Annotated in this window: 52 protein-coding genes (1 of these 52 running past the window's edge); 19 read left to right on the top strand and 33 right to left on the bottom strand. The window is 71.4% G+C overall.

What is annotated here, in order from left to right; genetic code table 11:
- Positions 1 to 29, bottom strand: partial view of an aminotransferase class V-fold PLP-dependent enzyme gene (locus AHOG_RS08685; protein WP_184450926.1) — the beginning only. Its footprint begins 1003 nt before the window's first position; 29 of the gene's 1032 nt are visible here — the first part of the coding sequence; the start codon lies at positions 27 to 29; its stop codon lies beyond the left edge, outside the window.
- Between the two features lie 430 nt (positions 30 to 459).
- Here AHOG_RS08685 and AHOG_RS08680 point away from each other — a divergent pair, with 430 nt between their 5' ends.
- Complete coding sequence (locus AHOG_RS08680; protein WP_093940885.1) at positions 460 to 870, top strand: YjbQ family protein; 411 nt, start codon at positions 460 to 462, stop codon at positions 868 to 870.
- On the opposite strand, the gene AHOG_RS08675 is transcribed toward AHOG_RS08680, so the two are convergent.
- A complete protein-coding gene (locus tag AHOG_RS08675) occupies positions 851 to 1876 on the bottom strand; it encodes an LLM class flavin-dependent oxidoreductase (protein ID WP_093940884.1) in 1026 nt (341 codons plus the stop codon). The two genes, AHOG_RS08680 and AHOG_RS08675, sit on opposite strands and share 20 nt — an antisense overlap.
- Before the next feature lie 274 nt (positions 1877 to 2150).
- Between AHOG_RS08675 and AHOG_RS08670 the strand changes: the two genes are divergently transcribed.
- Positions 2151 to 2336, top strand: a complete 186-nt coding sequence (locus AHOG_RS08670; RefSeq protein WP_157736720.1) for a hypothetical protein — start codon at positions 2151 to 2153, stop codon at positions 2334 to 2336.
- Between the two features lie 322 nt (positions 2337 to 2658).
- Positions 2659 to 3582 carry a DUF8017 domain-containing protein gene (locus AHOG_RS08665; RefSeq protein ID WP_093940882.1) on the top strand — a complete coding sequence of 308 codons (924 nt, stop codon included), beginning with the start codon at positions 2659 to 2661 and terminating at the stop codon, positions 3580 to 3582.
- A 187-nt stretch (positions 3583 to 3769) separates the two neighbouring features.
- On the opposite strand, the gene AHOG_RS08660 is transcribed toward AHOG_RS08665, so the two are convergent.
- Positions 3770 to 5518: a proline--tRNA ligase gene (locus AHOG_RS08660; protein WP_093940881.1), complete on the bottom strand. Its 1749-nt coding sequence runs from the start codon at positions 5516 to 5518 to the stop codon at positions 3770 to 3772.
- Between the two features lie 340 nt (positions 5519 to 5858).
- Positions 5859 to 6809: a phosphotransferase family protein gene (locus AHOG_RS08655; RefSeq protein WP_245856652.1), complete on the bottom strand. Its 951-nt coding sequence runs from the start codon at positions 6807 to 6809 to the stop codon at positions 5859 to 5861.
- A gap of 471 nt (positions 6810 to 7280) precedes the next feature.
- On the opposite strand from AHOG_RS08655, the gene AHOG_RS08650 reads away from it, so the two are divergent.
- From AHOG_RS08650 to AHOG_RS08640, 3 genes are all read left to right on the top strand, one after another.
- On the top strand, positions 7281 to 8045 hold the full coding sequence (locus AHOG_RS08650) for a YaaA family protein (protein ID WP_093944291.1): 765 nt from the start codon (positions 7281 to 7283) through the stop codon (positions 8043 to 8045).
- A gap of 562 nt (positions 8046 to 8607) precedes the next feature.
- Positions 8608 to 9810, top strand: a complete 1203-nt coding sequence (locus tag AHOG_RS08645; protein ID WP_093940880.1) for a serine protein kinase RIO — start codon at positions 8608 to 8610, stop codon at positions 9808 to 9810.
- Between the two features lie 303 nt (positions 9811 to 10113).
- Positions 10114 to 11634 (top strand): DEAD/DEAH box helicase, encoded by a 1521-nt coding sequence (locus AHOG_RS08640; protein ID WP_093940879.1) that lies wholly within the window; start codon positions 10114 to 10116, stop codon positions 11632 to 11634.
- Between the two features lie 601 nt (positions 11635 to 12235).
- Here the strand turns inward: AHOG_RS08640 and cobA are convergent.
- The 3 genes from cobA to AHOG_RS08625 all read right to left on the bottom strand — a co-directional run bounded on the left by cobA (position 12236) and on the right by AHOG_RS08625 (position 17522).
- Positions 12236 to 13519: a uroporphyrinogen-III C-methyltransferase gene (cobA, locus tag AHOG_RS08635; RefSeq protein ID WP_093940878.1), complete on the bottom strand. Its 1284-nt coding sequence runs from the start codon at positions 13517 to 13519 to the stop codon at positions 12236 to 12238.
- A gap of 1014 nt (positions 13520 to 14533) precedes the next feature.
- On the bottom strand, positions 14534 to 15925 hold the full coding sequence (locus AHOG_RS08630; RefSeq protein WP_093940877.1) for a cobalt-precorrin-4/precorrin-4 C(11)-methyltransferase: 1392 nt from the start codon (positions 15923 to 15925) through the stop codon (positions 14534 to 14536).
- Between the two features lie 202 nt (positions 15926 to 16127).
- A complete protein-coding gene (locus AHOG_RS08625) occupies positions 16128 to 17522 on the bottom strand; it encodes a cytochrome P450 (protein WP_157736719.1) in 1395 nt (464 codons plus the stop codon).
- Between the two features lie 645 nt (positions 17523 to 18167).
- Between AHOG_RS08625 and AHOG_RS08620 the strand changes: the two genes are divergently transcribed.
- Positions 18168 to 19343, top strand: a complete 1176-nt coding sequence (locus AHOG_RS08620; protein ID WP_245856651.1) for an 8-amino-7-oxononanoate synthase — start codon at positions 18168 to 18170, stop codon at positions 19341 to 19343.
- Between the two features lie 57 nt (positions 19344 to 19400).
- Here the strand turns inward: AHOG_RS08620 and AHOG_RS08615 are convergent, their stop codons facing one another.
- The 3 genes from AHOG_RS08615 to AHOG_RS08605 form a co-directional block, all read right to left on the bottom strand.
- Positions 19401 to 19898: a GNAT family N-acetyltransferase gene (locus tag AHOG_RS08615; protein ID WP_245856650.1), complete on the bottom strand. Its 498-nt coding sequence runs from the start codon at positions 19896 to 19898 to the stop codon at positions 19401 to 19403.
- 30 nt (positions 19899 to 19928) lie between these two features.
- Positions 19929 to 20768: a S1 family peptidase gene (locus AHOG_RS08610; protein ID WP_093940874.1), complete on the bottom strand. Its 840-nt coding sequence runs from the start codon at positions 20766 to 20768 to the stop codon at positions 19929 to 19931.
- 136 nt (positions 20769 to 20904) lie between these two features.
- Entirely contained in the window at positions 20905 to 21939 is a 1035-nt protein-coding gene (locus AHOG_RS08605) for a S1 family peptidase (protein ID WP_093940873.1), read from the bottom strand.
- Positions 21940 to 22239: 300 nt separating this feature from the next.
- Between AHOG_RS08605 and AHOG_RS08600 the strand changes: the two genes are divergently transcribed.
- From AHOG_RS08600 to AHOG_RS08590, 3 genes are all read left to right on the top strand, one after another.
- Positions 22240 to 22989 carry a M15 family metallopeptidase gene (locus AHOG_RS08600; RefSeq protein ID WP_245856649.1) on the top strand — a complete coding sequence of 250 codons (750 nt, stop codon included), beginning with the start codon at positions 22240 to 22242 and terminating at the stop codon, positions 22987 to 22989.
- A gap of 102 nt (positions 22990 to 23091) precedes the next feature.
- Positions 23092 to 23853, top strand: a complete 762-nt coding sequence (locus AHOG_RS08595) for an SDR family NAD(P)-dependent oxidoreductase (protein WP_211290557.1) — start codon at positions 23092 to 23094, stop codon at positions 23851 to 23853.
- A 23-nt stretch (positions 23854 to 23876) separates the two neighbouring features.
- The gene (locus tag AHOG_RS08590; protein ID WP_093940872.1) at positions 23877 to 24239 is read left to right on the top strand and encodes a MerR family transcriptional regulator; all 363 of its coding nucleotides are present in this window, start codon (positions 23877 to 23879) and stop codon (positions 24237 to 24239) included.
- A gap of 350 nt (positions 24240 to 24589) precedes the next feature.
- Here the strand turns inward: AHOG_RS08590 and AHOG_RS08585 are convergent, their stop codons facing one another.
- The 4 genes from AHOG_RS08585 to AHOG_RS08570 form a co-directional block, all read right to left on the bottom strand.
- Positions 24590 to 25030, bottom strand: a complete 441-nt coding sequence (locus tag AHOG_RS08585) for an SRPBCC family protein (RefSeq protein WP_093940871.1) — start codon at positions 25028 to 25030, stop codon at positions 24590 to 24592.
- A gap of 341 nt (positions 25031 to 25371) precedes the next feature.
- Positions 25372 to 26112, bottom strand: a complete 741-nt coding sequence (locus tag AHOG_RS08580; protein ID WP_093944287.1) for a response regulator transcription factor — start codon at positions 26110 to 26112, stop codon at positions 25372 to 25374.
- Complete coding sequence (locus AHOG_RS08575) at positions 26109 to 27389, bottom strand: sensor histidine kinase (RefSeq protein WP_211290556.1); 1281 nt, start codon at positions 27387 to 27389, stop codon at positions 26109 to 26111. Before AHOG_RS08575 ends, AHOG_RS08580 begins: the two co-directional genes overlap by 4 nt.
- Before the next feature lie 45 nt (positions 27390 to 27434).
- Positions 27435 to 28280: a hypothetical protein gene (locus tag AHOG_RS08570; protein WP_093940870.1), complete on the bottom strand. Its 846-nt coding sequence runs from the start codon at positions 28278 to 28280 to the stop codon at positions 27435 to 27437.
- Between AHOG_RS08570 and AHOG_RS08565 the strand changes: the two genes are divergently transcribed.
- The 5 genes from AHOG_RS08565 (at position 28267) to AHOG_RS29040 (ending at position 32706) form a co-directional block, all read left to right on the top strand.
- On the top strand, positions 28267 to 28548 hold the full coding sequence (locus tag AHOG_RS08565; RefSeq protein ID WP_093940869.1) for a hypothetical protein: 282 nt from the start codon (positions 28267 to 28269) through the stop codon (positions 28546 to 28548). The genes AHOG_RS08570 and AHOG_RS08565 overlap by 14 nt on opposite strands.
- 216 nt (positions 28549 to 28764) lie before the next feature.
- Positions 28765 to 29301 (top strand): YbhB/YbcL family Raf kinase inhibitor-like protein, encoded by a 537-nt coding sequence (locus tag AHOG_RS08560; protein ID WP_093940868.1) that lies wholly within the window; start codon positions 28765 to 28767, stop codon positions 29299 to 29301.
- A gap of 410 nt (positions 29302 to 29711) precedes the next feature.
- Positions 29712 to 30929 carry a VanZ family protein gene (locus AHOG_RS08555; protein WP_169725829.1) on the top strand — a complete coding sequence of 406 codons (1218 nt, stop codon included), beginning with the start codon at positions 29712 to 29714 and terminating at the stop codon, positions 30927 to 30929.
- Positions 30930 to 31029: 100 nt separating this feature from the next.
- Entirely contained in the window at positions 31030 to 32418 is a 1389-nt protein-coding gene (locus AHOG_RS08550; RefSeq protein WP_093940866.1) for a mycothione reductase, read from the top strand.
- A gap of 144 nt (positions 32419 to 32562) precedes the next feature.
- Entirely contained in the window at positions 32563 to 32706 is a 144-nt protein-coding gene (locus AHOG_RS29040) for a hypothetical protein (protein WP_169725828.1), read from the top strand.
- A 27-nt stretch (positions 32707 to 32733) separates the two neighbouring features.
- Here AHOG_RS29040 and AHOG_RS08545 read toward each other — a convergent pair whose 3' ends face one another.
- Positions 32734 to 34041, bottom strand: coding sequence for a CynX/NimT family MFS transporter (locus AHOG_RS08545; protein WP_245856648.1), 1308 nt, complete (start codon positions 34039 to 34041; stop codon positions 32734 to 32736).
- A 48-nt stretch (positions 34042 to 34089) separates the two neighbouring features.
- Here AHOG_RS08545 and AHOG_RS08540 point away from each other — a divergent pair, with 48 nt between their 5' ends.
- A complete protein-coding gene (locus AHOG_RS08540) occupies positions 34090 to 34782 on the top strand; it encodes a FadR/GntR family transcriptional regulator (RefSeq protein ID WP_093940864.1) in 693 nt (230 codons plus the stop codon).
- A gap of 147 nt (positions 34783 to 34929) precedes the next feature.
- Here the strand turns inward: AHOG_RS08540 and AHOG_RS08535 are convergent, their stop codons facing one another.
- The 7 genes from AHOG_RS08535 to dxr all read right to left on the bottom strand — a co-directional run bounded on the left by AHOG_RS08535 (position 34930) and on the right by dxr (position 43697).
- On the bottom strand, positions 34930 to 36555 hold the full coding sequence (locus tag AHOG_RS08535) for a cobyric acid synthase (RefSeq protein ID WP_093940863.1): 1626 nt from the start codon (positions 36553 to 36555) through the stop codon (positions 34930 to 34932).
- 124 nt (positions 36556 to 36679) lie between these two features.
- Entirely contained in the window at positions 36680 to 37537 is an 858-nt protein-coding gene (map, locus tag AHOG_RS08530; protein ID WP_093940862.1) for a type I methionyl aminopeptidase, read from the bottom strand.
- A gap of 296 nt (positions 37538 to 37833) precedes the next feature.
- The gene (locus AHOG_RS08525; protein ID WP_245856647.1) at positions 37834 to 38199 is read right to left on the bottom strand and encodes a DUF3054 domain-containing protein; all 366 of its coding nucleotides are present in this window, start codon (positions 38197 to 38199) and stop codon (positions 37834 to 37836) included.
- A gap of 895 nt (positions 38200 to 39094) precedes the next feature.
- The gene (locus AHOG_RS08520; RefSeq protein ID WP_093940861.1) at positions 39095 to 39931 is read right to left on the bottom strand and encodes a GNAT family N-acetyltransferase; all 837 of its coding nucleotides are present in this window, start codon (positions 39929 to 39931) and stop codon (positions 39095 to 39097) included.
- Positions 39932 to 40013: 82 nt separating this feature from the next.
- Positions 40014 to 41159, bottom strand: a complete 1146-nt coding sequence (gene ispG / locus AHOG_RS08515) for a flavodoxin-dependent (E)-4-hydroxy-3-methylbut-2-enyl-diphosphate synthase (RefSeq protein WP_093940860.1) — start codon at positions 41157 to 41159, stop codon at positions 40014 to 40016.
- A 62-nt stretch (positions 41160 to 41221) separates the two neighbouring features.
- Complete coding sequence (locus AHOG_RS08510) at positions 41222 to 42427, bottom strand: M50 family metallopeptidase (protein WP_093940859.1); 1206 nt, start codon at positions 42425 to 42427, stop codon at positions 41222 to 41224.
- A 4-nt stretch (positions 42428 to 42431) separates the two neighbouring features.
- Positions 42432 to 43697 (bottom strand): 1-deoxy-D-xylulose-5-phosphate reductoisomerase, encoded by a 1266-nt coding sequence (gene dxr, locus AHOG_RS08505; RefSeq protein WP_376700042.1) that lies wholly within the window; start codon positions 43695 to 43697, stop codon positions 42432 to 42434.
- A 185-nt stretch (positions 43698 to 43882) separates the two neighbouring features.
- Here dxr and AHOG_RS08500 point away from each other — a divergent pair, with 185 nt between their 5' ends.
- Positions 43883 to 44161: a GlsB/YeaQ/YmgE family stress response membrane protein gene (locus AHOG_RS08500; RefSeq protein WP_093940858.1), complete on the top strand. Its 279-nt coding sequence runs from the start codon at positions 43883 to 43885 to the stop codon at positions 44159 to 44161.
- A gap of 345 nt (positions 44162 to 44506) precedes the next feature.
- Here AHOG_RS08500 and AHOG_RS08495 read toward each other — a convergent pair whose 3' ends face one another.
- From AHOG_RS08495 to AHOG_RS08480, 4 genes are all read right to left on the bottom strand, one after another.
- Positions 44507 to 45496: an ABC transporter permease gene (locus AHOG_RS08495; protein WP_245856646.1), complete on the bottom strand. Its 990-nt coding sequence runs from the start codon at positions 45494 to 45496 to the stop codon at positions 44507 to 44509.
- On the bottom strand, positions 45493 to 46356 hold the full coding sequence (locus AHOG_RS08490) for an ABC transporter permease (protein ID WP_245856645.1): 864 nt from the start codon (positions 46354 to 46356) through the stop codon (positions 45493 to 45495). Before AHOG_RS08490 ends, AHOG_RS08495 begins: the two co-directional genes overlap by 4 nt.
- On the bottom strand, positions 46353 to 47525 hold the full coding sequence (locus AHOG_RS08485) for an ABC transporter substrate-binding protein (protein ID WP_093940857.1): 1173 nt from the start codon (positions 47523 to 47525) through the stop codon (positions 46353 to 46355). Before AHOG_RS08485 ends, AHOG_RS08490 begins: the two co-directional genes overlap by 4 nt.
- 266 nt (positions 47526 to 47791) lie before the next feature.
- Entirely contained in the window at positions 47792 to 49018 is a 1227-nt protein-coding gene (locus AHOG_RS08480) for an ABC transporter ATP-binding protein (RefSeq protein WP_093940856.1), read from the bottom strand.
- 230 nt (positions 49019 to 49248) lie between these two features.
- Between AHOG_RS08480 and AHOG_RS08475 the strand changes: the two genes are divergently transcribed.
- Both AHOG_RS08475 and AHOG_RS08465 read left to right on the top strand, forming a co-directional pair.
- Positions 49249 to 49494, top strand: a complete 246-nt coding sequence (locus AHOG_RS08475; protein ID WP_245856642.1) for a DUF2631 domain-containing protein — start codon at positions 49249 to 49251, stop codon at positions 49492 to 49494.
- 404 nt (positions 49495 to 49898) lie between these two features.
- Entirely contained in the window at positions 49899 to 50384 is a 486-nt protein-coding gene (locus AHOG_RS08465; RefSeq protein ID WP_093940853.1) for a beta-class carbonic anhydrase, read from the top strand.
- A 787-nt stretch (positions 50385 to 51171) separates the two neighbouring features.
- Here AHOG_RS08465 and rlmN read toward each other — a convergent pair.
- The 7 genes from rlmN to rpsB all read right to left on the bottom strand — a co-directional run bounded on the left by rlmN (position 51172) and on the right by rpsB (position 57511).
- Positions 51172 to 52278: a dual-specificity RNA methyltransferase RlmN gene (gene rlmN / locus AHOG_RS08460; RefSeq protein ID WP_093940852.1), complete on the bottom strand. Its 1107-nt coding sequence runs from the start codon at positions 52276 to 52278 to the stop codon at positions 51172 to 51174.
- Positions 52279 to 52461: 183 nt separating this feature from the next.
- Positions 52462 to 53205 (bottom strand): class I SAM-dependent methyltransferase, encoded by a 744-nt coding sequence (locus AHOG_RS08455; protein ID WP_093940851.1) that lies wholly within the window; start codon positions 53203 to 53205, stop codon positions 52462 to 52464.
- The gene (locus tag AHOG_RS08450; protein ID WP_093940850.1) at positions 53205 to 54131 is read right to left on the bottom strand and encodes a phosphatidate cytidylyltransferase; all 927 of its coding nucleotides are present in this window, start codon (positions 54129 to 54131) and stop codon (positions 53205 to 53207) included. Before AHOG_RS08450 ends, AHOG_RS08455 begins: the two co-directional genes overlap by 1 nt.
- 47 nt (positions 54132 to 54178) lie before the next feature.
- On the bottom strand, positions 54179 to 54700 hold the full coding sequence (gene frr / locus AHOG_RS08445) for a ribosome recycling factor (RefSeq protein ID WP_211290623.1): 522 nt from the start codon (positions 54698 to 54700) through the stop codon (positions 54179 to 54181).
- A gap of 102 nt (positions 54701 to 54802) precedes the next feature.
- Entirely contained in the window at positions 54803 to 55555 is a 753-nt protein-coding gene (gene pyrH, locus AHOG_RS08440) for a UMP kinase (RefSeq protein ID WP_093940848.1), read from the bottom strand.
- Between the two features lie 82 nt (positions 55556 to 55637).
- Positions 55638 to 56456, bottom strand: coding sequence for a translation elongation factor Ts (gene tsf / locus AHOG_RS08435; RefSeq protein ID WP_093940847.1), 819 nt, complete (start codon positions 56454 to 56456; stop codon positions 55638 to 55640).
- 218 nt (positions 56457 to 56674) lie between these two features.
- Positions 56675 to 57511, bottom strand: coding sequence for a 30S ribosomal protein S2 (gene rpsB, locus AHOG_RS08430; protein WP_093940846.1), 837 nt, complete (start codon positions 57509 to 57511; stop codon positions 56675 to 56677).
- Positions 57512 to 57671 lie beyond the last annotated feature (160 nt).

The raw sequence follows: 57671 nt of genomic DNA, 5'->3' as shown, positions 1-57671 counted from the left end.
TGGAACTGCTCTCCGAATGCCTCACGCACCCGGCCGAGACTAGGGCGCCGGACCTCGCCTGAACAGGGTTCGGCCCGCCTCGATGCGAAGTCTCCCCACGAGAACTCGACGCTGTCGAATAATCCATGACATATCCGGCCCTTCGCCCAGCGCCTCTCCCAGTCAGCTGGCGCCCCGACGTCTCGTACCGTCCCTCGACCCTCACAGACCGTTGTTCTCATCTCCCCTCAGCGCCGGGCAGACGGCGACGGCGACGGCTCGCCGCCCGTCCTGGCTTCGGCGCCCCAGCGGTCTCGAAGCCGGGACGCCCGACACCCACGCCCGCCACGATCACCACCACCCAGAGCTACCGACGCAACGCGAGCGAAGGAGGCACCGGGGCCGAGACTCGATCGAATCCGTCGCCCGAGTCGATCGAACGACTCTGCGGGTCACCGCCACACGACTACCCTGGGGACCGTGTTGAGCGAGGAGATCGAGATCCGCACGGGCGGCGTGGAGGTCGTCTACGACCTGAGCGCGGAGTGCGAGCGGTTCCTGGCCGACGTCGGCCGTGCCGACGGGCTGCTCCACCTCTGGGTGCCGCACGCAACCGCAGGCCTGGCCGTCCTCGAGACGGGCGCGGGCAGCGACGAGGACCTGCTGGCCGCGCTGCGCGACCTGCTGCCCAAGGACGACCGATGGCGGCATCGGCACGGCTCTCCCGGACACGGACGCGACCATGTGCTGCCCGCGTTGATTCCGCCGCACGCGACCGTGCCGGTGTTCGACGGCCGGATGGCCCTGGGAACCTGGCAGTCGGTGTGCCTGGTGGACACCAACGTCGACAACCCCGTGCGGCGGGTCCGCTTCAGCTTCCTGCGGGGCTGAGCCCGCCGATCTCCGCCAGCAGCTCGAAGGAGCGCAGCCGCTCGGCGTGCCCGTGAATCATCGAGGTGACCATCAACTCGTCGGCGTCGGTCTTGGCCAGCAGGTCGTCCAGCTGGGCCGTGACGGACTCCGGAGTGCCCACCACGTAGGACGCCGACCAGGACTCGACCACGGCGAGTTCGGCCTCGGTGTAGGGGTACTCCGCCGCCTCCTCAGGAGTGGGCAGCAGCCCCGGCCTGCCCGAGCGAAGCCGCACCATGGCCAACGCCTGCGAACCCGCCAGCCACCGAGCCTGTTCCTCCGTCTCGGCCACCACCACGCCGACGGCCACCATGGCGTAAGGCTTCGCCAGATCCGGAGAGGGCCGGAAGTGGCGTCGGTAGGCAGCGAGCGCTGGCAGGGTGTTCTGAGCACTGAAGTGGTGGGCGAAGGAGAACGGCAGGCCCATCATCCCAGCGGCGGTGGCGCTGTAGTCGCTGGAGCCGAGCAGCCACACCGGCGGCTTGTTGCCGGGCGCGGGCACCGCGGTGACGTCCCAGGCCGGATCGCCGCCCGCCGGGTCGAAGTAGTCGATCAGCTCCGCGAGCTGCCTGGGGAAATCCTCCACGGACAACGGGTTGCTGGTGCGACGCAGGGCGGCGGCGGTCCGCTGATCGGTGCCCGGCGCGCGGCCGATGCCCAGATCGATGCGTCCCGGGTGCATCGCGGTCAGCATGCCGAACTGCTCGGCCACCACCAGCGGGGGATGATTCGGCAGCATCACCCCGCCCGACCCGATCCGCATCGTGGAGGTGTGCGCCGCGATCTGACCGATCAGCACGGCGGGCGCGGAACTGGCGATCCCCGGCATGTTGTGGTGTTCGGCGACCCAGTAGCGCTGATAGCCGAGGCGTTCGGCGAGTCGGGCCAGGTCGAGAGTGTTCCGCAGGGCCTCGGTGGCGGTGGAGCCTGCGACGACGGGAGCGAGGTCCAGCACGGAGAGCGGGACGGATCGAGAAAGGGTCACACGGCTGGCCAACGCGCGAAAGGGCCCGGAACTTCCCGTTGGAACCGAAGGGGGATGGTGGGACGGGACACCCGTCCGACCGCACCGCCGGAACCGCGGCGACGCCCGACCGGCGCTCCACCCGCCTGAGCCCGGACCGCCACCCGCGCGCCCACCCGCCGCACGCCCGGCGTGGACCGTGCGGGCAGGCGCCCGGCCGCCCGACCACTCCGGACCCGTGGGGCGGCGGCAGGCCGTACCGAGCACCGCCGAGGACGGCCGCCGGCCTCGTTCGATGCCGACGACGCAGCCAGGCGATGAGCACGGCGAACACGGCCAGGGTGACGAGTGCGATGAGCGACTGGACGACCATGACACGACTATCGAACATACGTTCTATTTCGGCAAGATATCGATCGAGTGGTATGCGACGGCCACCGCGGGACCCGCCGCCGAACCGGCGGCCGTCCGCACACGATGAGGTGCGCCTGTGGACGTGGCGGTACCGAGCCGGCGGCGTTGCGGGACGGCGCCGCGGGGAGACGGCCCGGCGGCTGGGTCGTCGGACGGGCTGCGGTCGGAACACGACGACCTCATCGCGCCGCGGGCGCGACGTCTGTAGAACCTGTACGGGCCGCGTCGTCGTGGGCGGGCTCCAGAGGCGACCGAGCAGGGCGCGCCGACGCACCAAGTCGTCGACGAAGGCATCGGGACACCCGGCCTTCGGCACCGGCACGGCGATCGACGGCACGAACCCGCGGAACCGCGTTCCGCTCGGCTGATCGCCGGTTACGGTAAGGACCATGACTTCGTGGTCTCACGGCGGACAGTCGCCGGACGACTCAGGCGCGCCGGGCTCAGGAGGCGGGTATCCGACGTCCGGGTCCTTCCCCGCGCAAGGACCGGGCGCGGGCTACGGCGGCTCCTACGGCGGTCTCGGCGTCTACGGATCGTCCGGCGGCGAGCCGCCCTCGCGCGGACCCGGCAAGGGCCGCGCCGTGCTGATCGGCGGGCTCAGCGTCGTGCTGGTCGCCGTCGTGACGACCACGATCATCCTGCTGGTGAACGGCGGCGGACGAGGCAGCACCCCGGTCGCCGACCAGACCACCACGCAGGACACGCCCGCACCGACGTCGGAGAGCGCCGCGGATCAGGCGACGAGCGCCCCGCCCGAGGAGCCGCCGCACGTGCTCGGCTGGCAGGTCGTCCGCACCGAGCGCGGCGCGCTGTACGACGTGCCGAGGGACTGGGAGCTGTCGGAGCAGGACATCACCTACGGCGATGTGAACCAGGGGGGCGTCGCCCTGGAGTCCGCCACCACTCTGGAGCGCAACACCTGCGCTCCCGGCTTCGTCCGGGCCAGCGCGGGCGTGACGCTGCTCCGGGATCCCGACCTGGCCGCCGCCGCCACCGACGCCGCGCGCAGGCTGGCGGAGAACGCCTACAGCTCGCAGGAGACCCCGCCGGAGGTCGAGGTGAGCGAGCCCGAGCCGATCACGCTGGCCGCCGACACGGCCGCGCAGTACGTACGAGCCACCGCCACGATCACCGACCCGGTGGAATGCGGATCGCCCGAAGGGTCGATCCACGTCGTCACCATCCCGACCACCGACGGCAACGGTGCGCTCGCCTTGGCCGCCGTCGGCGATCAGGGGGTGGACAACTCGATCTCTCCGGAGGACATGCGACTCATCATCGAGTCGTTCCGCCCGCCGATGAACGGGTGACCACGGGAGACGTGTCCGCACGCCTCGCGCATCGGCAGCCTCGATTCGACGTCCCGATCGACCGGAAACGGCCCGTTCGCGCTGATCGAGTCGCTCTGCTCCGTCCACCGCCTCCCCGGCGGCCTGTGACGCGACAGGGCGCGGTCGAAGGACTCCGACCGCGCCCTGCTCTGATCGAACCGCGTGCTCAGGACCGGGTGATCTCGACGATCCTGGACACCACCGAGTCGAGCGCGACGTCGGCACGCTCACCGCTGCGGCGGTCCTTGACCTCCACCACACCCTGCGCCAGCCCGCGCCCCACCACCAGGATGGTGGGCACGCCGATCAGCTCGGCGTCGGCGAACTTCACGCCCGGAGACGCCTTACGGTCGTCGAGGATCACCCGCACGCCCTCCGCGTCGAGCTCAGCCGCCAGCCGCTCCGCCGCCGCCCGCATCGCGTCGTCCTTGCCCGCGATCACCAGCTGGACGTCGGCGGGGGCGATCGCCCTCGGCCAGATCAGGCCTCGATCATCGTGCGACTGCTCGGCGACGGCCGCGACGAGACGGGAGACTCCGACCCCGTAGGAGCCCATCGTGATGCGGACGGGCTTGCCGTCCGGTCCGAGAGCGTCCAAGCCGAAGGCGTCGGCGAACTTGCGGCCGAGCTGGAAGATGTGTCCGATCTCGATACCCCGCGCCGCCACCAGTTCGCCCGCACCGTCCGGCGACGGGTCGCCGACCCGGACCTCGGCTGCCTCGATGGTGCCGTCCGGAGTGAAGTCACGTCCGCAGACGAGGTCCACGACGTGGTGATCGGCCTTGTCCGCGCCGGTGACCCAGGACGTACCCGTGACGACCCTCGGGTCGACGAGGTACCGCACGCCGTTGGCGATCAGCGCGCCCGGCCCGATGTAGCCCTTCACCATGAAGGGATTCCGCTGGAAGTCGGACTCCTCCAACAGCGCGACCTCGGTGGGGTAGAGCGAGGCCTCCAGCCGTTTGAAGTCCACCTCGCGGTCGCCGGGGACGCCGACGCCCAGCAGCTCCCACTCCTCGGCGCCGGGGGCACGTGTCTTGACCATGACGTTCTTCAACGTGTCCGCCGCGGTGAAGGCGCGTCCCAGATCGGCGGCGTTGAGGTGATCGACCAGCGTCGCGATCGTCGGGGTGTTCGGCGTGTGATGGACCGAGGCCGCGGGCACGTCGTCGAAGGGCCGCGCGGCCGGCGCGGGCGTGGTGATCGCCTCGACGTTGGCGGCGAAGCCGGACTCCAGGCACCGGACGAAGGTGTCCTCACCGGTCTCGCTCTCGGCGAGGAACTCCTCGGACGCCGAGCCGCCCATGGCCCCCGACACCGCCGAGACGATGACGTAGCGCAGCCCCAGCCTGTCGAAGATCCTGATGTAGGCGTCGCGGTGCTGCTGGTAGGAGTTCGCCAGCCCCTCGTCGTCCACGTCGAAGGAATAGGAGTCCTTCATGAGGAACTCCCTGGTACGCAGGATGCCCGCCCTCGGACGCTCCTCGTCCCGGTACTTCGTCTGGATCTGGTACAGGGTGACGGGGAAGTCCTTGTAGGAGCCGTACTCACCCTTCACGGTGAGGGTGAACAGCTCCTCGTGCGTCGGCCCGAGCAGGAAGTCGGCCCCCTTGCGGTCCTTGACGCGGAACAGGGTGTCCCCGTACTCGGTCCACCGATTGCTCGTCTCGTACGGCTCCCTGGGCAGCAGCGCGGGGAACTGGATCTCCTGCGCCCCGAAGGACTCCATCTCCTCCCGAACGATGCGCTCGATGTTGCGCAGCACCCGCAGCCCCAGCGGCAGCCAGGAGTAGCCGCCCGGGGCGACACGCCGCACATAGCCTGCACGCACCAGCAGTTTGTGACTCGGAACCTCGGCGTCCGCCGGGTCCTCGCGCAGGGTGCGCAGGAACAACGACGACATCCTGGTGATCACGGTGACTCGCTCCTCGGCTGGTGCGGCAATGCGACGTCGGACGTGGTGAAGGCCACTCACCGATCGCCTTTCTGGCGAGCAGCCTAGCGAGCGCCCGAAGGCACTCCCATCGGGTTATCACTCCGATCAGCGGCCGGACCGCGACGGTCCCCGCTCTCCGCCGGCCCGAGGTCGGATTCTCCCGAAGCGACGCAAGGGCCACGGCGGGGGCGTCCTCGGTGGCGGCCGGACGGCGACGTGGGGCCGCGGCATCGGCGCCCGGTGGACCCGGCTCGGCACGGCGGGTCCGCCTCGGACGCGGGGCGGCGGCCCGCCCGTGTCCTCCCGCCGCCCACGCCGTTCAGGACAGGCGCATCCGATGTCGGAACCAGGCGAGGGCGGCGACCGCGGCCCTGGCCTGGAAACGACGCAGGCCGCACGCGCCGTCCGACTCCGGCAGGCGCCTGCTCCACTCCCAGTGTCCTGCCAGCGCGGCGGCGAAGCCGGTGACGGCCCAGGCCGGGACGCTCGCGACCGACGGGCGGGTCGTGACGAGCCGCTCGGCATGGCGCGGCTCGTGCCCGGCCATCAGCAGGGCGGGCACCAGCCCCGCGACGTCCAGCCAGGCCGCTCCGCGCGCGGGCGAGGCCCAGTCGACCACCATGATCCGGCCGTCCAGTCTCCTGATCATGTTGTCCGGCCGCAGGTCGTTGTGCAGCAGCGTGTCACCGTCCGCCCACGGATGCCACGCGGTCTCCATCGCCACGAGCGAGTCGAGATGAGTCCGCGCCCAGGGATCGAGGTCCGCAGGCGGGTCGACACGCAGCGCGGACCAGCCCTGCAACAGCGGACCGAGGTCGTCCAAGACGGCGGGCACCGAGGACAGCGGACACGGAGTGAGCCCGCGCGCCAGGCCGCCGACGGCGACGAGCACGGCCGCCAGGTCCGGGGAGCCCGGGCGGAGGCTGGGTTCCCGACCGTCGACGTCCTCGAAGACCAGCGCCGTCCACTCCTTCTCCACGGTGAACAGCAGCCTCGGCGCGGGTGCCTCGATCGGCAGCTGCGCACAGACACGCGCCTCGGCCCGATAGGCGGCGGCCGACGGGTGATCCGCAGGCAGTGCCTTCACGAAGACACGTCGGCCGTCGGCGAGCAGCAGCCTGCTGGCCGCCCCCGGTGTGAAGCCGCCTGCCTGTCCGAGGGCCTGTACCACCGGAGCGGTGAGCCTGGCCTGGATCGAGAGACGGGTGGACTCCGGCACGTCCCGCCAGGCGGGTCGGGCGGCGCGAGCAGAGGGCACCACCGGGTTCACGGTCTCCTTCCGCCGCGTCGAACCGCTCGACGCGACCGACGACGATCCGGCCGTGACCGCGCCCCGCCGAAGGTGCGCGCGACCAGGCGGGCCGCTCTGGGGAAGGGCGGCGAGGACGGTTCGTTCGGCGAGCGGGCACGGCCGGGCGGCGCGCCCGACACGTCCGCTCCCGCCTCGACGTGGACCGGCGGCCGAACGCGGTCCAGGACGGGACGAGATGGACGGTCGAGGATCGACGGAGCCGCAGTGTACGAAGCGACAAGCCTTACTCGAACGGGCGATCCGGGTGATCTCGCGTGGGTCGAGCGCGGATCGCGCCACGCCCGGTCGGCGAGGCGTGCACCCCTGGCGCGGTCCGAGTCGTCCTGCGGCGATTCGCATCGACCGGTGCCGCTCGTGCTCGTCGCCGCCGCACGAGAAACGCCGCCGCCCCCGGACGAGTACGGCGGATCAGGTCGGTACGGTGCGCGAGTGCTCGTGCTGCTGCCGCCCTCGGAGACCAAGGCACACGGCGGCGACGGCCCGCCGTTGAACCTCGAGGCGCTCTCCTTCCCCGAACTCACCGATGTCCGCCGCACCCTGGTGCGAGCGGTGAGCGAGCTCGCCGAGGACGTGCCCGCGAGCCTCGACGTGTTGGGGTTGTCGCCGAGGCAGGGCGCGGAGGTCGCCCGCAATGCCGGCCTGGCCGGTGCGGGCACGCTGCCTGCGCTGGCCCGCTACACCGGAGTGGTCTACGACGCGCTGGATGTCCCTGAACTCTCGGCGGCCGACCTGGAACGGGCGAACCGCAGACTCGCGATCTCCTCGGCGCTGTTCGGCCTGGTGGGCGGCGGGGACCCGATCCCCGGTTATCGGCTCTCGGCGGGCAGCAGGCTACCGGGACTCGGCTCGCTGCGGAGCCTGTGGCGGCCGGTGGCGGGACCGGTCCTCGCCGCGCGGACCGGCCTGGTCGTCGATCTGCGCTCCGGTGCCTACGCCGCGCTGGCCGAGGCCCCCGGCGCGGTCACCGTCCGGGTGCTGTCCGAGGACGAGTTCGGGGCGCGCTCGGTGGTGAGCCACGCCAACAAACATCTCAAGGGCAGGCTGGCTCGCGCACTGGTCCAGATCGAGGAGGAGCCGGCGAGTGTGGACGAGGTCGTCGAGGCGGCGCGGCTGCTGGGACTCGTCGCCGAACGACGCGGGCCCGGTGCCGTCGACCTGATCAGCCGCCTCGCGGCGCCCGTCGGATCGAGCTGACCCGGCGGGTCCCCTCGAGTTCGAGACGGTCGTGTCCTCGATCGGGGGCCCGCGTCAGGTGGCATGCCAGGGGACCGCGGTCAGGCGACGGTGTGGTGATCGGGGCGGGCTTCGCGGCTCGGCCGTCGGTCCACGTGGCGTCTGATCGGCCCGGTCGTCCTCGGGCGGGACTGTCGAGGGCGGGCAGGGGCGAAGAATAAATCGGTTGTGCCGGTTTCCACGGGTCTGCCACGCTTACGCCCGTCGCGCACGACCGCCCGTGGTTCTGCGCCGCAGGCGAAGGAGGTGGCTGGATTGATGAACTCATCGACGCTCGACGCGGTCCACATCATTCAGACACCCCGCGCCTCCTTACACTGACTCCTCGCCCGTCGCGGTGATCGCTTTGACGGCAGCATCGGTCGGTGTCCATTCAGGAGCGCGCGCCTACTCCACCGGAGTCTCCGCGATGTCTTCGCAGCACCTGTCTCATCAGTCTCCTTCTCTCTCCGCGAGCTCTTCCGCCACCGCAGCTCATTCGATCGCGGCACGGCACCGTGCTCCGCAGCAGCCGACGACTGCGATGTCCGCGGCCGAATCCGTCGATGACGAACACGGTCACGGAGATGTCCACGGCGCTGATGGCCGTGGCGAAGGCGACCACTACACGAGCGACCACGGCATAAGCGACCACGGCACGAACAGCGACGACGAATACGACGAGGATCACGACGCCGAGGGCGGCCCGATCGACTCCGACCGCCTGTGGCAGTCCGACGACGAGGCGAACGTCTACGACCGGTACGCGCACTACGACGAGTACGCGGACTACGACGACGTCGAGGAGGCGTGGCCCGGACGCGGGCGCAGGCCGCGGCGCAAGGCCGTCGAGCAGGACGAGGTGGGGATCAGCCATCGTCGTGGCAGGCTGACCGAGGCGGCTCGACAACGTGCACTTGATCTCCGTGCGGAGAGCGCCGACGCAGCCGACCTGCCCGAGGACGCCGACCGCTGGACCACGTGGGACGACGGTGTTCGAGGTCCGCTGCCACACCCGGACTGGCTCGTCACCACCTCCGCCGCCTCGGATCGAGAACTCGGGGTGCTCAAGACCGGCAAGGAAGCCGAAGTTCACCTCATCGAGCGATCCGATGCGGCCACCGGCAAGTCCTGCCTGTTGGCAGCCAAACGCTATCGGTCGGCGGAGCATCGCCTGTTCCATCGAGACGCCGGTTATCTGGAGGGCAGGCGAATGCGGCGCTCCCGAGAGATGCGGGCGATCGAGGGCCGCACGGACTTCGGCCGCAACCTCATCGCGGAGCAATGGGCGACGGCGGAATTCGCCGCGTTGGGCAGGCTGTGGGCGCTGGGCGTCCCGGTGCCCTATCCGGCACAGCAGGTCGGCACCGAGCTTCTCATCGAGTTCCTCGGCGAGCCGGACGGGACCGCCGCGCCGAGGCTGGCTCAGCTCCGACCAACCGAGGAAGAGCTGGTCACGCTCTGGGAGTCGCTGATCGGGTCACTGCGGGTGATGGCTTCGCACGGACTTGCTCACGGCGACCTCTCCGCCTACAACCTGCTCGTTCATCGGGGCGAGCTGTTCCTGATCGACCTTCCCCAGCTCGTCGACGTCGTCGCCAATCCGGAGGGCCCGCGATTCCTCGCCAGGGACGTGGCCAACGCCGCCTCGTGGTTCCTCGCTCACGGACTGCCCACTGAGCTCGCCGACCACGGCGAGCTGACCCGCGAGCTGCTCGACGCGGCGGGGATGCCGACACCAGGGTGATCCGACCCCGAATCCGGTGGTCCTCGACACACCTCGCAGGTCGTGGACCACCGGTTTCGCAGGTCGGACGGGGGTCTGCTCACCGCCCGCTGATGATCAGCTCGCTCGGCCGTGTAGTCTCACAGAGCACCGCATCGGGTTCGAACTCCTTTCGCCGCCCGGTCGCCAAGGCGATTCTTCGGTGCTGTCGATCCATTCACTTACAGTCAAGGCGCTATGACGCGCCGGGCTCGTCCTTGAGATCGCACCCGCTTCGACTCTGCGCGGCGCATCCCCGAGACGTGCCATGTCACGGAGGTGCTTGTGCCAACCACGTCCCGAAGCCGTTCCGAACGCGCGCACTCGTCGCGCCACCCCAATGAGCATGGGCGTGGCGGCGACGGACCGCGTCACGGCGGCAGGCGACGTCCTCGCCGCGAGAGCAGGCCTGCGCAGGCCGTCTCGCCGCTGCTTCACTCGGCGCTGGAGGCCACGGCCCCGCTGCCGACCGGCCCGCTGCCGTCCTTCGCGGAGCTGGGTCTGCCCGACGCCCTGGTGCGTGCGCTCTCCGAGAAGGGCATCACCGAGCCCTTCCCGATCCAGGCCGCCACGCTGCCCGACGTCCTCGCACAGCGCGACGTCCTCGGTCGGGGTCAGACCGGCTCCGGTAAGACCCTCGCCTTCGGCCTCCCGATGCTGACGAGACTCAAGGACGGCCAGTCGGCGCCACTGCGCCCCCGCGGCCTGATCCTGGTGCCGACTCGCGAGCTGGCCATGCAGGTGCACGACGCTCTGGAGCCGTTCGCCCACGCACTGCGGCTGCGGACCACCACGGTGGTGGGCGGCACGTCGTTCCCTCGGCAGACCGCCGCGCTGCGGCGCGGCGTCGATCTGCTGATCGCGACGCCCGGCAGGCTCTCCGACCACGTCCGGCAGGGCACCTGCCAGCTCGACGACGTGATGATCGCCACCCTGGACGAGGCCGACCAGATGGCCGACATGGGGTTCCTGCCGCAGGTCCGCGCGATCCTGGACCTGGTGGCACCCGGTGGGCAGCGGCTGCTGTTCTCCGCGACGCTGGACCGCGAGGTCGGCACGCTCGTGCGGGAGTACCTCACCGACCCGGTGGTCCACGCCGTCGCGCCGCCTTCGGCGAGCGTCACGACGATGGAGCACCACCTGCTGCTCGTCTCGGCCGACGACAAGCCGGACGTGCTGGCGGGCATCGGTGCCCGTGAGGGCCGCACGATCATGTTCGTGCGCACCAAGCACACCGCCGACCGCGTCGCCAAGAAGCTTCGGTCGGTCGGCGTCCGGGCAGGCGCTCTGCACGGCGGCAAGACGCAGAACGCCAGGACTCGCACGCTCGGCGAGTTCCGCGAGGGCAGCACGCCGGTGCTGGTGGCGACCGACGTGGCCGCGCGTGGCATTCACGTCGACGACGTCAGCCTGGTCGTCCACGTGGACCCGCCCGCCGACCCGAAGGACTACCTGCACCGGGCGGGCCGCACCGCCCGTGCCGGCGAGTCCGGCGTGGTGGTCACGCTGGTGCTCAACGAGCAGCGGCGCAGCGTCACAGCGATGACGAACCGGGCAGGCGTGCGGGCGAAGTCCACGCGGGTACGGCCGGGCGACGAGGAGCTGTCCACCCTCACCGGGGCCAGGACGCCGAGCGGCGAGCCGGTGGCCGAGCCGCGTCCGGAACGGCAGCCGCGCCCGCGCCGTGCGGGTGCGCCCGGCGGTCGGGGTCGCGGCGGAGCGGGCGGGTCTCGTTCCGGCGGCTTCCGGGGCGGCGAGCGCCGCGACCGTGGTCAGCGGGAGAACCGCTCGAACTACTCGCGCTGATTCATACGCAGTCACCTGACGCGGGGCCGGTCGCTCTTCTGCGACCGGCCCCGCGTCGTCTCCCGCCTCCGACGACTGAGCCGGCGGGCCGTGCGCATGGCGGTGCCGACCGCCGCTGCGGTGATCGGGTCGCGTCGTATCGAGTGCGACATCCCCGGGCGCGAGGCGACGGCGTGCGACCACGGCGGTTCCCAGCCCGGACGACAGGTCGATCGTCTGCCGCCCTGACCGTGGCGGTCGCTCCGATGCCCACGGCCGTGGCTCGATCCCCGTTCGCCGGCGACGAGGTCGGCCGAGGAGCCGGCCGCAGGCTGCCCCGTCGGGAGTCCGCCGACGCCGTGCTTCCACCGACTCCGGGGTGACGTCTACGGTCCGACGTCATGCGCCGTATCCCGGCACGGGACCGCCACGAGGTCTGCCGCACGCCGCACCGGCGGCGCCACGATCGCCGCGCCCCCTGCCGCCCGCCACGGCGATCGGCGGCTGCCGCCGAGCCGGCCACCGACCCGCTCCCCGGTGCATCGGCCCATGCGGTCGTCGTCTCCGTTCGGGCGCTGCCGTGGCCGCGGCCGGAGCCCGCCGGCTCACTCGGCCGGATGGATCAGCTTGAGGATTCCGGCTCCGACTGCGACTGCGCGGGCGCGGTGCGCGGTGCGGGCCCGAGAGCGGCGACGTCCCCGATGACGATCACCGCCGGGGGCCGGACGCCTGCCGCGCCGATGTCCCCGGCGACGGCGGCGAGGGTGGACCGCAGCACGTGCTCGGTGCGCAGCGTCCCGTCCTGCACCACCGCGACCGGTGTGTCGGCCCGCCTGCCGTGCTCGATCAGCACCGAGGCGAACTGATCGATGCGCTCGACGCCCATCAGGAGCACGATGGTGCCGCGTAGTCGGGCCAGTGCCCTCCAGTCGGTCAGCGCCCGTTCGTCGGTCGGTGCGACGTGGCCGGAGACCACGACCACCTCGTGCGCGACGCCCCGATGGGTCACGGGCACGTCGGCGACCGCGGGCACGGCGAAGGCGCTCGTGACGCCGGGCACGACGGTGACCGTGACGCCCGCCTCGGTACAGGCCAGCACCTCCTCGAATCCCCTCCCGAAGACGAAGGGGTCGCCGCCCTTGAGGCGGACCACGAACCGGCCTGCCCTGGCGCGCTCGATCAGCGTCGCGTTGATGATCTCCTGATTGGCGGCTCGCCCATAGGGGATCTTGGAGGCGTCGATCACCTCGACGTCCGGGGCCAGCTCCTCCAGCAGTTCACGCGGCGCCAGGTGATCGGTGACCACGACATCGGCGCGGGCCAGCAGGCGCCTGCCGCGGACGGTGATCAGATCGGGGTCACCGGGACCGCCGCCGATGAGCGCCACGCCCGCGGCGTGCTGCCCGACGGTCTCGTCCTGATCGTCGACCGCCCCGGAACTCAAAGCGGCCAACACCGCGTCCCGCACAGCAGCCGAGCGGCGGGGTCGCCCGCCCGCCAGGACACCGACGCGCAGGCCCGCGTGGTCGCCGACCGCCGGGGTCACCGCGCTGCCGCCCGCCGCCTGATCGGCGCGAACGCAGAACACCCGGCTCACCGCGGCCTCGGCGGCGACCTCGGCGTTGACCGACGGCTCCGAGGTGCAGGCCACGGCGAACCAGGCTTCACCGAGATCGCCGCCCCGGTACGGCCGCCGGGTCCAGGTGATCTCGCCCGCATCCGCCATCGCCTCCACCGCCGGCGTGGCCTGCGGTGCGATGACCTCGACGATCGCACCGGAGCCGACCAGTCTCGGCAGCCGTCGCTGGGCAACGGTCCCCGCTCCCACCACCACGACCCGTCGACCGGTCAGCAGCAGTCCGGTGAGGTAGGGATCGGTGGACCCGTCGTGTCGTTCGGCTCGCATGCTGCACAAGGATGCCCGCCGGCGAGCCGGTGTCCTAGTGAACAGGCCGCGACACAGATCACGTCGACCGCGCGGGCGGACACCGGGAACGCAGCGTCGGACTTCGAGGAGAGGAGCCGGGACTCGCCGCGGAGGCTCGTCAACGGCCCTGTCCACTCCGCCGCCGTGATGACGCCGCCGCGGTGTCCGCCGGTCGCCGCCCGGCCCGCCCGTCCCCTCGGCCGCGGCCTCGGCAGGGAGCGGCGGCAGGCGGCGACCGCGGCGGATTCACCGGCCGGTCGCCTCACGCGCCGAACGTCGCCGACCCATTCCCCCACGTCGCGCACGCGGAACCGGAATCTCGGACGACGCCGCTGATCCGGCCCGTTGACCGAGCGGCCAGGACGGCGTTCGCCGGTGACGGCCGCGGAGCCGAAGGGACAGGTCGCAGGCCGGTCAGCCCGAGCCGGGCACGGTGAGCGCACGGGGTCGTGTCCGCGACTCGGCGCGGCAGCGTCGATCGGCATCGAGAGTCCGTTCGCACCCCGGGTGGTATGGCGGAAGACCGTGTCCCGGGTGTCTACGCGGGCCCGGTGGACGGCGGCCCGGTGATGGAGCGCCTCCCGATGCCGAGACGATCGCGCCATAGTCCCGTACCAGGAACCGAAGGCACCACGGCGGAGACGTCGTGTTCGGCGATCAGCCTGCTCTGGCTCTGAGCGATTCCGTCGCCGAACGCCGAACGGCTCGTCGAGATCCTCGGTCCGTCGCCCCTCGAACGCTTTCCGCCTGCCGTCCAGGGCTTCGGCCACGATCCGATGCGTCCGGCCTGCAGCGCCGTGGCCCTGCCCGCGGTCGCGTCGCTCCACCCGGCACCGCACGACCCGCGGGGTCGCACCGAGGCCCATCGCGGCGCGGGACGACGTCAGCCGGGCGGCACACCGACGACGACGCGCCCCGAAGGGCCGGCCCGACCCGAACCACAGCGCGGCCGGAACGGCACAGCGCGCGCCGATGTCCGAGCCGCTCTCCGGATCACGAGCGGCGGCCGCGCCCCTGTGCGGACTTGCGTCCGGCGCCGCGCCTGTTCCCGGGGTCCGGGTCCGGCTCGGCGCCCGCGCCCTTGCCCGAGGACTTGGCCTTGGTACGGCCGGCCGAGTCGACCTTCGCGCTGACCGACTTCGTCGAAGTACGCTGCGCACTCACCTTCTGGCCCACGACGGCAGGCTTCGACCGGCCCTCTTCTGGATGGACGGCGTCCGGCTGGGCGGGAATCGTCGCCCCCGCCGCCGCCCGTGCCCTGGCGTCCTTCCGCGGTGCCACCTCGTCGCCGGCGACCGGCTCCGTCGGCTCGTCGGACGTCGTCGCCCGCGGCATCGGCAGCGGATCGGTGGACGCGGCACCGACGCCGTCCTCGTCGGCCGAGCGGCGCGGCCTGCTCGCGCCGCCGCGCCCGCCTGCGCGAGCCCCGCCTCGCGCCGTCTCCTGCCAGTCCCGCACCGCCCACCAGGCCGCCGTGGCCTCGGCACCGCGTTCGCCCTCCGACGCCCTCGGCCCGAACGACACGTCGTTCCCGGTGGTCGACGAGCCCGCGGCGCCGCGCCCCGGCTCCCGAGTCTCGCTGCTCGAGGCACCGGTGCTCCGGCGGGCGGACTCCGTCGTCCCGACCGGCCTGCGGTAAGAGTGCGTGCTCCGGCCCGTGCCTCGGCCGCGCGGGCCGCTCTCGGCGAGCGACTCGCCGATCAGAAAGAGGGTGTTGCTCCACAACCGGTGCTGCTTGACGGTCGCGGCCAGCTCGCCGAGCGAGGTGCGCAGGAGCTGTTCGTCCGGCCACGACGGCTTGTGACCGACGATCACCGGAGTCGTCGCGGTGAAGCCTCCCGCGACGAGCTGCTCGACCAGTTCCCCGGCCCGCGCTCCCGCCAGGTACATCGCGATCGTCGCCCCACCCGCGACGAACTGCCGTAGGTCGTCGCCCTGCGGCAACGGAGTCTTGCCGCCGTCGGCCCTGGCCAGCACCACCGAATGGGCGCCGTCGGGCGTCAGCTCCCGGCCCGCCGCCGAGGCCGCCGCCGACACGGTGGACACGCCGGGCACCATCTCGACGTCGAGCCCGAATCGCCTGCACACGTCGTGATGCGCCTGCACGCCGCTCCACAGGGCGGGATCGCCGGGCAGCAGGCGCACCACCCGAAGCCGCTCCGCGGCGGCCCGCCGGTAGATCTCCACCACGGCCTCGTCGGGAACCCGCGAAGAGTCCACGAGCTGGGCCTGGTCGCCCGCGTGCTCACGGACGCAGTCCGGCGAGATCGAACCGGACGCCCACACCACGACCTCGGCCTCGGCGATGCGGCGGGCGCCGCGCACCGTGATGAGATCGGCCGAACCCGGACCGGCACCGATGAACGAGACGCGGCCGCTGGTCATGCTGCTCCCCTCCCCCGCGTCGACGGGAGCACGAGACTGGTGGATGGCTGAGGACGTCGCGACGCCGTGCGTCGCCGAAGCGCCGTGGAACTCGTCGCCGCCTCGGCACGCGGTGCGCCGCACCGTAGGCCACGACCGTACCGTTCCCCGGTCGGCCGTCGATCGCCGCCGTCGCCCCTCTCATCGTGATCGACACGAAGGGTCACCCCTTCGGCGGAGCCTCGGTGACGAGGACCCGCCGGGGGGCCCGGAAGGACAGCAGCCGCAGCTGGGGCGGATCGTCCTCGACGCGGCGCAGGCGGGGCAGGGCCGACGCCACGGTCCGCAGGACGACGGCGGCCTCCGTGCGGGCCAGGTTGGCGCCGAGACAGAAGTGCGGGCCGTGGCCGAACGCCAGATGGCGACGGGGGTTCGGCCTGCCGGGATGGAACTCGCCCGGGCCGGCGGGTTCCACGCGGAGAACGGGACCCCGACGTCCGGTCTCGTCCGCAGGCGGTGCGGCGACCCCGCCGGCTGAACCGAGCGGCCGTCCCTCGAGGACTGTCGACGGGACGGGGCAGCCCGCGTGCGGCGACGTCGCGCCGTCCGTGCCCGCCGCGCCGAGCAACAGGAGCAGTCGGGCGCCCGCGGGCACGGTGACGCCGTCGATGACGGTCGGCGCGGCGGTGATCCGCCGCCAGGTCGGCACCGGCGGGGCGAGGCGCAGGAACTCCTCGACACAGGCTTCCGCCGCCCCCGGAGCCCCGGCCGCGATCTCGCCCCAGCGCCTCGGTTCGCCGAGCATCCGGTGCAGGAGACCGGCGAGAAGCTGAGTCGTGGTCTCCTGTCCCGCGATGAAGAGGAAGTAGCAGACGCCCACCGCCGCCGGGGTCGACAGCGGCGATCCGTCCGGCAGTCGATGCCTGCGCAGCGCGGCGAAGAGGTCCGAGCCGCTCGGGTCCGCCGCCGCCAGCCGACCGCGCAGCCAGCGGTGGAAGTCGCCCGCCAGGACGGCGAGATCACGCTGCCGCCGCTCGTCCGGCACCCCCCAGAACAACTCCAGTGAGGCGCTGCTCCACGCCTTGAGCACGGCCAGGTCGACTCCCTCGACGCGCAACAGGTGCAGCAGCACCCGGGCAGGCAGGTCGCGGGCCAGCGGGACGGCGAGGTCCAGCACGGCGCCGCCCCGCAGGTCGGGGACGGCGTCGTCCAGCCAGGACCGCACGAGTCGGCGGATCGTCGGAACGGCCGCCTCGACCCGCCGTGGCGTCACGAAGGACGCGACCACGCCACGAAGCCCGGCGTGTGTCTCGGTGCCGTTGTTGGCCAACGTCGGCGGCAGGCTGAATCCCGCGCGGGCCAGCGTCCGCAGCGCCGGCACCGACAGCGGGGTGAAGGCGTCGAGCGCATTGTCCGGCCGGAAGGTGTCGACGTCGGCGAGGACGCGGCGGATGTCGGCCGCCCGCCGCACCAGCCAGAGGTCTGTCTCCTCGGAGTACCAGACCGAGGGCGTCGCGGCATCGACGGACGGGGGGTCCCACAGTCGGGGAAACAAGTCCCCCGGATCGGTGGACGGGGCGGTGCCGTCGGCCGCCCAGAGCATCGCGTCATCGACCACCAGCCGACGGTACGGCGCGAACGGGCGATCTCCCATGCCTATGGCGATGTCTCCAGGGGAGCCCGAGGCCGACGACGCCGCGTGCATGTGCTCGGCCGCCTCGGCGTGCCAGCCGCGCCACGATCCCCCGGGGTCCCGCCGCGCCGTACGGTGTCGTTCCGCTCGCGCCCCGCGAACCGAGACCATGCCGTTCCGAGCGGTTCGAGGGCACGTCGTACGGCATCGCGCCGTGGTCGGGGTCCTCCGCCGACGAGATCCGTCCGGCGCCGCGGGCGACGTCGCGAAGCGGGGTCTGTCGCGCCGGAGGGCGTCGAGCGGTCTGCGAGTCGGCTCCCCGGCCGCCCGTCGTCCCCGCGGCTCGCCGAGCCCCGCCGTCCGCCGACCCGGAGAGACCCGCGCCGACGGCGGCGCGGCCTCCTTCGTCGCGCCGGGCGTCGCCGTGGCGGGGAGAGCCGCGGCTTCCGGCCGCACCGGGCATCTTGTGACGTCCGCCCTCGCCGGATGCCCGATCAGTCCGGGCATCGGGGCGTCCGCCGGGGTACGAAACCGGTGAGCCGACGCCCCGTCCGGTCCCGGCGCCCCGACCGATCGCACCCCCGGCCTGCTGCGCCCGGCCGGCGAGCACGTCATGCGACACTGCCGCGCGTGGACGATCCTGGTGCTCAGGTGTTCGACTGGTTGGACGTCCGGGCGGGCGCCAGAGAGAAGGCCGGACTCCGCCGCAGGCTCGTGCCCAGATCCGCCGATCCCGAGGTGCTCGACCTCGCCGGGAACGATTACCTCGGCCTTGCTCGCGACCCTCGTGTCGTGGCGGCGGCCGAGGCGGCGGCGCGACGCTGGGGCGCCGGATCGACCGGATCGCGCCTGGTGACGGGTACCGTCGACGCCCACGCGGAGCTGGAACGAGATCTCGCCGACTTCTGCGGGGTCGAGAGCGCGCTGGTGTTCTCCTCCGGCTATCTGGCGAATCTCGGGACGCTGAGCGCGCTCGGCGGCCCCGGCACGCTGATGGTCGCCGACGAGTACGACCACGCCTCGCTGATCGACGGGCTCCGACTGTCCCGATCGGACCGGCTGCGGGTCGCACATCGTGACGTCACGGCGGTGGCCGCCGCGCTGCGGGACCGGTCGCGGCGCAGGGCCCTGGTGGTCACCGACTCGGTGTTCTCGGTCGACGGCGACCTCGCCCCGCTGGCCGAGCTCGCCGCCGTGTGTCGCGAGCACGCGGCGGGTCTGGTGATCGACGACGCGCACGGTCTCGGTGTCCTGGGGCCGGGCGGGCGGGGTGGTCCGGCGGCGGCGGGCATCGCGGGCAGACCGGACGTGGTGGTCACCGCCACGCTCTCCAAGTCGTTGGGCTCGCAGGGCGGAGTGGTGCTCGGGCCCGCCCGCGTAGTCCGCCATCTCGTCGAGACGGCACGCAGCTTCATCTTCGACACCGGGTTGGCACCCGCCTCGGTGGGGGCCGCGGCCGAGGCCCTCGCCGTGCTGCGCCGCGAGCCGGAACTCGCCGACCGGGTCCGTGCCTCGGCACGGTCGCTGGCCGAACGGCTGCGGGCGGCGGGGCTGGACGCCGCCGAACCCGCCGGGGCCGTGGTGTCCGTCCGAGCGCCCTCGGCCGCCGAGGCCGTCGGCTGGGCGGCCCGCTGCGCCGAGGCGGGGGTGGCGGTCGGCTGTTTCCGACCGCCGTCGGTGCCCGACCACGTCTCCCGGCTCCGGCTCACCGCCCGCAGCGACCTCACCGCACGGGAGCTGGACCGAGTCGCGGCGGTCCTGGTCGCGGCCGCGCCCGCCCGGGCGGCGCGGCCGATCGCGACCTGAGCACGCCCGACCGCGACTCCGGCGACGGCATGAACCACGTCGCACGCGGGTGCGCGATCAGCCGCCGACCGCTCCCGGCCGCGTCATCGTCTGATGCGGAATGCCGTCCTCGTCGAAGGGCTCCCCCGACTCCCGATAACCGAACGCCCGGTAGAACTCGACGACGGCGACCTGCGCGGCCAGCACCGACGGCGCCGTACCGATCTCCGCGAGCGCCGCCGTCATCAACGTGCGCCCCAGGCCTCGTCCCCGTGCGGCCGGGTCCGTGCAGACCCGGCCGATCCGGACGACCCCGGCCGGTTCGGTCAGCAGCCGCAGGACCGCCAGCGGCTCGGCGGAGTCCGCGTCGGTCAGCCAGACGTGCCGGGTGCCCGGCAGCAGATCACGCCCGTCGAGCTCGGGATAGGCGCATTCCTGCTCGACGACGAACACGTCCGTTCGAAGCCGCAGCAGCCGGTACAGCGTCGCCGCCGGGAGCTCGTCGCCCGCGGCACGATGCACGACCACGCCGTCACTCGATCGGCCCTGGTCCTGGTCGGTGGGGTAGGCACGCACCCCGCCTGTCTAACAGAGCGTCCGCACCGATCAGACCCCGGTCTGGTGCGCGAGCAGGGAGCGGTATTCGAGGAGCCGGGTGTAGACGCCGGGGCTGCCCTCCCGCGCGCAGCCGTCGCCCCAGGACACGAGACCCACCACTCGTCCCTCGACGATCAGCGGACCGCCGGAGTCGCCCGCACAGGCGTCTCGACCCCCCTCCAGATAACCCGCACAGACCATCGCGGCGGGGTCGTACTCCGGGTAGGACCGGGCGCAGTCGGCGTCGGCGATCATCGGAAGGTCGAGTGAGCGCAGTGTCGCCGAGGTCGCGCCGTTCTCACTCGTACGTCCCCAGCCCATGGTGGTGGCGGGCGTCCCCGGCGAGTACAGCCGCTCGTCGCCGTGCCCCACGAGCGTCGCGGTCGGCGCGTCGATCCTGCGATCCAGGGTGATCACCGCCACGTCCTCGCCCTCGACGAAGGACGAGTACCGCGGGTGCACCCAGATGCTCCGCACCCCGGCCTGAACGCCTTCGGTCGTGCGGAGGTCGGTGCGTCCGACCACGACGCGCACGTCGGTCCTCGACTTCACCCGCACGCCCTGTTCGGAGGGGAGCACCAGGCAATGGGCGGCGGTGACGACCTTGTCGGGGGCCACCAGCGCCCCGCCGCAGTACAGATCGCCGTTCGGCGTGGTGAGGGCCGCCATCCACGGGTGATCGGCGGTGGAGGCGGGGACTCCCCCGACGATGCGGCTCTCGGCGACCGACCCGTTCTCCGGGCTGTCCACCGAGGCGGCGGAGCCGACCACCAGTGGCAGCAGCAGCGCCGTCAGGGCGACTCGGATCCGGCGGCCGACTCGTTTCGACTGCTCCACTCGACGCAGCAAGGCTGCTCCCTTCAGGGTAATCGACGCGAACACTCACCGTATCCGATCAGTCGCGTTGTGGAATCGTTCGGCCGGGCGATCTCCGGGGCGTCCCGGCCGCGGCCGGGCAGGCACTCGGGCGGTGGGGCCCGCGGGATCAGCCGACCGGGCCCGCCTCGAACGGGTCCGTCGGGATGGGGGCGGCGCCGGGATCGGCGGCGGCGGGCCTGCCGCCCGCGACAGCCGAGTCGGCTCCGTCGGGCTCGATCGCCTGCTCGGCGGGAGTCGGGACGGGCGCCCGCGGTTCGGCCGAGTGGATCTCCTCGGCGAGCAGGTCGGCGTACGCGGCGACGTTCGGGAAGGCGCCGGGCATGCCTGCCGCACCGCAGCCCGGGCCCGAGGGAAGCAGACCGACCAGCACCTCGGAGTCGCCGTCCGACGCGAAGAGCGGCCCGCCGATCTCGCTGAGGCAGGGATCGGCGTCCGCGGAGTCCGCGGCGGCACAGAGCATCCACGCCGGGTCGTAGAAGTCATAGACCGCCGTGCAGGCGTCGGCGGCCTCGATGCGCAGCGCACCCTGCCGCGACTCCCCGTCGATGATCAGGCGGACGCTCCTGCCGGGCTCGTACAGGGCGGCGTCGTCGGTCCCGCCGAGCCGGAGGACGGTCCCGTCGATCGGCTCGGCGAGGGTGACCACGGCGATGTCGTGCTCCGGGGACTCCGGGACATGCTCGGGATGTGTCCACACCTCGGTGACATGCTCGGGATGTGTCCACACCTCGGCAGCACGCACGCCCTGCTCGGCGACGTCCGGGGGGGCTCCGCCGGTGGTCACGACGCGCAGCCGTTCGGGGTCGGCGCCCCAGACACACGCGGCGGCGGTGAGCACGCTCGTCCGGGCGACCAGGGTTCCCGCGCAGAAGGGCACCCCGTTCGCGGTGGTCAGCAGGACGGCCCACGGATGCTCGGCGGCGTCGGTCTCCAGGGCCGGCCGCGCGGCGGTGCCGCCCGTCGAGCCGGCGTTCGCGATCTCGGCGCCTGCACCGCCCTCGGCGGTGACCGGCCGATCGCCGCCGCCCGCCGCCGACGTGACGTCGAGTCCCGGCACCGGTGTCGCGATGGATCCCGTCATCAGGAGAACCGAGATCACGACGGTGAGCCGCCTGCCGACCGCATCGAGCACTGTGGACATCGCTCCTCCGCTCCGATCGACGTCCACGCAGCGCAACACGGAACCATCGCACCAACAACTCGACGGCTCCCGCGTCACACCGGACACTCGTGCCACGCTGGAGCGATGGCCCTCGAAGAATCCCTCCACCGGGTGACGGCCGCGCTGGCGATCGCGGTGGCGGCGGTGGCGATGTCGGCTGCCTGCTCACTGCGACCGCCGCCGAGCGCCGACGCAGTCGCACCGCTGAATCCCGTCCCGGGCGGATCCGCCGCGGCGTCCGCGTCGGACGGCCCGGCGGACGAAGCAGCGTCCGCGACCGTGACCGAGCCGACCGACGCGCCCGCTCCCGTATCGACCGACCCCGCCCCCGTCCGGTGGCAGGTCGGCGCCGCGCCGCTTCCGACCCGGTCCGACGGCCTCGGCGAGATCCTGCCCACGCCCCCGGAACTCATCGACCGGAGTCTGCCGACGCCCGATCTGCTGCCCGTGCCGCCGAACGACGATTACGCGGCCACCGTGGCGGCGGTTCCGGAGGAGGTACTCGCGCGCAGCACCTGGCACGCGGGCTGCCCGGTCGACGCAGCCGAACTGCGGTATCTGACGATGTCGTTCTGGGGTTTCGACGGCGGGCACCACACCGGGGAGATGATCGTGCACGCCGACGTGGCCGAGTCGGTGGTCGCGGTCTTCGGCAGGCTGCACGCCGACCGCTTCCCGCTTGAGGAGATGCGGGTGACCGCCGCCTGGGAGTTGGACACGGCACCGACCGGGGACGGCAACAACACCTCGGCCTTCGTGTGTCGCGCCGCCGTCGGCTCCGGCGCCTGGTCGGCACACGCGTCGGGTCTCGCGGTGGACGTCAATCCGTTCGTGAATCCGTACGTGCGCTCCGACGGGGTCGTCCTGCCCGAACTGGCCTCGGCCTACGTCGACCGCAGCCGGGTGCGGGCCGGGATGATCCTGGAGGGCGACGTGGTGACGACGGCCTTCGACGAGGTCGGCTGGGCCTGGGGCGGGCGCTGGAGTTCGCCCCTGGACCTGATGCACTTCTCGGCCACCGGTGGCTGAGGCCGCAGGGATCGCCGGGACTCGGCGACGGGTGATCCCGATCACGATGCCGGCCGCTCGCCTTGACCTTGTCACTGACGTCAACCTCCTACCGTCCCCGACATGACAGATCAGGAGATGGATTTCGCAGGTCAGAGCGTCATCGTCACCGGTGCCGGGTCGGGCATCGGGCGGTCGGCGGCGCGTGCCTTCGCCATGCGCGGGGCGCGGGTGCTGGCCGTCGGGCGCCGACCGGAGCCGCTGGCGGAGACGGCCGACGGACACCCGACGATTCACCCGCTCGCGGTCGACGTCACCGCCGCGGACGGTCCGGAACGCATCGTCACGGCGGCGGTGGAGACGGGCGGCCGCATCGACGTGCTGGTGAACAACGCGGGCGTCGTCGGCCGCACACCGCTGGGCTCCATCACCAGGGCGGAGGTACGACGTCAGCTGGAGACCAACCTGGTCGCGCCGATGTTCCTCACCCAGGAGGCACTGCCCAGTCTGGAGGCCTCGAAGGGCGCGGTGATCAACGTCAGCACGGCGGTGGGTCAGCGAGGGTGGCCGGGGATGTCGGTCTACGGCGCGAGCAAGGCGGGGCTCGACTTCCTCAGCCGGGCCTGGGCCGTGGAACTCGCATCGCGAGGCGTCCGGGCGGTCACCGTGGCACCGGGCCCCACCGACACTCCGGTGTTGACCAACAACGGATACTCGGAGGCCGATCTCGCGCAGGTACAGGCCGAGAACGACGCTCGGTTCGCCGGGCGGGTCAACACCGCCGACGAGGTGGCCTGGTGGATCGTCGCCGTGGCGCACCGACGGAACGGCGCCGGGGTGAACGGCGCCTGGCTCCCGGTGGACGGCGGTGGCAGCGTCACCTGATCGGCGGTGAGGGGAGCGGGCGGATGCGAGTGGGGGAGCTGGCCGCACGAACGGGGTGCAGCACACGGTCGATCAGGTACTACGAGCAGCAGGGGCTGCTGACCTCCGAGCGCCTGCCCAACGGATATCGGGTCTACGAGGCCTCAGCCGTCGCCCGGGTGGCCAACATCCGCAGGCTCCTCTCGCTCGGCCTGGTGCTGGCGGACGTGCGCTGCTTCCTGCCGTGTCTGGACGGCGATCTGTTCGCCGCGGCTCCCGGCCGCACCGGTCTCGACGTCGTGCGGCGTCGGCTGGCCGAGTTGACCGAGCGGATCGAGGCCCTCACCGAGATCCGCGACGACCTCGCCCATCAGGTGGATCTCGCGACGGCACGGGTCGCCGACTGACCGAGCCCCCGAGGCCGCCCTGAGCCGAGGTTTCGCACCGCGGCAGGCGAGAACACGCCACCGGCGGGTTTCCACCGGCGGCACGCGGCCGATCCTGGGAGGTGCGGGACGCCCACGGTGGTCGGCATGGGTCCAGGACGTCGACGTGCTCGGGGACGGCCGGACCCGGCGATCCTGCGGCGAGAGGGCTCGCCGGGCTGGACGCCCTCGGGCATCAGCGTCGACCGGACCGCCGTGTGACGGGTCTCGGACCGTCGTCGGCACGAACAGCCGCGCGGTCCGGCCCGTCCTCTCGGTCGCGCGGCGGCGCGGCGGCCTCATTCGCCGCCCTGATGCGCGGCGCGTCGGTCTCAGACGGCTCGACGGGCGAGGTTGTCCAGCAGCTCGCCGTAGATCCTGCGCAGCCCCATCGGGGCGAAGGTGCGTTCGAAGAAGCCGCCGATGCCGGTGGCGCCCTGCCAGGTGTTGGTGACCACGACCCTGGACCGGCCCGCCGCTCCCGGCCGCACCGTCCAGGTGGTCACCATGCTGGAGTTGGCGTCCCGCTCGATCAGGTCACCCTCGGCCGACTGGTCCACGTCGAGCACGCAGTCACGAATCCGGCGCTTGGTGGCCTGCAGCTTCCACCGGACCCTCGTGCCGGCACCGGTGCCACCCGCGAGCACCTCGTACTCGCTGAACGGCGGAGGCAGCACGGCGGGGCGCGTCTCCCGGTAGTCGGCGAGCAGTTCGCGAATCCTGCTCACCTCGTCGTCGAACTCCCGCTCGACCGTGACCTTGAGCTCAGCCATGACACTCCACTTCCGTCTCGCCCCCCGAAACGCCTGCGTGATCACGGTATCGGTCCTGAGTCGACGGCAGGCAGCCGACCTGCGCGGAGCCTCGACGCGAGGGAGCGGCGGGGCAGACCGATCGCTCCCGCTCGCCGACCCCTCGGGCAGGCCCCGACCCGATTCGCGCTGTCGGTCCGGACCGCCGCACGCATCGGTTCGCCCTCGGCGACAGGTCCGTCGGCACACCGGACCGCGACCGCGTCCGCGCCCTCCCCGGCTCGCCTGCCGAGCGAGCCCGGGAACGGCTTCGGTCCGTACGGGCACCCGCCTGCCCACGAGCGCCACCGGACACGGCACCCTCAGCTCGGCCGGACCAGCCCCGTCTCGTAGGCGGCGATGACGGCCTGTGTGCGGTCCCGGGCATCGAGTTTGACGAGCACCGCGCGAACATGCGTCTTGACGGTCTCCACCCCGAGGAACAGTCGACCGGCGATCTCGGCGTTGTTCAGCCCGGCGGCGAGGAGACGCAGCACCTCGGTCTCGCGTGGGGTGAGCCGCGGCGCGCCGCGCGCCGGGGTCTCGCGACGCGCCACGAGAGATCGGACGGCGGCCGGGAACAGCAGCGAGTCGCCCGCCGCGACGGTTCGGACGGCCCGCAGGATCTCCTCCGGAGCGGCGCGCTTGAGCAGGAAGCCCTGGGCGCCGACGCGCAGCGCCTCATAGACGTGATCGTCGTTCTCGAAGGTGGTGAGCACGAGGACCCTGGGCGGGTCCGGGCTGCCCGTGAGCAGCCGTCGGGTGGCCTCGATGCCGTCGATGCCCGGCATGCGCACGTCCATCACCACCACGTCGGGCCGCGAGGCCCGCACCAGCGGGACGACGTCCACGCCGTCGGCCGCCTCGCCGACCACTCGCAGGTCGGGCTGGCTGTCGATGATCGCGCGCAGTCCGACTCGCACCAACGCCTCGTCGTCGACGAGGAGGACGTCGATCACCCGTTCGCCGTCGGCACCCGGACCGCCCGAGGAGTCCTCTCGCAGCGGCTCGGGCGCCCCGCTCCCGCCGGCCGCCGAGATCGACTTCGATCGCCGCTTCGTCATCGCCCTCCCGTCCGGGACCACGGCAGCCGCGCCGTCACCGACCACCGGCCGTCCATCGGGCCCGCCTCCACCCGACCGTCCAGCCGCACGGCGCGTTCCCGCACGCCTCGCAGGCCCCGACCGCCGCCCGAACCACGCCCGGGACGGGCCTCGGTCGCAGGCAGCGGATTGTCCACGGTGATCAGCAGCTCCCCGTCCCGCACGTCCAGTCGCACGCGCACCGGTGCGCCCGGCGCGTGCCGCAGACAGTTCGTGAGGCATTCCTGCACGATCCGGTAGGCCTCCCGTGACACCTCCGCATCGGGCTCGGCGAGCGAGCCGGACACGATCAGCTCCACCTCGCTTCCCGCCGCACGCGCGGCGTCGACGACGGCGTGCACCTCCGACAACAGGGGCGTGGCGCGACGATCCTCCGAGTCGTCGTCGCGCAGCAGTCCCAGCACGTGGTCCAGGTCCGTCTGCGCCGCCCTGGCCGCCGCCTCCACCGCCCGCATCGCCGTCACGGCGAACTCGACGTCGGTGGCCGCCAGATGTCGCGCGGCCCCCGCCTGGACGCTGACCACGCTCAACGCATGCCCGACCGAGTCGTGCAGCTCCCGCGCCAGCCGATGCCGCTCGGCACGCCGCACGAGCTCCCGGCGCGCCGCCGCCTGTCGCTCGGCGGGCGTCGGCCCGAGCAGAACGGCGGCCGCTCGACTCAACAGTGCTCCCGCCGCCGCCACCATCGCGAGGAGGACGACCGACGACGAGAGCGCCAGCGGCACCAGCCACCAGCGGCTCCCCTCCCCGGCGACGCCCCAGGCGGCGGGCAGTCGAAGATCGGGCAGCCATGGCGCCGCGAGCCCGAGGGCCGCCGCGGGTGGCAGGGCCAGAGTGAGCGCACTGATCAGCCCGCCGACCAGCAGGTGCAGCACGAACCACAGACTCGTGCGCCATCGGGCCTGCCAGCCGTCTCCGCGACCGATCTCCCCCGCTACGAGAGACCCGCCCAGCAGCGTCGTGGCCGGACCGGCCGTCAGTTCTCGGACTGGGGAGGTCAGACCCACGAGCGCCACCAGCGGCACCGCCGCGAGGGTGCTGGCCAGCAGCACCGGCAGTTCCTCCGTCGTCCGGCGAGCGAGCAGCTCCACGGCGACGCCCGTCACCGCCACGAAGGGCATCAGCAGGGCACCGCCGAGGATCAGATGGGCCCATCGACGGAAGAAGGTCGCCCCGAGCACCCGCCGGAGGACGGGGGCACGGTGCATCGAGCGCGGCAGGCGAGGCAGCACGGACATGGCAGTGCCACGGTATCGACGGCGGGTCCGCCCCGGCGGGTCGGCTCAGCGGTCGCGCCTGCCGCGGAGCTGGAACACCCAGGTGGTGGCACCCAGCATCGGGCCGAGCAGCGCCCAGCTTCCGTAGAAGAGGGTGAAGACCCACGGCGCCAGGTCCCCGGAGTCGGCCGTCTGGCCGGGTGCCAGGACCACCGGGATGACGGTGATCAGCGCGCCCGTGCCGAACCAGCCGCCCGCCAGCAGCGTCCATCGAGGCAGGAAGCGGGGGACGTCGAACGTCAGCGCGACGATGAGCACCGCGCCCGCGCACGCGAAGATCGCCGGAATCCATCCCGCGTCGAAGCCGTGCGCCACCGGCTCCCCGACGACGCCGACGTCGATCCCCAACGCCCACGCCGTCTTGACCGCCGGATAGACGAGCACCAAGACCAGCGAGAGCAGGCCGAACCACGACGCGCGTGGGCCGGGGGTCGCGAAGGTCCGACCGCTCAGGAGACTCGCGGCGAGCAGGGCCACCGCGGTGGCGGCGAGCACGCGCACCGCCATCGGCAGGAGTTCGTACGGCAGCTCGGCGCCCGACAACACCATGACCGGCGCACCGAAGACCTGGATCAGCAGGCCGGTCGACGTCCAGATCAGCGCCACGCCCGCCACCGCCGCCATCGCGATCGAGCCGGGGCTCGAGCGGGTCCTCGTCGTGCTGACCAGTGCCGCCGCGACGAGTCCCAGGGCCGCCGCGATCGGCGGGAACCACGCCGGGACGCCGGTGGCATCGGTCAGCACGTCACGCGGAGCGGGCAGCACTGCCAGCCCGAGGAGTGCGAGACAGACGACGAGCGCCGCCCGCGCCAGGAACAGCGGACGCACGGAGCCGGCCGTGCCGCCGTTCACCGACGCGGGCGTGGCCGTGCTCGACCGGGCGGTGCTCGACCGGGCGGTGCTCGACCGGGCGGTGCTCGACCGGGCGGTGCTCGACGCGGCACCGGTCCGCGGATCAGGACGGGGCATCGGATCTCCCTCGGCGGCTGAGGTCGGCTGGTCTGCTGTCGAGACCAGGGTTCCGTCGGCGAGCGGCGGACCGCCTCCCTCGCCCGAGGGAGACGGCTCCCTCCCCGGGGTCGACCTGTGGCGGCGTGCGCCCTTTCCTCCTCGCCCATGACACGGTGTCGCAGCGCTCGACGGCCCGCCCCGTGCCCCGGCTTGACGGTCGCCTTTCCACCGCGGCCGCCCGGCCGCACCGGCCGCGCCCCATCCCGGCGGCCCCGAGGCGCCCGAACGCGGCACGCACCGACCGAACGGGCGGCGGAGGAGTACCGGGCGCCGCTAGGGTCGTGCCCGAAGACCCGACGATCTCGACCGACGTATGAGGAGTCCGATGAGCCTGGATCGCCCGATCGCGCCAGACCCCTACACGCTGCTCCCCTCGGTGCCGTCCTTCACCGTGACCAGTGACGACGTCACCCACGGCGAGCAGCTGACCGCGCGGCACATCTCCGCGGGGGCGGGCGGCGAGGACGTCTCGCCCGCCCTGAGCTGGTCGGGATTCCCTGAGGAGACGCAGGGCTTCACCGTCACCTGCTTCGACCCGGACGCGCCGACTCCGGCGGGCTTCTGGCACTGGGGAGTGGTGAACCTCCCGGCCACGACGACGTCGCTGGCCGCCGGGGCGGGCGCGGCGGGCGCGGCGCTGCCCGGTTCGGCCTTCGCCGTGCGCAACGACCTGGGCACGAGGGACTACGCGGGCGCCGCTCCCCCGCCGGGAGACCACCCGCACCGCTACTACTTCGTCGTGCACGCGATGGACGTGCCCGCGCTCGACGTCGACGCGGACACGAGCCTCACCGTGGTCAGCTTCAACCTCGTCTTCCACACCCTCGCCAGGGCGATCATCGCGCCCGTCTTCTCCCACTAGAGGGGCACGGCCGGGCCTGTCGTCGCGTCCCCTCGGGCGGGGGTCCTCTCGGGCGACAGCCGCTCGACAGGCTCGCCGCCGTGGGGAGTCGATCCGGTCGTGCTCATTCCGGTCATGCTCAGTCCGGTCGGGATCGATCCGGTCTGTCTCGGAAGGCTCTCGCGAGCGCCCGCGCCGCCTGCCCGCCGGTCCCGCCGAACGCACCGCGGCGGGCAGGCAGCCCGATCACCACCCGATCCACCGACCACCGCCCCTCGCCTGCGACCGTCTCCCATCGGGCCGCACCACTGCACGTGGCGACACCACGGGCAGAAACGTCCCGACGCTCCGTGCCCGCCCGGCCGCCCCCGTGGCGGCTCGGCGTCGTCCGGGTCGCCGATCCGTCTTCCAGCACAGGAGCACCTTCCACCGTGAGCATCCGTGTCCTGCCCGGATTCGTGGCGCTGACCATCGCGGTCGTCATCGCGGCGCTGGCCTTCCTGCCCTACGTCGCGCGGCAGTACCGCAGGCGGGGACAGCTCGGCTTAGGCCACGCGCTGATCGCCTTCGCCTTCCTCTGCTATGTCATCGGCCTGCTGGCCTACGTGTTGATCCCGATCCCGCCCGTCGGGCCCGGCTTCTGCGAGGCGTATTCCTGGGTTCGTCCGCAGCTGAGCCCGCTCGCCAGCCTCGCCGGGCTGCCCGCGACCTTCGGCTCGGGCGGCGTCCGCGCCGTGCTGGTCGACTTCGCCTTCCAACAGTTCGCGATGAACATCGCCCTGTTCGTGCCGCTCGGCATGTTCGTGCGGCACATGTTCCGTCGGGGCTTCCTGACCACCATCGCGATCGGCGCCGCCACGACCCTGTTCATCGAGTTCACCCAGCTGACCGGGATCTGGTTCCTCTACCCGTGTCCCTACCGGCTGTTCGACGTCGACGACCTCGCGGCCAACGGGCTGGGCGCGGTGATCGGAGCGATCCTCGCCCCGTTGCTCCGGCTGGTGCCCGGTCAGCGCACCGGGGCGGCGCCCGGCGTTCCCCGGCCGGTGACCGCGAGTCGCCGGGTGCTGGGGATGGCCTGCGACATGCTGGTGATGTGGCTGTCCGGGAACGTCGCCCTGCTGATCGTCACGGCCGTGCTCGGCACCGGCGGTGCGGCGGAGGACGGGCTTCCCTGGGTCCACGCGGTGGCGCAGTGGAGTCTGCCCGCCGCGCTGATCGGCACCAGCCTCGTCGTGCGCAGGGCGACCCCCGGACAGCAGATCGTCCTGCTGCGGCTGACCAGTGTGGACGGGAGCCGCCCCGCCGTGCTCCGCGCCCTGATCTGGTGGATCAGCGGCTTCGGCGCCTTCGGGCTGCTCCAGACGGCGGCGCTGATCTGGTGGGCGCCCGCGGTCTGGGCGGCGGTGGGGCTCGCCGTGCTGCACGCGGGCTCGCTGCTGCTGACCAGCGATCGACGGGGAATCAGCGGAATGCTCAGCGGGTTGCACGCGGTGGACGTCCGCATCGGCCGTGACGAGACCGACGGCCGGGCTGCCGGCGGCGGCGAGGAGACCGTCGGCGGCGCCGAGAAGACGAAGAAGACCGGAACCCCGTCCCGACGTGGGGGCCGCGCCGGGGACGGGCGGTCCGAGAACACCAGGGCATGACGCCCGGCGGCCGGCCCCGGGGCGACGGCCCAGTGGCACGACGGCCCGGACAGACGACAACCGCCAGACCAGACGGAACACGAACAGTGGAGATGACGGCGTGCAGCATTTCGACCTTGCCATCGTGGGCACCGGATCGGGTAACTCGATCGTGGACGAGCGATTCGCCGACTGGAACGTCGCGCTGATCGAACGCGGCACCTTCGGCGGCACCTGCCTCAACGTGGGCTGCATCCCGACGAAGATGTTCGTGCACACCGCCGAGCTGGCGGGCACACCCGCCGCCTCGGCCGCACTGGGCGTGGACTCGGAGCTGCACGGCGTTCGCTGGACCGAGGTGCGCGACCGGATCTTCGGCCGCATCGACCCGATCGCCCAGGGCGGCAGGCGGTACCGGATCGACGGCAGCCCCAATGTGACGGTGTTCGAGGGCACCGGCCGGTTCGTCGGGGAGAAGACCCTGACCGTCACCGGCCAGGGCGCCGCGGAGCAGACGATCACGGCCGATCGCATCGTGCTGGCGGCGGGCAGCAGGCCGGTCCTGCCCGCGGTGCCGGGGATGGCGGACGTCGGCGTCCACACCAGTGACACGATCATGCGACTGGAGAGGCTGCCCGAGCGCATGGTGATCGTGGGCGGCGGATTCATCGCCGCCGAGCTGGCCCATGTGTTCGGCTCCTTCGGCACCGAGATCACCCTGGTCACCCGGTCGGGCGCCCTGCTCCGGCAGGAGGACGTCGACGTCTCTCGTCGCTTCTCCGAACTGGCGGCAGGCCGGTGGGACGTGCGGTTCGATCAGACGATCACCAGCGTGGAGCGACAGGGGGACCTGGTTCGCGTGCACTCGCAGGGCCCGGACGGCGCGTCCTGCGCCGAGGGCGAGGTGCTGCTGGTCGCGGCGGGTCGGGTGCCCAACTCGGATCTGCTGCGTCTGGATCGCACCGGGGTCCGGACCCACGCGGACGGCCGGGTCGTGGTGGACGAGTATCAGCGCACCGACGTCGAGGGGATCTGGGCGCTCGGCGATCTCAGCTCGGAGCACCAGCTCAAGCACGTCGCCAACCACGAGACCAGGATCGTGCAGCACAACCTGCTGCACCCGGAGTCGCCGAGGGCCTCCGATCACCGCTTCGTGCCGCACGCGGTGTTCTCCGCCCCGCAGGTCGCCTCGGTGGGGATCAGCGAGCAGGAGGCGAAGATCCGCGGGCTGCGCCATGTGACGGCGATCCAGGACTACGCGGACATCGCCTACGGCTGGGCGATGGAGGACACCACGGGCTTCTGCAAGCTGATCGCCGATCCGGAGGACGGGCGACTGCTGGGCGCGCACATCATCGGCCCGCAGGCCTCGACGCTGATCCAGCCGTTGATCCAGGCGATGAGCTTCGGACTGGACGCGCGGCGGATGGCCCGCGAGCAGTACTGGATTCACCCGGCCATGCCGGAGCTCGTGGAGAACGCCCTGCTCAAGCTGCCGTTGCCCGGCTGATCCGCCGGGCGACGGCAGGAGGCCCGGCGCGTCGGCACGACGACCCGCCGGGCCGCGTTCACGGTTCGCATACCGCCCGATTGGGTAATCTCGACCATGTCGGCGCGCCCTGCCCGACACGGCTTCGAAGGGATCGAGAGAGCCATGGCTTCCCTGTTCGATCGAATCCAGGACCTCGCCAAGAGCCCGAAGGCCCGCGAGGTCCTCGACAAGGCCAAGGAGATGGCGAACGACCCGAAGAACAAGGAGAAGGTCCAGAGCTATCTGGCGAAGTTCCGCAAGAAGTGAGCGCGGGTTCGTGAGTGCCGACCGTCGTCAGACGTAGCGGGGGCGTCCCGCGATCACGCCGAGGACGGTCTGCACCGCCAGCACGCCCAGCAGCATCAGCAGCGACACGTCCCACCCGCCGGTCAGGTCGTGCAGCAGGCCGAAGAGGAACGGTCCGGCGGCCGCGAGCAGGTAACCCAGGCTCTGCGCCATCGCCGACATCCGTGCCGTCTCGGCGGACGATCTGGTCCGCAGCGAGATGAGCGTGAGGGCCAGCGGAAACACGGCCATGCCGATCCCGAGGCTCAACGTCCACAGCAGCGGTGCCCACAGCGGTGCGAGCAGCAGCCCCAGAATGCCGACGGCGGCGAGGCCGCCCAGGCCCACCGCCCACCATGACTGCGTCGGGCTACGGGCGATGAGCGGCCCGGTCAGCAGGCTCATCGGCACTCCCACCACCATCACCACGGCCAGCAGCAGTCCGGCCGTCGCGGCATCGTGCCCGGCCGCCATGAGCACCTCGGGCAGCCAGCCCATCACCACATAGGCGATGAGCGCCTGGGTGGCGAAGAAGAGCGTGACTGCCCAGGCCAGCGGACTTCGCAGCAGCGAACCCTGCCGATCCGGCGTGGTCGGGCCTTCGGCAGGCACGGCCGCACGGTCGTGGCGGGCGGCGACCGACCAGACGCACAGGGCGGCCAGCGCCAGCAGCGCCCAGGTGGCCAGTGGCAGCCGCCATCCGTCGAACCACAGCGCGAACCGCGGGGTCAGCGCCGAGCCCAGCGCGCCGCCTGCCGCCATCGCGGAGGTGTAGACGCCGGTGGCCATGCCCATGCGATGCGGGAACGACTCCTTGACCACGACCGGCACCAGCACGTTGCACAGCGCGATGGCGCCGCAGGCCAGAAAGGTTCCCGCGAGCACGGCCGTCGGCCCGTCGACGGCGCGGACGGTGAGTCCGATCGCCAGCACGGCCAGGGCCAGCCCGATACCCCGAGCCAGGCCGAGTCTGCGGGCCAGCAGGGGCGCGGCCACCCCGGCAAGACCGAAGCAGAGGGTCGGCACCGTGGTCAGCACGCTCGCCCAGGTCGTCGACTGGCCGAGGGAGGAGCGGATCTCCCCGAGGACCGACGCCAGACTGGTGACCGCCGGACGCATGTTCGCGGCGGCGAGGGCTACGCCGATCAGCAGCAGCCCGCTGCCGACGAGGGCCGTGTGCCTGCTGGGCGCGGTTCCCGCACCGGTCTCGACGACCTCGGTGCCGCCCCCGGCCAGGACGGCCTGCTGTACGCCGCCCGGCTCGTCGGGGAGAATCCGATCATCGGAGGCAGGTGGTTCTCGTGGTTCCCAGGACACCCGGACTACTATGCCAAACATAGGATGTTCGGATGAGAGGACGTCGTTGTGCCGTTGGCCACCACGCGACGCACCGGCCTCGTCGACCAGGTCATCGAGCAGCTGCGGCTACTCGTGACCAGCGGCGAATGGCCGGTCGGCAGCCGGATACCCGCCGAGCCCGAACTGGTCGACGCGCTCGGCGTCGGCCGGAACACGGTGCGAGAGGCGGTCCGGGCACTGGCCCACGCCGGGCTGCTGGAGGTACGCCAGGGCGACGGCACCTTCGTCCGCGCGACCAGCGAGCTCTCCGGCGCCGTACGCAGGCTGTGCAGCTCGGAGCTGCGCGACGTCTTGGAGACACGTCGAGCGCTCGAGGTCCAGGCGGCCCGGCTGGCGGCGCTGCGACGCACCGACGAGGAGCTGGCCGCACTCGCCGACACGCTTCGCCGACGCGACGAGGCGTTGACCGCACGAGACTGGGACTCGATGGTCCGCGTCGACACCGACTTCCACGCCCAGCTCGTCGCCTGTTCGCACAACCCCGTGCTGATCGAGGTGTACGCGGGCTTCACCGAGGCGGTGTCGGCCAGCGTCGCCACCGGCGTCGACATGGACAACGCGGCGCCGTGCGTCCGGCACGTCTCTCACGACGCCCTGTTGAACGCCGTGCGCGACCGTGATCCGGAACAGGCCGCACGCGAGGCAGGCGGCTTCCTCGACGAGCAGCTCGACAGGCTCGGGATGTCCGGCGAGGCCTGAGTCGACGTGCGACACGGCGGCACCGGCCGCGCCTGAGCCGTGTACGTGGGCGTGGCCCGGCACGTCTCGCCGTGCGTCGGACGACGGCACCTCGGCGACGGTCGCGCCGGCCACCCGACAGCCATGGCGGGCACGAGGTACGGACGGCTACGCCCCGGCCCCCGGTGCCAGCAGCGGCAAACCGGCCGGAGCGCCGTGTTCGATGAGGCGGAGCAGGGCGTCGGTGTCGAGATGCGCGTCGACCAGGTCCGCGAGCAGGTCGAGCTGTTGTTCGCGGGCGGCGCCGAACGCGGTGTCGGCGGCGACGCGGAAGCCCGGCCGACCTGCTTGATCGGCCACCCGACGTAGGAAGACGCGGCGGAAGGCATCGTTCTCGAAGATCCCGTGCCAATGCGTGCCCGCCACCGGCCAGGACACCGCGCCCTCCCCGTGATCGCCGTCGAACCCACCGCAGACGGTCGCCGCGCCGGCCGCCGCGCCGACTCCGCCCGCACCGCCGACCGGACGGACCCTCTCCACCAGCGGCGCCAGCCCGGCCGCGCGACGGGTGACCCGCCCGTGGTGAATCTCGTAGCCTGCCACGGGCTCGCCCAGTGCGCGGCCCGTCGGCGTGCGCAGGATCTTGGTCGCCTCGAAGGTCACCGCGACGTCCAACAGGCCCAGACCCGGCACCGTGCCTCGGCGGGACTCCACCCGATCGTCGATCGAACGGGCCAGCATCTGGAAGCCGCCGCACACGCCGAACACCGGCCTCCCCGCCGCGGCATGCCGCCGCACCGCCTCGGCCAGACCGGTCCGCCGCAGCCAGTCCAGATCGGCGACGGTGGACTTGGAGCCGGGCAGGACCACGAGATCGGCATCGGCCAGCCGCGACGGCTCCTCGACGAAGCGCACCGCGACACCGGGTTCGCAGGCGAGGGCGTCCAGGTCAGTCGGGTTGGACATCCTGGGCAGCCGGGGCACCGCCACCCGCAGCCACGACTCCCCCACCGGCGGCGCGGGCCGCCCCAGCACGCCGTCGGCCGCGGTGGACAACGAGTCCTCGGCGTCCAGCCACAGCCCGTCCGACCAGGGCAGCACGCCGTACACGGGCCTGCCGGTGAGATCGGTCAACGTCCGCAGTCCCGGCTCCAGCAGGCCGCGATCACCTCGGAACTTGTTGATCACGAAGCCGGCGATCAGCGACTGATCGGCCGCGTCGAGCAACGCCAGCGTGCCGTAGAGGTGCGCGAAGACGCCGCCCCGGTCGATGTCGGACACCACGATCACCGGCAGCCGCCCGGCGACGGCGAGCCCCATGTTCGCGAGATCCCCCGCACGGAGGTTGATCTCGGCGGGCGAGCCCGCGCCCTCGCAGATCACCACGTCGAACTCGGCACGCAGCTCGGCAAGGCCGGTCTGCACCGCCTCGGCCAGCTCCGCGCGTCCGCTCCGGTACGAGGCCGCGTCGACCTCGCCGACGACCTTCCCGTGCAGCACGATCTGCGAGCGGTGGTCGCTGCCCGGTTTCAGCAGCACGGGATTGAAGCGGACGGCGGGCGAGAGTCCGGCCGCCGCCGCCTGCATGGCCTGTGCCCGGCCGATCTCACCGCCGTCGGGAGTGACCACCGAGTTGTTGGACATGTTCTGCGCCTTGAACGGCGCCACCCGTATCCCACGTCGGGCCAGCCACCGGCACAGCCCCGCGGTCAGCACGCTCTTGCCCGCATCGGAGGTGGTCCCCGCCACCAGCAGCGCGCCGCCGGTCGGCGCGCTCACGTAGCGACCCGCCATGAGACGAGTCCGGCGACCGTCCCGACCGCGGCCGGAACGGCGACAGGCGGCCGAGCACCAGACGGCGGCGCGGCAGCGGACACGGAACGAGCGGCGGCGCGCACCGACATGTCTCGACGGCGGTTCACGCCTGGGTGAGGATCTCCGCGCCCTCGGCGGTGACGAGGATGGTGTGCTCGAACTGTGCCGTCCAGCTCTTGTCCTTGGTGGTGACGGTCCAGCCGTCGTCCCAGACGTCGTAGTCGATGCCGCCGAGCGTGATCATCGGCTCGATCGTGAAGGTCATGCCCTCTTCGATCTCGGTGTCGACGTTCGGCTCGTCGTAGTGCAGGATCACGAGCCCGCTGTGGAAGGAGCGGCCGATGCCGTGCCCGGTGAAGTCCCGGACCACGCCGTAGCCGAACCGCTTCGCATAGGCCTCGATGACCCGACCGACGACGTTGAGCCTGCGGCCCGGTCGGACCGCGCGGATCGCCCGCAGCGTCGCCTCGCGTGTGCGCTCCACCAGCAACCGGGCCTCCTCGGAGACCGCGCCCGCGAGGAAGGTGGCGTTGGTGTCACCGTGGACGTCGCCGACGTAGGCGGTGACGTCGATGTTGACGATGTCGCCGTCCTCGATCACCGTCGAGTCGGGAATGCCGTGACAGATGACCTCGTTGAGGGAGGTGCAGCAGGACTTGGGAAAGTTCCGGTAGCCCAGCGTCGACGGGTAGGCGTCGTTGTCGCAGAGGAACTCGTGGATCACCCGGTCGATCTCGTCGGTCGTCACTCCGGGCGCGACCGTCTTGCCGCCCAGTTCCAAGGCCTGCGCGGCCAGCCGTCCCGCCACCCGCATCTTCTCGATCACCTCGGCGGACTGCACCCACGGATCGGTGTTGCGTGCCGGGGCGGGACGATCCACGTACTCGGGCCGAGTGATCGAGGCGGGAACCGGCCTGCGGGGCGACTGCTGGCCAGGCCGGAGGGGAGAGCGAAGCGACATGCCCCCAGATTACGCAGCGCCGCGAGCGGCGATCGGCGCCCCCGCCTCCCGCGACATCACGTGTGAGCCCGCATCGAAGCCGACGGACGCCCGGCGCGCAGGACACCCCGCACCCGACCCCGTGACGATCAGGAGAACCGACGCGACCACGATCGAAACGACGCCGCGTCCGGAATCACGTCGAAATGGAGAAGTTCAATCAGGAAACTCCGCGATTCGCGGGGAATCGCGATGCCCGACGGCAGGTCGCCCTCGCGTCATACCACTCGAACGTGAGTGTGCATGGAGCTCGCTATTCAGTCGCAACCGCGATCGAACATGACGGCCGCCGCGCGCCAGCCGAGCATGAACAGACCGAGCACGCTAGCCGTGACCAGCGCGAACGACACCGGTGGCACATTGACCGTGACCGCACGAACGGCCAGTCCGCCCAACACGGCGGCCACCCAGACGCCGACTCCGACCGCCAGTCGAGTGGGCTCGCGCCAAGCCCTGGTGACCAGCCAGCCGACAGCGAGTCCGCCGAGGAACGGGATCGACGTCGCGACGACGTCACCCAGGCCCGCGGCCTCCTCATGATTACGTCGACCCACGAATGCGAACACCAGCACTGCCAACACGTCGACGGACGCGGCAGGCAGTGCCCGAGTGATCCGGGACACGAGCACCTCTTCATCTTGATTCGGCGAGAGAACACCTGATCGGTTCGGCCGCGCTGTCCTCGCCGAACTACTCCGTACGGGCCGGCAGGCCGTACACGACGGGGAACCGTACTCCTCGTGGAACAGCCCGACGCACCCACCGTCCCCTTCGCGGCGCGCGGTGCTCCTCGACCATCGGGACGCCTCGGGCACCGGGCGGAGGAGAGCGGTATAAGCCCAGGTCACTGCGCTGCCCACCGCCCCGGACGGCGGCCGGTGACCGGGCGGGCACGGTCGGGAAAGTCACCGATCGGCCGGCGGCGACGCGCCGACGCGACGCGGAGGACGGCACGACACCGGGGCCTGCGTCGATCAGGCAGGCAGGGCGGGGTCAGGCCACGGGCACCGCCCCCGACACCGCGGGCGGCAGGAGCCGATCGCCGCCGATTCACGTGCCGCCCGGTGGCCGAGGCGCCGGCGGCCGGGCCGGTCATCAAGGCAGCTTTCCGCGGGACGGCAGTCGGAGCGGAGGGCTGACGAGAAACCGATCCGACGTCGGGACGCCCGGAGCCGATACGACACCCGAGTCGGCACGGGCGGGTCGCGGCGGACCAGCCACACGGCGTACCCGGCACACGGCGTTGCGGGACCGCACTGCCGGTCCCAGGTCACGGCGGTCCAGGTCGGCGGCGGTCCAGGTCGCGGCGGTCCAGGTCACGGCGGTGCCAGGAGACGGCCGTACCGGGGCCACAGCCATACCGGGCCACGCGGTACCAGGAGACGGCGGCGCCGGTGAAAGCACGGCACCGCGAGAACACCGGTGGGCGCCGACGACGCGGCGATCAGAGCCGGTACCGGCGCTCGGGCGGCACCGGAGCGATCCGATGCCCGATGACACCGTGCGGGCCTGCTCGCCTCAGACCAGCACGGTGCCGAATCTGCCGACGGTCTGGAAGCCGATTCGCTCGTAGACCCGTCGCGCGACATGGTTGTACCCGTTGACGTACAGGCTGGCCGTCCGGCCCAGCCGGTTCACCAGGTGATCGACGACCGCCGCGGTGCCGTGGGCGCCCAGTCCCCGGCCGCGATGGTCCGGGTGCACCCACACACCCTGGATCTGCCCGACCCGGGACGACAGGGCGCCGATCTCGGCCTTGAACACGACCTCGTCGCCGTCGAAGCGGGCGAACGCCCGCCCGCCCGCCACCAGTTCGACCACCCGCGCCCGGTAGGAGGCACCGCCGTCCTCCGACCGAGGGTCGATGCCGACCTCCTCGATGAACATCGCGATCGCGGCAGGCAGGTAACGCTCCAGATCGTCCGGCCGCACCCGACGTACCAGCGGATCGGGACTCAGTCGCGGTGACGTCGGGAGGGCGAGCAACGGCTGATCCGGGCGGATGTCCCTCGCGGGTCCCCAGATCGGCTCCAGCTCCCGCCACAGGCCCAAGACCTGTTCCGCGGGACCGACCAGCGACGAGCAGAACCGACGGCGGCGCAGCGCCCGATCGGCGAAGGCGCGCAACGCCGCTCGACCGCCGCGCAGCGGAATGAGATTGGCTCCCGAGAAGCAGAGGCCGCTGAGCCGGGAACCCACTCCCCACAGCTCCCCGCCGAGGCGCCAGGGATCGAGGCCCGTGGCCTCCACCCTGGCCGCGACCATGCACGCCGCGACCGGATCGACGGTGATCGCCGACCGGATCGCGACCTCGTCTCGTTCGTCGAGCAGCCGAGCACCGGCAAGCCTCAACACGCCGTCAAGACTGCCAGAGACCACCCGTCACCCGCCCAGGCGGGTAGGCGCCGGTGATCTCCGCCAGCCGTCGATCGAAAGCTCAGCCGACCGTCACGCTGGGCTCGCCGGTCACGTCCTCCATCGTCTCGGCGATACGCATCGCCTCCTCGATCAAGGTCTCGACGATCTGGTGCTCCGGCACGGTCTTGATGACCTTGCCCTTGACGAAGATCTGGCCCTTGCCGTTGCCGGAGGCGACCCCGAGGTCGGCCTCCCTGGCCTCGCCGGGCCCGTTGACGACGCAGCCCATCACGGCGACGCGCAGGGGGACCTCCATGCCCTCCAGCCCCGCGGTGACCTCCTCGGCCAGGGTGTAGACGTCGACCTGCGCCCGACCGCACGACGGGCAGGAGACGATCTCCAGCTTGCGGGGCCGCAGATTCAGCGACTGAAGGATCTGCGTGCCGACCTTGATCTCCTCGACCGGCGGCGCGGAGAGCGACACGCGGATGGTGTCGCCGATGCCCTGCCGCAGCAGGGCGCCGAAGGCCACCGCCGACTTGATGGTGCCCTGGAAGGCAGGCCCCGCCTCGGTCACGCCGAGGTGCAGCGGGTAGTCACACGCCTCCGACAGCAGCTCGTACGCCCGGACCATCACGACCGGATCGTTGTGCTTGACCGAGATCTTGATGTCGTGGAAGTCGTGCTCGGCGAACAGGCTCGCCTCCCACAACGCCGACTCGACCAGCGCCTCCGGCGTGGCCTTGCCGTGCTTGGCCAGGAGCCGAGGGTCCAGCGAGCCCGCGTTCACACCGATCCTGATCGGCGTGCGGTGCTCCTTGGCCGCCTGGGCGATCTCCTTGACCTTGTCGTCGAACTTCTTGATGTTGCCCGGGTTCACCCGCACGGCGGCGCAGCCCGCCTCGATGGCGGCGAACACGTATTTGGGCTGGAAGTGGATGTCGGCGATCACCGGGATCTGCGACTTGCGCGCGATGGCGGGCAGCGCGTCGGCGTCGTCCTGCGTCGGACACGCGACTCGAACGATGTCGCAGCCCGCGGCGGTCAGCTCGGCGATCTGCTGGAGCGTGGCGTTCACGTCCGCGGTCACCGTCGTCGTCATCGACTGCACCGAGATCGGCGCGTCCCCACCGACCTGCACCGTCCCGACCTGCAACGATCGGGTCCTCCGTCGTGGCGCCAACACCGGAGGCGGCGCAGCGGGCATCCCTAGATCGACGCTCATCGAATCCTCTCCGCGATTCGGTCGGTAAGCGACCCGCCCGTGCCGAGCGGGCCGCTGCCAGCCTACTGGGTGAGCCGCAAGGGATTGACGATGTCCGCCGTCAGGGTCAGCAGCACGAAGGCACCGCCGACCACGACCGCCGCATAGGTGATCGGCAGCAGCTTGGTGTAGTCCACCGGGCCGCCGCGGGGCTTGCCCCGCCAGCCCCGCACCATGTCCCGGGCCCGTTCGTAGACGTTGACCGCGATGTGCCCGCCGTCCAGCGGCAGCAGCGGCAGCAGGTTGAACACGCCGACGAAGAAGTTCAGCGTGGCCAGGAGCAGCAGGAACAACTCCCACAGGCCCTGATCGACCGCGTCGCCGCCGATGATGCTGGCTCCGACGACGCTCACCGGGGTGTTCATGTCGCGCTCACCGCCGAAGATGGCGGTGAACAGGGCGGGGATCCGCTCCGGCAGCTCCAGCAGGCGCTGGAAGGTCTCGACGAACATGGTGCCGGTGAAGTCGACGGTGGCAGGCACGGCGGCCAGGCCCTCGTAGTGGAAGGTCGCGGCCTGGCCGAGACCGACGGCCCCCACGGACTCCAGCTCCTCCCCGCCGTCCAGGGGCAGCCGCGCGACGGTGGCGACGTCCACGGTCACCGTCTGCTCCTCGCCACCGCGGACGATGGTGAACTCGGTCGGCCCCTCGGCGTCGCGCGTCTGTTCGAGGACGTCCGTGTAGAGCGGGGTCGCGGTGCCCCCCACGGCGATGATCTCGTCCCCCGGCTGAATGCCCGCGTCGCGGGCGGGCGCCGGGTCGCCGGGCGCGCAGGGCACGAGCTGCCCGGTGGCCGGGTCCTGATCGCTGACGCAATCGCTGATCACACCGACGGAGGCCCGGCCGTCGATGTTGGGCAGCCCCATGCTGAAGGCCATGATCAGCAGGATCAGGAAGCCGAGGACGAAGTGCACCAGCGAGCCGGCCGAGAGCACGATGACCCGCTGCCAGACCGGCTTGTTGTACATCGCCCTGGTCGTCTCGCTCGGGTCGACCTCCTCCAACGCGGTCATTCCCACGATCCGGCAGTAGCCGCCCGCCGGAATGGCCTTGAGCCCGTACTCGGTCTCACCGCGCCGGAAGGAGAAGATCTTCGGGCCGAAACCGACGAAGTACTCGGTCACCTTCATCTTGAAGGCCTTGGCGGCGGCGAGGTGGCCGAACTCGTGCAACGCGATGGAGATGCCGATCCCCAGCGCGAACAGGATGACCCCGATTGCAAAGGCCACGTCGTCAGTCCCTTTCAGCCGAGGCGCCGCCGACGGCGGCACCCAGAAGTTCGCCGGCGCGAGCCCTGGCCCAGTTCTCGGCCGCCGACACGTCGTCGATGTCGGCGGGGTCGGCCCGCCAGCCGTCCGCCTCGCTCAGCACCTCGGTGACAGTGTCCACGATGGCGGTGAAATCGGTGCGACCTCGTAGGAACGCCGCGACCGCCTCCTCGTTGGCGGCGTTGTACACCGCGGGCAGACAGCCGCCCGCCGCGCCCGCCGCCTTCGCCAGCCGCACGGCGGGGAAGGCGACGTCGTCCAACGGCTCGAAGGTCCACGAGCCGGCCTCGTCGAACCGACAGGGCCGCGCCGCACCCGGAACGCGATCGGGCCAGCCGAGCGCCACCGCGATGGGCAGCGTCATGCTGGGCGGACTCGCCTGAGCGAGGGTGGAGCCGTCGACGAAGGTCACCATGGAGTGGACGATCGACTGCGGGTGCACCACCACGTCGATCCGGTCGTAGGGCACGTCGAACAGCAGATGCGCCTCGATGACCTCCAGCCCCTTGTTCACCAGGGTGGCGGAGTTCACGGTGATGACCGGCCCCATCGACCATGTCGGGTGGGCCATCGCCTGTTCGACCGTGACGTCGGCCAGCTCCGCCCGCGTCCGCCCGCGGAACGGGCCGCCCGACGCGGTGACGACCAGGCGGTCCACCTCGTCGGCCCGGCCGCCCCGCAACGCCTGGGCCAGTGCCGAGTGCTCGGAGTCCACCGGCACGAGCTGTCCCGGCTTCGCCGCGCCCACCACGAGCGACCCGCCCGCGATCAAGGACTCCTTGTTCGCCAGCGCCAGCATGGCGCCCGTCCGCAGCGCGGCAAGGGTCGGGGCGAGCCCTCGGGAGCCGTCGATCGCGTTGAGCACCACGTCGGCGGGCGTCGTCTCGATCAACTCGACGGCGGCCCGCGGCCCGGCCAGGATGCGCGGCATCCGGAACTCGCCCCGCGAGTAACCCCGGCGCTGCGCCTCGGCGTAACAGGCGAGCTGAAGGTCCTCCACGGCGGTCCCACGAGCTACCGCCACGGCGTCGACGCCGAACTCCAACGCCTGGGCGGCCAGTGCGGCTGGGTCACCTCCGCCCGCCGCCAGTCCGACGACCCGGAACCGCGCCGGGTCGAGGCGGGCCACTTCGAGCGCCTGGACGCCCACCGAGCCGGTGGAGCCCAGCAGGAGGACGTCACGTCGAGTGGCGGGACCGTCTGAAGTCGCGAAAGCGTGCATCGCCGACATTCTCTTACGACCCTGGTCGAGCCCCGGAATCGGGCGGCCTCAGGCACGGCGACGCACCATCACCATGGTCACGAAGAGGTAACGAGCTGGATGGCGAACGAATTCACACGAATGATGCGCCCCCGTCTGGGTACTCCCCCGTCAGCGGCGCAGACGACGCCTGAAGCATGGGAAGGAGTACACCGATGGGCATCCTCGGTTGGATCGTGCTGGGGCTTCTGGCAGGCGCCATCGCCAAGGCCATCATGCCAGGAAAGGACCCCGGCGGCATCATCATGACGATGATCCTCGGAGTGGTCGGCGCCCTGCTGGGCGGCTGGGTGGGAAGCGCTCTCTTCGGCACCGGCACGGAGGACTTCTTCAGCATCCAGACCTGGATCGTCGCCATTCTCGGCTCGATCGTCCTCCTGGCCATCTATCGCATGGTCGTCGGACGCCGCGGCTCGCCTCGGGCGCACGCCTGAGCCGGTCCACGGCATCCGAAGGGGGCCGCGGTGTCTTCGGACGCCGGCGGCCCCCTTCGTCTGTTCGGCGACGGCGGGATGCCTGCCGTGCCGATGTCCGCGCGATGAGGGGAGGTCGGTGCCGGCCCGACAGGTCGGGATGCCGGGCCGCCCTGCCGTCGCCGCGCGGCGGCGAACCGCACGGCGAGGAGCGTCGACGGCGTCCGAGATCGAGCATGCGTTCCGCCGCACGCCGGGTCAGGCGGGCCGCCGTGGTGGAGTGCCGGTGCGCGATGTCTCGGCAGTCAACCCCCGCGACGGGGCGAGTCGGCGAGGTCGGCTTGATGAGCGGTCGCACGCCGCCCGTCACGAAGCCGAGGCCAGGACGTCCCGCGCGGCCGACCGGCCCGCCCGCCGGGCCCGCACCACGGTCACCAGCACACCAAGCAGCAGCAGCGCCGCCGAGGCGGCCACCATGGCGGTCGACAACGCCACCACCTCGGGGGACACCCCGCGCCTGGCCTGTCCGTAGACGAACACCGGCAACGTCGTCGAGCCGACTCCGGTGAGGTAACCCGAGGTGACGACGTCATCGAAGGACAACACGAAGGCGAAGGCCGCGCCCGCCCCGACGGCGGGCGCGATCAGGGGCAGCGTCACCGTGCGCCAGCGCGTGAGCGGATCGGCGCCCAGGTCGGCGGCGGCCTCCTCGATCCTCGGGTCCAGGCCTGCCAGCCTGGCACGCACCACGACCACGACGTAGCTGAGGGAGAAGGTGACGTGCGCGAGGAGCAGCGCACCGAAGCCGAGCGGAATACCCATCAGTTGCACGCAGAAGGCCAGCAGGCTCACGCCCAGCACCACCTCGGGGACCACCAGTGGCAGGGCCAGCAACGTCGTCCATAGACCCCGCCCCCGGAACGCCCGACGCAGCCCGAAGGCCGCCAGCGTCCCGATCACGGTGGCGATCACCGCGCTCGCCGCCGCCAGCCGCAACGACAGCAGCAGCGCCGACACCACCCGCTCGTCGTTCGCCAGCTCCGCATACCAACGCAGCGAGAAACCGGTGAGGGTGCTCAGCGTTCGCGAGTCGTTGAACGAGACGAGCGCCAGCCACAGGATCGGCGCATAAAGGAAGACGTAGACCGCCGCCGCCGCCGTACCGAGCCGCCAGGGCCGCCGGACGCCTCGGCGCGGGCCGGTTCCACGCCGAGCCGTGCGCCGGGCCGCCGGGCGGGCCTGCTCGGCGCCATGGTGTTCGCCGCCACTCCGACCGGCGCTCGTCCGCTCGACACCCCCGCCCCCGGCGCCCCCGTCGCCCCGTCGGCGGCTGGCGCGTCGCGACGACACGTTCACAGGACGTCCTCTCCCCGGCGCCCACGCGCCAGCAGGGCGACGACCACCAGGACCAGCAGCAGCACCGCCATCGCCGAACCCAGCGGCCAGTTGTTCCCGCCGCCGAACTGATCGTCGACGACGCTGCCGAAGGTGGTCTGATCGACACCGCCGAGCAGACTCGGCGTCACGAAATCACCTGCCGCGGGCACCAGGACCAGCAGTGAACCCGCGAGGATCCCCGGCAGGACCCCGGGCAGCACGACGCGGAAGAAGGTCGCCAGCCTGCCGTGCCCCAGGTCGTACGAGGCCTCGACGAGCTGGTGATCGAAACGCACACAGGCCACGTACAACGGCAGCACCATGAACGGCAGGAACCCATAGGTCAGGCCCAGCACCACCGCCGTGTCGGTGAGCAGGAAGCCGCCGTCCCGCCCGAGACCCACGACGGAGAGCAGCCTGTTGATCGGTCCGTCGCCGTCGAGCAGCGCCTTCCACGCATAGACCCGGGCCAGGTAGCTCGCCCAGAACGGGATCAGCACCAGTGCGAGCAGCACCGTACGGAACCGGCCGCCGTGCCGGGCGATGAACCACGCCAGCGGAAACGCCAACAACAGGCATGCCAGCGTGGTCACGGTCGCATAGACCAGGGTGCGCCAGAAGATCGGCAGGAACGCCGGATCGAGCGCCGTTCGATACGGCAGCGTCGTCCACGGCAGCACGGCCCTCGCCGCGCCGGTGTCCCTGGTCGCGAAACTGAACTGCACCACGAGGGCCAGCGGAACCAGCAGGAACAGGACCAGCCACACCGTCGCGGGCCCGAGTTGACCCGCCGCCGCCAGCCCGGACGAGAACCCACGCCGCGCAGGCCGCCCGCTCACCCCGTCTTCACCCTGGTCCAGGCGTCCGCGTAGCGGGCCTCCACCTCCGGTCCGAGATCAGCGGTGAACGGGAGCCTCGCCAGCTCGTCCTCGGGCGGATAGACCAACGGGTCGTTCCGCAGCGCCTCGTCGATCAGCGGCAGAGCGGCGTCGTTGGGACTGCCGTACTGCACGGCCTCGGCCAGCCGCGCCCCCACCTCCGGCCGCAGGATGTGATCGATGAACCGGTGGGCGTTCTCGGCATGCGGCGCGTCCTTCGGAATGCACAGCACGTCGACCCAGGACAGACCGCCTTCCTCCGGGATCACATAGACCAGGTCCGGATTGACCTCCTGAGCCTGGAACACGTCCCCGGAATAGGCCTGGGCCAGCGGCGCCTGGCCGGAGGACAGCGGCTCGATGACGTCCGAGGTGATCTGACCGAGTCCGCTCTTGAGTTCGAGCAGGAAGTCGACCGCCTCGTCCAGCTCGGCGGGGTCGGTGGAGTTGGGATCGTGTCCCAAGGCCAGCATCCCGAGCGCCAGACCGTCGCGTGCCTCGTCGAGCAGGATGCTGCGCCCCTGCGCCGACGGCAGGTCGAAGGCGGACAGACTCGTCACCTCCGTATCCAGCCGGGCGGGCGAGTAGGCCAGCCCCGTCGTGCCCCAGGCCCACGGCACGGAGAACCGGTTTCCCGAGTCGTAGTCCGCCGTACGGAATCGACTTCCGAGGTTGTCGAGGTTGGTCAACAGGTCGTGATCGAGGGGACGCAGCAGGTCCGAACGCAGGAACCGGCGAAGGAAGTTGTCGGTCGGGACCACCAGGTCGTACCCCGCCGCTCCGGACGCGATCTTGGCCTCCAGCTCGTCGTTGGAGCTGAAGTTGTCGTAGACGACGCGGATGCCGGTCTCCTCCTGGAAACCGGGAATGGTGTCCTCGTCGATGTAGTCGGTCCAGTTGTAGAAGTTGAGCACCGGCTCGTCGACGTCGTTACGCGCAGGCGACCCGTCCGGCGCGGCGGAGTCGGCGGTCGGCGGCGCGGCGCCCACCCCGCAGGCAGCCGCGCCCTGCGCGGCCAGCGCGAAGAAGGCCATCGATCGCAGCATCGACCGACGGGACAGGCGCGGGCTGCTCCCGTCCCACAGTCGTGCGATACGCACCGCCGGTCGTCCGTCCTGCTCGGATGCCATGTCGCATCCACCTCCCTCACCCGTGTCTGGTCCCAGGCCGTGCCCGGTCGCCCCGTCCGTCCTTCGACTCGACGAGGGATCTGCTCGAGAAGTGCGCTCGCGCGGTGCCGCCGCGCGAGCGCGTGCCGGTCACCGTCGTAGTCGCTGCCGTGATCGGTGCCACGACGTCTCCACGACGCGGGCAGGCCCGGCCGAGGACCGCGGGTCCGCCTGCGTCGTGCCCATGTGCCTCGCGCGCCCGGCGAACCACGACCTCCGGACCGTGGTCATGACCCCGCCTGTGCCGGGCCATGGCCGTCGAGGTCCGCGTCCTCCGCCAGCAACACGCTGTGTTCCGGCTCCCAGGCCAGTAGAACCGGCTGTCCCGGTCCGCCCGCGTCGCTGATCCGCCGGGTGTTCTGCACGAACGCCACGAGGGTGCTGCCGCCCGCCGCGGGAACCTGCACCAGGTACTGGGTGGACACGCCGGTATAGACGATGTCGACCACGGTGCCCGGCAGCAGGCACCAGCCGGCGGGCGGCGCGACCGCTCCGTCGACGTCGTAGACGTGCACCTTCTCCGGCCGGACCGTCAGCGTCACTCGACTGCCCGGCCGAGCCGTCGCCTCGGCAGGCAGCGCCGCACGCAGCCGGGCGCCCGCCCCCACCGCCAGCTCCAGCAGGTTCGCTGCCGCGTCATGACCGACGACCTCGCTGTCCAGGATGTTGGTCGTCCCTGTCGCCGAAGAACGTAGGAAGCTCGCGACGAATCGGGTGGCAGGCCGCTCGTAGACGTCCTCCGGGTACCCGACCTGCCGGATACGCCCGCCGGCGAGCACGGCCAGCCGATGCGAGAGGACCAGGGCCTCCTCCTGATCGTGGGTGATGTAGAGGAACGTCGTGCCCACCTCGCGTTGAATCCGCATCAACTCGACCTGCATCCGACCGCGAAGCTGCGCGTCCAGCGCGCCGAGCGGCTCGTCGAGGAGCAGCACCCTCGGTCGCGCGGCCAACGCCCTGGCCACCGCGACCCGCTGCTGCTGTCCTCCCGAGAGCTGGTGCGGCCTGCGTCGGGCGAAGCCGGACAACTGGACGAGCTCCAGATGTTCGCCGACCCGACGTCGCAGCTCGCCGCCTCGCAACCCCTTACGCCGCAGTGCGTAGGCCACGTTGTTCCACACGTCCAGGTGGGGGAACAACGCATACGACTGGAAGACGGTGTTGACGTCGCGTCGATACGGCGGCACTCCGACCATGTCGACGCCGTCGAGCTCGATGCTTCCACGTTCCGGATCGGCGAAGCCGGCGATCATGCGCAACAACGTCGTCTTGCCGCTTCCGGAGGGGCCGAGAATCGAGAAGAACTCCCCCTCGTGCACCCGCAGCGAGAGGTCGTCGAGCACGACCTGGTCCCCATAACTCCTGGTGACTCCGGACAGCGCGACCGCGACGGGGGCATAGGTGTCGGGTGTGCGCTGTTCTCGAGGATGGAACTCCGCCGACTCGTCGGTCACAGGCACACACCTCGGCAGGGACAGCGGGGGACTGGGGCCGTCGTGGTCGGGTCATCGCCCGGTCGACGCGCCGCAGCCTAGACGAGGCTCGGCTGCACGAAGTCAGCGGCGGACACCCAGGCTGATCGGGGCCGCGACGCCCCCGTATGCGACGATACGTGGGCAACCTACTCGATCGTGTTCGTGGTGGAGGGAACGTGGCCGCTCGTTCTGCAAGGTCTTCGTCGGCAGTGGAGAAGCGTCCCGCCACGACCGTCGACCCCCATGAGGAGCCCTCGGCCGAATGGGGCTGGCACGGCGGCTTCCCCGTCGGCACGCGAGTGGCGGGCTGGGTGGGTGCGCTCTCCGTGTTCGCCATGCTGATCGGCAACCACGAGGGCCGCACCGAGGACCTCTGGCTGATCTTCCTCGGTGCGGGCATGGTCGCCACGCTGATCTGGGACCAGGTGCGCCGCCGGACGTCGTGGCGGAACTGACCCGACACGGGTGACAAGCGTCGCAATACGGTCACTATGCGCAGTGGATGTCACGATCGGCATCCACCAAAGAGTGGCTCAAGCCACCATCGAGCCCATGACCAGCAGATCTTGCGACTCACGCTTGCGTCTTCGCGTCGTCCTCTGTTGACTTTTCGCGTGCACTTCGGACCCCGACTCGCGCCCCGTGCCCGAGTCGGCGTCTCGGGCCGACGATGCCCCGCCGCGCACAGTCCCGTCCCGGCTCATCGGGTCGGCAGCTCCCTCGCGACGGTCACCCGCCGGGTGATGTACCGCAGACCGCATCTCCACGACGTCACACGGCACCGCGACGTCGACGGCGACCTGCTCTCGACCATCGCGACGGAAGCTCGGCCGATCCGGCACAGCGATGGAGAACGATCATGAGAGTCACCGACGAGCTGCTCAGGAACAACAAGGCCTATAGCGAGTCCTTCGGCCTCAAGCTGCCGTTGCCGCCCGCCCTGAAACTCACCGTGGTCGCCTGCATGGACTCCAGGCTCGACGTGTTCGAGATGCTGGGCCTCCGGCTGGGCGACGCCCACATCATCCGCAACGCGGGCGGCGTCATCACCGACGACATGATCCGCTCCCTGGTGATCAGCCAACGGATGCTGGGCACCGAGGAGATCATCCTCATTCACCACACAGACTGCGGAATGCTCACGTTCAGCGATGACGAGCTGAAGTCCGAGATCCTCGCGGAGACCGGTATCAAGCCGGAATGGGCCGCCGAGGCCTTCGACGATCTCGACGGCGACGTGCGACAGTCGCTCAAGCGCATCCAGACCAACCCCTTCATTCAGCACAAGAACGTTCGGGGATTCGTCTTCGACGTCGAGACCGGAGCACTGCGCGAGGTCGTGTGACGAGTGCGCCGACCGCCGGATGAGGCCGCCGGAGATCCGCGCGCCCTGCCGCACTCGATCGGGCACGATCGAGTGCGAGCGGGCTCATGCGGCGTCGATGCCCGCGCCCGTCCTGGCCGAGTATCGGGCGCGGCCCACCGCGAGCAGAAGGCCGGCCTGCTCGAGCTGCTCGCGAACACCCACGGCGGGCCCGACAGGACACGACGGCCGTCCGCAGAGACGGCTCGCGGCATCCCTCGGCTCGGCCGGGCCGAGGGCGCGAGAAGCACCACGAGCCCGACGGCCATGGCGAGAACGGCAGACGCGAACAGCGGGTGAAGATCCATGACACGACTATCGAACAGACGTTCTATTTCGGCAAGATATCGATCGAGTGGTGGACGAACTCCGGCGCTCCCATCACCCCGTCGTGTCGCCGGCCGTCGACGTGCCCGAGAACGAGACGAACGGACGGGATGCCTCGCGGCGGCGAGCGGGCCGCTCGCGACGACGATCGAGACAACCGATCGACGAGTCGAAAGACCGCGGCTCCCAGGACGCCAGGCCTGCCGTCGCCCGGCGTCGTCACCTCGGCAGTCGGACCACACCGTCCGCGAAGTGGACCACGCGCCAAGCCCGGACCACTCCGGGCCGGCCGAGGAGGAAGGTCTGAGCTCCGTCGGGCCTGGTCTCGTCGAGCATCACCCGATCGCCACGGATGTGCGGCGCGCCTGGACCGAGTACGGCCCGCTCGGCGGACGCGCGACCGGCGACCCCGCTCGACGATCTCGACGACCGTTCGCCCGAGTCAGCCCTCGGCCGCAAGCTGCCCGCAGGCGGCGGCGATCTCCTGTCCCCTGGTGTCTCGCACCGTGCAGCTGACCCCGCCCTCCTGGACGCGGCGGACGAACTCCCGTTCCACCGGCTTCGGGCTGGCATCCCACTTGCTCCCCGGCGTCGGGTTCAGCGGGATCAGGTTCACGTGCACGAGCTGACCGAGATGGCGGCGCAGCAGCTTCGCCAGCAGGTCGGCCCGCCACGGCTGGTCGTTCACGTCACGGATGAGCGCGTACTCGATGGACACCCGTCTGCCGGTGCGGTCCGCGTAATACCGGGCCGCCTCCAGCACCTCGGCCACCGTCCACCGGGTGTTCACCGGTACCAGCGTGTCCCGCAGCTCGTCATCGGGCGTGTGCAGCGAGACGGCCAGCGTCACCTGGAGGCCCTCGTCGGCGAGCTTGCGGATCGCCGACGCGAGCCCCACGGTCGACACCGTCACCGAGCGCTGAGACAGCCCGAGACCATCCGGAGCCGGGTCGCAGATCCGACGTACCGCGGCGACCACTCGCTTGTAGTTGGCCAACGGCTCACCCATGCCCATGAAGACGACGTTGGACAGCCTGCCCGGGCCGCCGGGCATCATCCCGTCCCGCATCACCGCGGCGGCGGCCCGCACCTGATCGACGATCTCCGCCGTCGACATGTTGCGCTGCAGCCCGCCCTGGCCGGTCGCGCAGAACGGACAGGCCATCCCGCAGCCCGCCTGGCTGGAGATGCACACCGTCGCTCGATCGGTGTAGCGCATCAGGACGCTCTCGACGAGAGTGCCGTCGTGGGCCCGCCACAGCGTCTTCCGGGTGGTGCCCTCGTCGGTGGTCACGTCCCGCACCGGAGTGAACAGCGTGGGCAGCAGCTCGCTGACCAGACGATCCCGACTGGCGGCCGGGATGTCGGTCATCGACTCCGCGTCGGTGCTCAACCGACCGAAGTAGTGGTGGGCCAGCTGGGCGGCCCGGAAGGGCTTCTCCCCCAGCTCCGCCACGGCGGCCTTGCGGTCGGCGGCGGCGAGGTCGGCGAGGTGGCGCGGCGGCAGGCCGCGGCGCGGTGCGTCGAAGACGAGAGGTAGCGCAGTCATGGCGTAATCCAGTGTCCCACGGCTCGCGGCGGGCTCTCACCGCCCCCGACGGCACCGCTCGCGGCAGCACATCACCGTACCGTCGGTCCCGCCGGCGCCCGCACCGCCCGATGCTCTGCACCCCGACCCGTCTCGTCGGCTCCACCCGCTGTCGTCGAACAGCGTCCGACGGGGCGTCCCACGTCACGGAAGCAGCACGGCAGCAGGCCGACGACGGACATGCAACCGGTAGCCGACGGGCAGGGCAAGCCCCGGCGTCTGGGCGATCGCCCGCGCCGCCACCCGCCCCGAGAACTCGATACGCAGAACGGCGGCCAGGCTCTCCCGGTCGTCGAACCGCCACCACGTGTCCACCCGGCGGCAGTCGAAGCCCTCTCCCGCGAAGAAGTCCTCCACCTCGGCAGGCGAGTATCGGGGCAGGTCCGCCCGCATCCAGCTCCCATAGGCGTGCCTGGTGGCGTCCAGATCGATGATCGCGACGGCCCCGCCGGGGCGCAGCACCCGCTCCGCCTCCCGCAGACCGGGCTCACAGCCGGGGCCGAAGAAGTACGCCGTCCTCGCGTGCACGAGGTCGACGCTCTCATCGGGCAGCGGGAGCCGCTGCGCCCCTGCCGCCGACACTCGGACCGAGTCGAGCCCGGCCACCCGGCGGCGTGCCCGACGAACCAGCGGCGGGTGCGGCTCCACGCCGACCACCGACCGCGCGTCACGCGCCAGGATCGGCAGGTGGAAGCCGTCGCCACAACCGACGTCGAGAACGTCGCGCCCGGTCCAGTCGAAGGACTCCCGCAGCGCGTCGAAGAGCACCTGCTCACGGTCCTGAGCCTGGTTCTCCACCTCGTAGACCTTCGGCCAGCGCCAGATGTTCGGGCTCGGCAGCACCTCGGCCGACGGGACCCCGCCCGCCCGCACGGACCAGAAGGCCATCAGGCGACGGGGACGAACCAGTTCAACAGCACCCAGGCGACCATGGCCGACGGCAGCAGCGAGTCCATGCGGTCCATCAGACCCCCGTGACCGGGCAGCAACGTGCCCATGTCCTTGACCCCGATGTCCCGCTTGACCAGCGACTCCAGCAGGTCTCCCAGCGTCGCCGTCGCCACCAGGGCGACGCCGAACAGGGCGCCGTGCCACCACTGGCCGCCCAGCAGCAGGGTGACGACGATCAGACCGGCGGCGACGCCCGCGATCAGCGAGCCCGCGAAGCCCTCCCAGGACTTCTTCGGGCTGATCCGCGGCGCCATCGGATGCCTGCCCAACAGAGCACCGACCGCGTAGCCTCCGGTGTCCGAGCCGATCACCACGAGCATGAAGGCGATCACCCGCAGCACCCCGTCCTCGGGGAGCACCAGCAGCGCGGCGAAGGTCGCGAACAACGGGATGTAGGCGGCCACGAAGATCGAACCCGCGACGTCGCGGAGATAGTTCTCCGAACCGCCCGGCACCCGCCAGAGCAGACAGGCCAGCACGGTCAGCACGAACGCCGTCAGAACGCCGTCCAGGCCGAAGGGCCACGACACCCACAGCATCGCCTGCCCGCCGACCAGCAGCGGAGTCAGGGCGACCTTGATGCCCCGGGCCCGACGGAACGCGGTGGCCGTCTCCACCGTCGACACGGCCACCGCCGCGCCGATCACCACGATGAACAGGTGTCGTGCCCACAGCAGCGACGCCAGGATCGCGGCGCCGAGCAGCAGACCGACCAGCACCGCGGCACCGAGGTTGCGTCCCGTCTTCGACGCAGGCTTCACCGCCGGAACCAGAACGACGTCCTGCGTCGTCGACGCAGAAGGTTCGCGCAGACCGCCGGATTCGATCCCCGGTGCCGCATTCTTCTCACCAGCCACCACCATCGACAGTCCTAAGAGCGCGGCTCGGTCGAGTGTTCGATCAGCACGCCCTAGACCTCCAGCAGTTCGCTTTCCTTATGCTTCACCAGCTCTTCGACGAGGCCGACGTACTTGTCGGTGAGGCTCTGCAGCTCCTTCTCGGCGCGGGTGCCCTCATCCTCCCCCGCATCGCCGTCCTTGACCGCTCGGTCGATCTCGTCCTTCACCTTCCGGCGAATGTTACGGATGGTGACCTTGGACTCCTCGCCCTTGGTCTTCGCCACCTTCACCAGATCCCGCCTGCGCTCCTCGGAGAGCTGCGGGACGATCACGCGGATGATCGTTCCGTCATTGGTGGGATTGACACCGAGGTCGGAGCTGCGGATCGCCTTCTCGATGGCACCCAGCAGGCTGGCGTCGTACGGCTTGACGACGACCTGACGTGCCTCGGGAATGTTGATCCCGGCCACCTGGTTCAACGGCGTCGGAGCGCCGTAGTACTCGACGACGATGCCGTTGAACATGTTCGGAGTCGCCCGACCGGTGCGCACGCTCGCCAGTTCGTCCTTGGCGACGGCCACCGCCTTCTCCATCTTCTCCTCGCCGTCGAGAAGAGACTCGTCGATGTCGATCACGGCTGACTCCTTACTATGCGTAGCGACAGTGGTGGGTCCCGAGTGTCGATCTCAGCACGCTCAGGCCCCCGAGCGCTCGCCAGGGGTGCTGACCAGCGTGCCGATCTTCTCACCACGCACGGCGCGAGCGATGTTTCCCTCATTGAGCAGGTTGAACACCAGGATCGGCATGTTGTTGTCCATGCAGAGGCTGAACGCCGTCGCGTCGGCGACCTTGAGACCGCGCTCCAGCACCTCGCGATGGGTGATGTGGCTGAACATCGTGGCCTGTGGATCACGCTTGGGGTCGGCGGTGTACACCCCGTCGACGGCCTTGCCCATCAGCACGATCTCGGCACCGATCTCCAGGGCGCGCTGCGCGGCGGTGGTGTCGGTCGAGAAGTACGGCATGCCCGCACCCGCACCGAAGATCACCACACGGCCCTTCTCCAGGTGCCGGATCGAACGACGGGGAATGTAGGACTCGGCGACCTGCCCCATGGTGATGGCGGTCTGCACCCGAGTGTCGATGCCCTGCTCCCGTTCCAGGAAGTCCTGCAAGGCCAGGCAGTTCATCACCGTGCCGAGCATCCCCATGTAGTCGGCGCGGGTGCGCTCCATCCCGCGTTGCTGGAGCTCCGCGCCGCGAAAGTAATTGCCGCCCCCGATGACCACGCCGACCTGGACTCCACCACGCACCACCGCGGCGATCTGGGCGGCCACGGTGTGCACGACGTCGGGATCGACGCCCACGGCGCCGCCGCCGAACATCTCACCACCGAGCTTGAGCAGCACTCTTCGGTAGCCGAGTGCCGATTCGCTGCGTTCGGTCAACGGTTCTCCTCCATGAGCCTGATGGACAGCCAGCGCCCTGTCCTCCGCCTCGGTGACGAAGGACAGGGCGCGCGGGTACTTCTCAGGCCTGGCCGACCTCGAAGCGCGCGAAACGCTTCACGGTCATGCCCGCATCGCTGAGCAGCGCCTTGACCTGCTTCTTGGAGTCCTGCACCGAAGGCTGGTCGACGAGGACGACGTCCTTGAAGAAGCCGTTGAGCCTGCCCTCGACGATGCGGGAGAGCGCGGCCTCGGGCTTGTTCTCCTCGCGAGCGGTCTGCTCCGCGATCCGACGCTCGTTCTCGACGAGGTCGGCGGGCACCTCGTCGCGCGTGACGTAGCGGGGAGCCAGCGCGGCGATCTGCATCGCGATGCCCCGGGCGTCCTGCTCGCTGCCGCCCTCGAACTCCACCAGCACGCCCACCGCGGGCGGCAGGTCGGAGGAACGACGGTGCAGATAGACCGACACCGGACCGTCGAAGCAGACCACACGCCGGATCTCGAGCTTCTCGCCGATCTTGGCCGACTGCTCCTGGACCAGCTCGTCGACGGTCTTCCCGTCGGCCGTCGGAGCCGCCTTCAGCGCCGCGACGTCGCCCGTGGAGTTCGCCTTGGCGGCGGCGACGATCTGCGCGGCGAGCGCCTCGAACGCCTCGGTCTTCGCGACGAAGTCCGTCTCACAGTTCAGTTCGAGCAGGACACCGCCGTCGGCGGCGACCAGGCCGTTCGCCGTGACGCGCTCGGCACGCTTGCCGACGTCCTTGGCACCCTTGATGCGCAGGATCTCGACGGCCTTGTCCATGTCGCCGTCGGTCTGCTCCAGGGCCTTCTTGCAGTCCATCATGCCGGAGCCGGTCAGCTCGCGGAGCCGCTTGACATCAGCCGCCGTGTAGTTCGCCATGGTGGGTCGTCAATCCTTACATGTCTGTTGTTGCGCGGCGAAGTCGCGCCAGGGGCAAAGACAGGGCACCGGCCGCACAGCCGAGATGCCCCGATCCCGCACCGCGCGGGCGGGCCCGATGGTGGGCCCGCCCGCGCGGTGTTCGGGAGGTCGTCCGCGGTCCCGGAAGACCTGCGTGATCCTGCTCCGGGGATCGGAGCAGGATCCAGGGCCAGGGCTCAGGCCTGGGCGGGCTGCTCTGTCGCCTCGGCCTGGGACTTCTCGGCGTCGGCGCCCGTGAGCAGTTCCTTCTCCCACTCGGCGAGCGGCTCGTCGGTCGCGCCGGGCTGCGGCTTGTCCTCGCCCTCGGGCGCGGTGTTGTTGCGGCCGGAGCGGGTCATGAGACCCTCCGCGACGCCGTCGGCCACCACGCGGGTGAGCAGGGCGGCGGAGCGGATCGCGTCGTCGTTACCCGGGATGGGGTAGTCGACCTCGTCCGGGTCACAGTTGGTGTCCAGGATCGCGACGACCGGGATACCCAGCTTGCGAGCTTCGCCGACGGCGATGTGCTCCTTCTTGGTGTCCACGATCCAGACCGCGCTGGGCACCTTCGCCATGTCGCGAATACCGCCGAGCGTGCGCGCCAGCTTGTCCTTCTCACGGGTCAGCATCAAGATCTCCTTCTTGGTGCGACCCTGGAAGCCACCGGTCTGCTCCATCGACTCCAGCTCCTTGAGGCGCTGGAGACGCTTGTGCACGGTGGTGAAGTTGGTGAGCATCCCGCCCAGCCAGCGCTGGTTGACGAAGGGCATCCCCACGCGCAGTGCCTGCTCGGAGATCGCCTCCTGGGCCTGCTTCTTCGTGCCGACGAACAGGATCGAACCGCCGTGCGCGACGGTCTCCCTGATGAACTCGAAGGCCCGGTTGATGTAGGACAGCGTCTGCTGCAGGTCGATGATGTAGATGCCGTTGCGCTCGGTGAAGATGTAGCGCTTCATCTTCGGGTTCCACCGACGAGTCTGGTGCCCGAAGTGAACGCCGCTGTCGAGCAGCTGCTTCATGGTGACGACGGCCATAGCCGGTTCCACCTCGTGTGTTCGGCGTGCTGGACTCGGCCCGCACGCACTGTCGGTTGTCGCGACGAGCCGGGTGGCCCGCCGCCCTGGTGCCGCGCGAACCGCCCGGACCCACACGGCGAGAGAACCGCGTCGGGACCACCGGGCGCCCTTGCCTGGT

This window comes from Actinoalloteichus hoggarensis (assembly GCF_002234535.1).
Classification (GTDB): domain Bacteria; phylum Actinomycetota; class Actinomycetes; order Mycobacteriales; family Pseudonocardiaceae; genus Actinoalloteichus_A; species Actinoalloteichus_A hoggarensis.
The sequence above is the reverse complement of the archived record's forward strand: the minus strand, read 5'-3'. Positions and strand labels throughout refer to the sequence as shown.

What these genes read in the sequence shown, in the direction of transcription:
- frr (WP_211290623.1), bottom strand. Translation starts at nt 54,700, where the DNA reads ATGGAGAAGGCGGTGGCCGTCGCCAAGGACGAACTGGCGAGCGTGCGC.
- AHOG_RS08645 (WP_093940880.1), top strand. Translation starts at nt 8,608, where the DNA reads ATGTCCGCGGCCGAATCCGTCGATGACGAACACGGTCACGGAGATGTC.
- AHOG_RS08455 (WP_093940851.1), bottom strand. Translation starts at nt 53,205, where the DNA reads ATGGCCTTCTGGTCCGTGCGGGCGGGCGGGGTCCCGTCGGCCGAGGTG.
- AHOG_RS08630 (WP_093940877.1), bottom strand. Translation starts at nt 15,925, where the DNA reads ATGACCAGCGGCCGCGTCTCGTTCATCGGTGCCGGTCCGGGTTCGGCC.
- AHOG_RS08500 (WP_093940858.1), top strand. Translation starts at nt 43,883, where the DNA reads ATGGGCATCCTCGGTTGGATCGTGCTGGGGCTTCTGGCAGGCGCCATC.
- AHOG_RS08580 (WP_093944287.1), bottom strand. Translation starts at nt 26,112, where the DNA reads ATGACGAAGCGGCGATCGAAGTCGATCTCGGCGGCCGGCGGGAGCGGG.
- ispG (WP_093940860.1), bottom strand. Translation starts at nt 41,159, where the DNA reads ATGAGCGTCGATCTAGGGATGCCCGCTGCGCCGCCTCCGGTGTTGGCG.
- AHOG_RS08605 (WP_093940873.1), bottom strand. Translation starts at nt 21,939, where the DNA reads ATGTCCACAGTGCTCGATGCGGTCGGCAGGCGGCTCACCGTCGTGATC.
- AHOG_RS08670 (WP_157736720.1), top strand. Translation starts at nt 2,151, where the DNA reads ATGCCGACGACGCAGCCAGGCGATGAGCACGGCGAACACGGCCAGGGT.
- AHOG_RS08665 (WP_093940882.1), top strand. Translation starts at nt 2,659, where the DNA reads ATGACTTCGTGGTCTCACGGCGGACAGTCGCCGGACGACTCAGGCGCG.
- rpsB (WP_093940846.1), bottom strand. Translation starts at nt 57,511, where the DNA reads ATGGCCGTCGTCACCATGAAGCAGCTGCTCGACAGCGGCGTTCACTTC.
- AHOG_RS08560 (WP_093940868.1), top strand. Translation starts at nt 28,765, where the DNA reads ATGAGCCTGGATCGCCCGATCGCGCCAGACCCCTACACGCTGCTCCCC.
- map (WP_093940862.1), bottom strand. Translation starts at nt 37,537, where the DNA reads ATGTCGCTTCGCTCTCCCCTCCGGCCTGGCCAGCAGTCGCCCCGCAGG.
- AHOG_RS08595 (WP_211290557.1), top strand. Translation starts at nt 23,092, where the DNA reads ATGACAGATCAGGAGATGGATTTCGCAGGTCAGAGCGTCATCGTCACC.
- dxr (WP_376700042.1), bottom strand. Translation starts at nt 43,697, where the DNA reads ATGTCGGCGATGCACGCTTTCGCGACTTCAGACGGTCCCGCCACTCGA.
- tsf (WP_093940847.1), bottom strand. Translation starts at nt 56,456, where the DNA reads ATGGCGAACTACACGGCGGCTGATGTCAAGCGGCTCCGCGAGCTGACC.
- AHOG_RS08450 (WP_093940850.1), bottom strand. Translation starts at nt 54,131, where the DNA reads ATGGTGGTGGCTGGTGAGAAGAATGCGGCACCGGGGATCGAATCCGGC.
- AHOG_RS08465 (WP_093940853.1), top strand. Translation starts at nt 49,899, where the DNA reads ATGAGAGTCACCGACGAGCTGCTCAGGAACAACAAGGCCTATAGCGAG.
- AHOG_RS08485 (WP_093940857.1), bottom strand. Translation starts at nt 47,525, where the DNA reads ATGGCATCCGAGCAGGACGGACGACCGGCGGTGCGTATCGCACGACTG.
- cobA (WP_093940878.1), bottom strand. Translation starts at nt 13,519, where the DNA reads ATGCGAGCCGAACGACACGACGGGTCCACCGATCCCTACCTCACCGGA.
- rlmN (WP_093940852.1), bottom strand. Translation starts at nt 52,278, where the DNA reads ATGACTGCGCTACCTCTCGTCTTCGACGCACCGCGCCGCGGCCTGCCG.
- AHOG_RS08585 (WP_093940871.1), bottom strand. Translation starts at nt 25,030, where the DNA reads ATGGCTGAGCTCAAGGTCACGGTCGAGCGGGAGTTCGACGACGAGGTG.
- AHOG_RS29040 (WP_169725828.1), top strand. Translation starts at nt 32,563, where the DNA reads ATGGCTTCCCTGTTCGATCGAATCCAGGACCTCGCCAAGAGCCCGAAG.
- AHOG_RS08535 (WP_093940863.1), bottom strand. Translation starts at nt 36,555, where the DNA reads ATGGCGGGTCGCTACGTGAGCGCGCCGACCGGCGGCGCGCTGCTGGTG.
- AHOG_RS08575 (WP_211290556.1), bottom strand. Translation starts at nt 27,389, where the DNA reads ATGTCCGTGCTGCCTCGCCTGCCGCGCTCGATGCACCGTGCCCCCGTC.
- AHOG_RS08590 (WP_093940872.1), top strand. Translation starts at nt 23,877, where the DNA reads ATGCGAGTGGGGGAGCTGGCCGCACGAACGGGGTGCAGCACACGGTCG.